Annotated in this window: 45 protein-coding genes and 2 pseudogenes (2 of these 47 cut by a window edge); 15 read left to right on the forward strand and 32 right to left on the reverse strand. The window is 65.2% G+C overall.

Annotated elements, in window-relative coordinates; all coding sequences use genetic code 11:
• The 9 genes from HV681_RS09435 to HV681_RS09475 form a co-directional block, all read right to left on the reverse strand.
• Positions 1-842, reverse strand: the 5' portion of a protein-coding gene (locus tag HV681_RS09435; protein WP_175122865.1) for a 4Fe-4S binding protein. The gene continues 583 nt to the left of window position 1, outside the view; only the first 842 of its 1425 coding nucleotides appear in the window; it begins with the start codon at positions 840-842; its stop codon lies off the left edge, out of view.
• A 41-nt stretch (positions 843-883) separates the two neighbouring features.
• Positions 884-1732 carry an FTR1 family iron permease gene (locus HV681_RS09440; protein ID WP_175122866.1) on the reverse strand — a complete coding sequence of 283 codons (849 nt, stop codon included), beginning with the start codon at positions 1730-1732 and terminating at the stop codon, positions 884-886.
• Between the two features lie 14 nt (positions 1733-1746).
• Positions 1747-2070, reverse strand: coding sequence for a cupredoxin domain-containing protein (locus tag HV681_RS09445; RefSeq protein WP_175123344.1), 324 nt, complete (start codon positions 2068-2070; stop codon positions 1747-1749).
• A gap of 32 nt (positions 2071-2102) precedes the next feature.
• Positions 2103-2639, reverse strand: a complete 537-nt coding sequence (locus tag HV681_RS09450) for an iron transporter (protein ID WP_056569437.1) — start codon at positions 2637-2639, stop codon at positions 2103-2105.
• 222 nt (positions 2640-2861) lie between these two features.
• Positions 2862-3428 carry a polyhydroxyalkanoate synthesis repressor PhaR gene (gene phaR, locus HV681_RS09455; protein WP_175122867.1) on the reverse strand — a complete coding sequence of 189 codons (567 nt, stop codon included), beginning with the start codon at positions 3426-3428 and terminating at the stop codon, positions 2862-2864.
• Between the two features lie 119 nt (positions 3429-3547).
• Positions 3548-4285, reverse strand: a complete 738-nt coding sequence (locus tag HV681_RS09460; RefSeq protein ID WP_056567753.1) for a 3-ketoacyl-ACP reductase — start codon at positions 4283-4285, stop codon at positions 3548-3550.
• Between the two features lie 80 nt (positions 4286-4365).
• Positions 4366-6000, reverse strand: coding sequence for a PHA/PHB synthase family protein (locus HV681_RS09465; protein WP_175122868.1), 1635 nt, complete (start codon positions 5998-6000; stop codon positions 4366-4368).
• Between the two features lie 124 nt (positions 6001-6124).
• Positions 6125-6889 (reverse strand): peptidoglycan editing factor PgeF, encoded by a 765-nt coding sequence (gene pgeF, locus HV681_RS09470; RefSeq protein WP_175122869.1) that lies wholly within the window; start codon positions 6887-6889, stop codon positions 6125-6127.
• On the reverse strand, positions 6877-7875 hold the full coding sequence (locus HV681_RS09475) for an RluA family pseudouridine synthase (RefSeq protein WP_175122870.1): 999 nt from the start codon (positions 7873-7875) through the stop codon (positions 6877-6879). The genes pgeF and HV681_RS09475 overlap by 13 nt, the downstream gene beginning before the upstream one ends.
• 107 nt (positions 7876-7982) lie before the next feature.
• Between HV681_RS09475 and HV681_RS09480 the strand changes: the two genes are divergently transcribed.
• Positions 7983-8771: an outer membrane protein assembly factor BamD gene (locus tag HV681_RS09480; protein ID WP_175123345.1), complete on the forward strand. Its 789-nt coding sequence runs from the start codon at positions 7983-7985 to the stop codon at positions 8769-8771.
• A gap of 116 nt (positions 8772-8887) precedes the next feature.
• Here the strand turns inward: HV681_RS09480 and yoaA are convergent.
• Positions 8888-10954: pseudogene (gene yoaA / locus HV681_RS09485) on the reverse strand (DNA repair helicase YoaA); the annotation flags it as partial.
• Between the two features lie 174 nt (positions 10955-11128).
• On the opposite strand from yoaA, the gene tex reads away from it, so the two are divergent.
• Complete coding sequence (tex, locus tag HV681_RS09490) at positions 11129-13504, forward strand: RNA-binding transcriptional accessory protein Tex (protein ID WP_175122871.1); 2376 nt, start codon at positions 11129-11131, stop codon at positions 13502-13504.
• A gap of 347 nt (positions 13505-13851) precedes the next feature.
• Complete coding sequence (locus tag HV681_RS09495; protein WP_175122872.1) at positions 13852-14358, forward strand: hypothetical protein; 507 nt, start codon at positions 13852-13854, stop codon at positions 14356-14358.
• A gap of 57 nt (positions 14359-14415) precedes the next feature.
• Here HV681_RS09495 and HV681_RS09500 read toward each other — a convergent pair whose 3' ends face one another.
• The 12 genes from HV681_RS09500 to HV681_RS09555 form a co-directional block, all read right to left on the reverse strand.
• A complete protein-coding gene (locus HV681_RS09500) occupies positions 14416-15771 on the reverse strand; it encodes a tryptophan--tRNA ligase (protein WP_175122873.1) in 1356 nt (451 codons plus the stop codon).
• Positions 15772-15857: 86 nt separating this feature from the next.
• A complete protein-coding gene (locus HV681_RS09505) occupies positions 15858-16181 on the reverse strand; it encodes a DUF3325 domain-containing protein (protein ID WP_056567777.1) in 324 nt (107 codons plus the stop codon).
• The gene (locus tag HV681_RS09510) at positions 16178-17893 is read right to left on the reverse strand and encodes a PepSY-associated TM helix domain-containing protein (RefSeq protein ID WP_175122874.1); all 1716 of its coding nucleotides are present in this window, start codon (positions 17891-17893) and stop codon (positions 16178-16180) included. The genes HV681_RS09505 and HV681_RS09510 overlap by 4 nt, the downstream gene beginning before the upstream one ends.
• Positions 17890-18168 carry a DUF3649 domain-containing protein gene (locus tag HV681_RS09515; RefSeq protein ID WP_175122875.1) on the reverse strand — a complete coding sequence of 93 codons (279 nt, stop codon included), beginning with the start codon at positions 18166-18168 and terminating at the stop codon, positions 17890-17892. Before HV681_RS09515 ends, HV681_RS09510 begins: the two co-directional genes overlap by 4 nt.
• 201 nt (positions 18169-18369) lie before the next feature.
• Positions 18370-20898, reverse strand: coding sequence for a TonB-dependent siderophore receptor (locus HV681_RS09520; protein ID WP_175122876.1), 2529 nt, complete (start codon positions 20896-20898; stop codon positions 18370-18372).
• Positions 20899-20976: 78 nt separating this feature from the next.
• The gene (locus HV681_RS09525; protein WP_175122877.1) at positions 20977-21951 is read right to left on the reverse strand and encodes a FecR domain-containing protein; all 975 of its coding nucleotides are present in this window, start codon (positions 21949-21951) and stop codon (positions 20977-20979) included.
• Positions 21944-22477, reverse strand: a complete 534-nt coding sequence (locus HV681_RS09530; RefSeq protein WP_175122878.1) for a sigma-70 family RNA polymerase sigma factor — start codon at positions 22475-22477, stop codon at positions 21944-21946. Before HV681_RS09530 ends, HV681_RS09525 begins: the two co-directional genes overlap by 8 nt.
• 113 nt (positions 22478-22590) lie before the next feature.
• The gene (gene zapE, locus HV681_RS09535) at positions 22591-23682 is read right to left on the reverse strand and encodes a cell division protein ZapE (protein WP_105237867.1); all 1092 of its coding nucleotides are present in this window, start codon (positions 23680-23682) and stop codon (positions 22591-22593) included.
• A gap of 84 nt (positions 23683-23766) precedes the next feature.
• Positions 23767-25194, reverse strand: a complete 1428-nt coding sequence (lpdA, locus tag HV681_RS09540) for a dihydrolipoyl dehydrogenase (protein WP_056567795.1) — start codon at positions 25192-25194, stop codon at positions 23767-23769.
• Between the two features lie 132 nt (positions 25195-25326).
• Positions 25327-26565, reverse strand: coding sequence for a 2-oxoglutarate dehydrogenase complex dihydrolipoyllysine-residue succinyltransferase (gene odhB / locus HV681_RS09545; protein WP_175122879.1), 1239 nt, complete (start codon positions 26563-26565; stop codon positions 25327-25329).
• Positions 26566-26668: 103 nt separating this feature from the next.
• Entirely contained in the window at positions 26669-29536 is a 2868-nt protein-coding gene (locus HV681_RS09550) for a 2-oxoglutarate dehydrogenase E1 component (RefSeq protein ID WP_175122880.1), read from the reverse strand.
• A 327-nt stretch (positions 29537-29863) separates the two neighbouring features.
• Positions 29864-30334 (reverse strand): Lrp/AsnC family transcriptional regulator, encoded by a 471-nt coding sequence (locus tag HV681_RS09555; protein WP_056567804.1) that lies wholly within the window; start codon positions 30332-30334, stop codon positions 29864-29866.
• A 192-nt stretch (positions 30335-30526) separates the two neighbouring features.
• On the opposite strand from HV681_RS09555, the gene HV681_RS09560 reads away from it, so the two are divergent.
• Positions 30527-31543, forward strand: a complete 1017-nt coding sequence (locus HV681_RS09560) for a 1-aminocyclopropane-1-carboxylate deaminase (protein ID WP_175122881.1) — start codon at positions 30527-30529, stop codon at positions 31541-31543.
• Between the two features lie 14 nt (positions 31544-31557).
• Here HV681_RS09560 and HV681_RS09565 read toward each other — a convergent pair whose 3' ends face one another.
• On the reverse strand, positions 31558-32799 hold the full coding sequence (locus HV681_RS09565) for an MFS transporter (RefSeq protein ID WP_175122882.1): 1242 nt from the start codon (positions 32797-32799) through the stop codon (positions 31558-31560).
• Positions 32800-32946: 147 nt separating this feature from the next.
• Between HV681_RS09565 and HV681_RS09570 the strand changes: the two genes are divergently transcribed.
• The 4 genes and pseudogenes from HV681_RS09570 (at position 32947) to HV681_RS09585 (ending at position 37496) form a co-directional block, all read left to right on the forward strand.
• Positions 32947-33855: a LysR family transcriptional regulator gene (locus tag HV681_RS09570; RefSeq protein ID WP_175122883.1), complete on the forward strand. Its 909-nt coding sequence runs from the start codon at positions 32947-32949 to the stop codon at positions 33853-33855.
• Positions 33856-33983: 128 nt separating this feature from the next.
• Positions 33984-34928, forward strand: a complete 945-nt coding sequence (puuE, locus tag HV681_RS09575) for an allantoinase PuuE (RefSeq protein ID WP_175122884.1) — start codon at positions 33984-33986, stop codon at positions 34926-34928.
• A 71-nt stretch (positions 34929-34999) separates the two neighbouring features.
• Positions 35000-36250 (forward strand): annotated as a pseudogene (locus HV681_RS09580) (hydantoinase/carbamoylase family amidase); the annotation flags it as partial.
• Between the two features lie 4 nt (positions 36251-36254).
• Positions 36255-37496 carry a M20 family metallopeptidase gene (locus HV681_RS09585; protein ID WP_175122885.1) on the forward strand — a complete coding sequence of 414 codons (1242 nt, stop codon included), beginning with the start codon at positions 36255-36257 and terminating at the stop codon, positions 37494-37496.
• A gap of 9 nt (positions 37497-37505) precedes the next feature.
• Here HV681_RS09585 and HV681_RS09590 read toward each other — a convergent pair whose 3' ends face one another.
• Positions 37506-39557 (reverse strand): OPT family oligopeptide transporter, encoded by a 2052-nt coding sequence (locus HV681_RS09590; RefSeq protein ID WP_175122886.1) that lies wholly within the window; start codon positions 39555-39557, stop codon positions 37506-37508.
• Positions 39558-39768: 211 nt separating this feature from the next.
• Between HV681_RS09590 and mdeB the strand changes: the two genes are divergently transcribed.
• The 3 genes from mdeB (at position 39769) to HV681_RS09605 (ending at position 45544) form a co-directional block, all read left to right on the forward strand.
• A complete protein-coding gene (mdeB, locus tag HV681_RS09595; protein ID WP_175122887.1) occupies positions 39769-42456 on the forward strand; it encodes an alpha-ketoglutarate dehydrogenase in 2688 nt (895 codons plus the stop codon).
• A gap of 235 nt (positions 42457-42691) precedes the next feature.
• Entirely contained in the window at positions 42692-44992 is a 2301-nt protein-coding gene (locus tag HV681_RS09600) for an NADP-dependent malic enzyme (protein WP_175122888.1), read from the forward strand.
• Positions 44993-45091: 99 nt separating this feature from the next.
• Positions 45092-45544, forward strand: a complete 453-nt coding sequence (locus tag HV681_RS09605) for a DUF2214 family protein (RefSeq protein ID WP_175122889.1) — start codon at positions 45092-45094, stop codon at positions 45542-45544.
• A gap of 25 nt (positions 45545-45569) precedes the next feature.
• Here the strand turns inward: HV681_RS09605 and HV681_RS09610 are convergent, their stop codons facing one another.
• Complete coding sequence (locus HV681_RS09610; protein ID WP_175122890.1) at positions 45570-46682, reverse strand: hypothetical protein; 1113 nt, start codon at positions 46680-46682, stop codon at positions 45570-45572.
• Positions 46683-46852: 170 nt separating this feature from the next.
• On the opposite strand from HV681_RS09610, the gene HV681_RS09615 reads away from it, so the two are divergent.
• The 4 genes from HV681_RS09615 to HV681_RS09630 all read left to right on the forward strand — a co-directional run bounded on the left by HV681_RS09615 (position 46853) and on the right by HV681_RS09630 (position 51960).
• The gene (locus HV681_RS09615; RefSeq protein ID WP_175122891.1) at positions 46853-47392 is read left to right on the forward strand and encodes a fimbrial protein; all 540 of its coding nucleotides are present in this window, start codon (positions 46853-46855) and stop codon (positions 47390-47392) included.
• 81 nt (positions 47393-47473) lie between these two features.
• On the forward strand, positions 47474-48211 hold the full coding sequence (locus HV681_RS09620) for a fimbria/pilus periplasmic chaperone (protein ID WP_175122892.1): 738 nt from the start codon (positions 47474-47476) through the stop codon (positions 48209-48211).
• 138 nt (positions 48212-48349) lie between these two features.
• Entirely contained in the window at positions 48350-50920 is a 2571-nt protein-coding gene (locus HV681_RS09625) for a fimbria/pilus outer membrane usher protein (protein ID WP_175122893.1), read from the forward strand.
• A gap of 14 nt (positions 50921-50934) precedes the next feature.
• Positions 50935-51960 carry a fimbrial protein gene (locus HV681_RS09630; RefSeq protein WP_175122894.1) on the forward strand — a complete coding sequence of 342 codons (1026 nt, stop codon included), beginning with the start codon at positions 50935-50937 and terminating at the stop codon, positions 51958-51960.
• Between the two features lie 94 nt (positions 51961-52054).
• Here HV681_RS09630 and HV681_RS09635 read toward each other — a convergent pair whose 3' ends face one another.
• The 7 genes from HV681_RS09635 to HV681_RS09665 all read right to left on the reverse strand — a co-directional run.
• On the reverse strand, positions 52055-53365 hold the full coding sequence (locus tag HV681_RS09635; protein ID WP_006218129.1) for a citrate synthase: 1311 nt from the start codon (positions 53363-53365) through the stop codon (positions 52055-52057).
• 19 nt (positions 53366-53384) lie between these two features.
• Entirely contained in the window at positions 53385-53645 is a 261-nt protein-coding gene (locus HV681_RS09640) for an FAD assembly factor SdhE (RefSeq protein ID WP_175122895.1), read from the reverse strand.
• A 24-nt stretch (positions 53646-53669) separates the two neighbouring features.
• Positions 53670-54386 carry a succinate dehydrogenase iron-sulfur subunit gene (locus tag HV681_RS09645; RefSeq protein WP_056322095.1) on the reverse strand — a complete coding sequence of 239 codons (717 nt, stop codon included), beginning with the start codon at positions 54384-54386 and terminating at the stop codon, positions 53670-53672.
• A gap of 18 nt (positions 54387-54404) precedes the next feature.
• Positions 54405-56183 (reverse strand): succinate dehydrogenase flavoprotein subunit, encoded by a 1779-nt coding sequence (sdhA, locus tag HV681_RS09650; RefSeq protein ID WP_175122896.1) that lies wholly within the window; start codon positions 56181-56183, stop codon positions 54405-54407.
• A 3-nt stretch (positions 56184-56186) separates the two neighbouring features.
• Positions 56187-56570, reverse strand: coding sequence for a succinate dehydrogenase, hydrophobic membrane anchor protein (gene sdhD, locus HV681_RS09655; protein WP_008161843.1), 384 nt, complete (start codon positions 56568-56570; stop codon positions 56187-56189).
• Complete coding sequence (sdhC, locus tag HV681_RS09660) at positions 56571-56984, reverse strand: succinate dehydrogenase, cytochrome b556 subunit (protein ID WP_063952703.1); 414 nt, start codon at positions 56982-56984, stop codon at positions 56571-56573.
• A 120-nt stretch (positions 56985-57104) separates the two neighbouring features.
• Positions 57105-57671: the 3' portion of a GntR family transcriptional regulator gene (locus HV681_RS09665; RefSeq protein WP_056322083.1), read on the reverse strand. It continues 213 nt past the right edge of the window; the window shows 567 of its 780 coding nt (coding positions 214-780); its start codon lies beyond the right edge, outside the window; its stop codon occupies positions 57105-57107.

Genomic DNA, 57671 nt, shown 5'->3' on the forward strand with positions numbered 1-57671 from the left:
GTCACGAACCACGGACTGGCGCTCCAGAGAAACGCGCCGATCGCAATGCCCATCAGGCCGAAACACAGCAATGCCGTCTGCCACGGATCGCCATCGGCCACGTGCACGATCTCTTCTTCAGGCGAGCGGGGTGTCAGTGCAATGGCGCCGCGATAGCCACTGCACCGTCCACAGACGTGGCAATCGCCCGCGCCCTTCATGTGGCGCAGCGGCACCAGCGGCGCACAGTTGATGGGCTCGATGCGGATGACGGGATGGCGCCACTTTTCCTCGTCGACCTTGAAGTGCCAGGGCGCCAGCTTGGCCAGCAGGTTGAACACGCCATTGACCGGGCACAGGTACTTGCACCACACGCGCTTGCTGCGCCCATAGCGCCAGCCGACGATCATGGCCGCCACCGTGGATCCGCCCAGGACGGCCAGCACCGCCAAGGGGTACTGATAGACACTGACCAGCTGACCGTAGATGGTCGTCAACGCGAAGGCCACGAACGGCCAGCCGCCCCAGCGCATCCACTTCGGAATGGCCCGGCCCTGGCCGCGCTCGCTGGCCCATTCGGTCAGCATCCCTTCGGGACACAGCCAGCCGCACCATGCGCGCCCCAGGATTGGCATCGAGATCAGGACGAACGGCCACCACACGCCCCAGAACGCAAACTGCGCCACGACGGTCAGGTTGTTGAACACCGAGGCCGCGTTGTCGGGCAGCGGCAGCAACGCCGGCACGATGAGGAGGAACGAGTACAACGCGACAATGCCCCACTGCAGCTTGCGCAACAGCGGGGCATGGTCACGGAGGAAGTCGGCGATGCGGGAGGTTGCCCTCCCGAGTGCAGCAGCCATGGTCAAACCTTAAGAAAATCAGTCCGGAGAAAACACCGGAATCAGGATGCTCCGCGGGCAGCGGCCACGGGCGCAGGCCGTCCGCCCGCCCAGCGCAGCAGCGCCCAGACGATGATCCAGTAAGCCACCCACAACAGCAGCGAGGACAACGCAGGCAATGCGCGGTATCCCGCGAAGTCGGCCAGCACCTTGCCAATGCCCGTGCTGTCGCTCAGCAGCCAGGAGCTGTCCCAGACCGGGTCCACGATGGTCGGCAGGACATCCAGCGAAATCAGGTGGTCCAGGCCGCCCACCAGCAACGAGCCGGCCAGGAGCAGCAACAGGATTTCGGTCACGAAGAAGAAGCGGCGCCACGTGATGAGCTTGCCGCCCAGTTGCAGCAGCCAGAACGTCAGCAGCGCCACCGCGAAACCGGCCACGCCTGCGACGGCCAGCATCAGCATGTCGCTGCCGCCCTCGCCCGCCGACACCGTGCCGTACAGGAACACGACGGTCTCGCTGCCTTCGCGGGCGACGGCGATGGCGACCAGCACGAGCAGGCCCCACCAGTTGTCGCTTGCCACGGAGGCGCGCGCCCCGCTTTCGAGTTCGCCCTTGAGCGTGCGGCCGTGCTTCTTCATCCACACGACCATCTGCACGACCAGCGCGCAAGCGGCCAGCGACATGATGGCCTGGAACCATTCCTGGCCTTCATCGCTGAGCCAGGACGACACGCCCAGCAGCACCAGCGCCAGCGCCACGGCCAACGCCAGGCCCGCCGCCACGCCGCCCCACAGGTACGGCAGCCCGCGCTTGCCTTCCGGCGTGGCGCGCAACCACGTATACAGAATGCCCACCACGAGCAGGGCTTCGACGCTTTCGCGCCAGACGATGAAAAGTACCTGTTCCATGCTTTGGTGCCGCGTTATTCCTTGGGCTTGACGACCAAGGTGCCTTTCACGCTCTGGTGAAAGTCGTCAAAAAAGGGATACTCGCCGGGACGCGAAATGGTGATGACCACGAAGGACTTCACCCCCGGTCCCAGGACTTTTTCCTTGCGCAGCGGAATGCTTTCGAATTCCACCGGCTCGTTGCTCTCGTTGATGAGTTCAATCTTGAAACGGCCCGCGGGCACTTCCAGCGTGGCCGGCTCAAACGTGCCGTCCGGCTTGAACCGCAAGGTGAACGTGGGCAGTTCGTCCGCCTGCGCAGGCGCCATGCCGGCTACGCCGGACAGGCCGATGAGCATTGCGGCAAGTACGCGAAGCAGGCGGCGCACGATCAGTAACCGCCCTTCTTGCCGGTGCCGGCGTAGACGAATTCATATTCCAGGTCGAACGGCTCGAACCATTCGCCCACACCCGTTTCCTTGTCGACGTGACGGCCGAAGTGGCTCATCTTGTTCGCCGTCGGCGGCAGGATGGTGTACTTGAGTTTGTATTTGCCCGGGCCCTCGAGCTTCACGTTTTCGCCATAGTGCGGGCCATCGTTGGCGACCATGGGCATGAACGTGCCCTTCTGCACGTTCTGGCTGCCGACCTTCTGGATCTCGTAATTCACGACCAGATACGGCACCCACTCGCCTTCAGGAAAACCAGTCTTGTTGCCGGCCGTGGCGTGGATGTCGGCCTCCAGGTGCACGTCGGAATCCTTGGCCGGACGCATCATGCCGGGCGGGTCCATTTCGATCGGCTGCAGATACACCGCGCCGATTTCCATGCCGCCCTTTTCGACAGGCTTGCCGATGGGGTATTCGGCCGCATGGGCGGCGGACACGCTCAACGCGACAATGGCCAGCGCCAAGGCTTTCTTGATCATGTGCATAATCCTTGAGACACAAATGAAAATAGCGGCTCTCAAAACACAAACAAGAACCGTTTTCATTAATTTAGTGGATTTTGCTGACACAACCCTGAACCTGGCCGCACTAAAAGTGCCGGATCATTGCGTTGGCTCAATCAGCAAAAAGCCGCCTTGGCATGCGCCAAGACGGCTTTTTTGCATTGACGCGGACCGGTCAGGCCCTGCGTCCGGCGGTGGTTACTTGCGGCCCGCGCCCGGGGTGCTGCCCGGCGTGAACGGGAAGGTCGAGAACATCGCGCGCGTCTGATCCTGCATCTGGTCCTGCATCTGCACGAACAGGTTTTTGCTCTGGTCGATGTAGTTGTTCATCATGTTCTGCAGCATCGGCGTCTGCACGTTCATGAATTGCGTCCAGGCTTCCGGCCCGAACTGGCTGCCGTACAGGCCCTTGGACTGCTCGGCCATGCGCTGCTGGATCTCCATGAAGGCCTGGATGTTCTTTTCCAGGTACGAGCCCATGATGCCTTGCATGGCGTGGCCGTAGAAACGGATGATCTGCGACAGCATGTTCGAGGAGAACATGGGCATGCCGCCGCTCTCCTCTTCAAGAATGATCTGCAGGAGGATGCTGCGCGTCAGGTCTTCGCTGCTCTTGGCATCGACAACCTGGAATTCCTCGTTCGCCAGGACCAGTTGCTTGACATCTGCCAGGGTGATGTAGGTGCTGGTCCGGGTGTCGTATAAGCGACGGTTGGGGTATTTTTTAATCAGGCGCAGGCTGGCGCCGGTTTGTGCTTGCGTCATGGTTGTCCCCGGATCGGGCGATCTCTTTAGGCTTCGAATAATGTGAGTGTAATGCCGTACGGCCCTCTGCCCGAAGCCGTACAGCGCCAGTGGGCCGCCGCGGGGCGGCCCATGTCACGTCAACCCATGTGCAGGCCGCCGTTCAGCGAGAAGTCCGCGCCGGTCGAAAAGCCGGATTCATCCGAGGCCAGCCACGACGTCATGGACGCGATTTCCTCGGGCGTGCCAAGGCGGCGCACCGGAATCGTGGCGACGATTTTTTCCAGCACGTCCGGCCGGATGGCGCGGACCATGTCGGTGCCGATGTATCCCGGCGAGATCGTGTTGACGGTCACGCCCTTGCTGGCCACTTCCTGAGCCAGCGCCATCGTGAAACCGTGGATGCCGGCCTTTGCCGTGGAGTAGTTGGTCTGGCCGAACTGACCCTTCTGACCATTGACCGAACTGATGTTGATGATGCGCCCCCACTGGCGCTCGACCATGCCGTCGATGACCTGCTTGGTCACGTTGAACAGGCTGTTCAGGTTCGTGTCGATGACCGCGCGCCAATCGTCGGCCGTCATCTTGCGGAACAGCCCGTCGCGGGTGATGCCCGCATTGTTGACCAGCACGTCCACCGGCCCGAGGTCAGCCGTGACCCTTTCGAAGGCGGCTACGGTGGAGTCCCAATCGGACACGTTGCCCACCGACGCGTAGAACGTGAAACCCTGCGCGGCTTGCTCATCCAGCCATTGCTGGTAATTGCGGCTGGGGCCGCAACCTGCCACGACGCGAAAGCCATCCTTGGCCAAGCGCTGGCAAATAGAGGTGCCGATCCCGCCCATCCCGCCTGTTACGTAAGCCAGTTTTCCGCTCATTGGACTTCCTCCTGTGTGCGACGGACGCCTCGTTGATTAAACATCTTCCTGCCCGGGGGATCGGACCGCGATACGCGGTATCAGGCCGCCCGGACCTTTACATATCTGCCAGGGGCCGGCTCGATCGGCCGGTACTTGGCATTGCCTGCCTTTGTCCTTGCTTTGACCTGTTTGCCGGAATGCTCGGCCAGCCAGCCCGACCAGTCCGGCCACCAGCTTCCGGGTTGCTCCACGGCCTGCGAAAACCACGTGTTGGGGTCGCCGGGAAGCGGTTGGCTTTCCTGTTCCAGCGCATCGGCCACCCAGTAGCTGCGGCGCTTCTTGGCGGGCGGATTCACCACGCCCGCGATGTGGCCGGATGCGCCCAGCACGAAACGCTGCGGTCCGCGCAGGACCTGCGTGGATGCATAAGCCGAAACCCACGGCACGATGTGGTCTTCGCGCGAACCGAAGATATAGACCGGCATGCGCAACCGCGTCAGGTCCAGCGGCAGGCCAGCGGCCTGCGCGCGGCCCGGCACCTTGAGGTTGTTCTCAAGGTAGGTATTGCGGAAATACCAGGAAAAGAAAGGCCCCGGCAGGTTCGTGCTGTCGCCGTTCCAGAACAGCAGATCGAAGGCCGGGGGCTTCTGACCCTTCAGGTAATTGCCGACCACGTAGTTCCAGACCAGCTCATTGGGGCGCAGGAACGAGAAGGTGGTGGCGAGGTCGCGGCCCGCCATCAGGCCGCCGTTGCCCAGTTGATGGTCGCGCATGAGCGCGTGGGTTTCGTCGACAAAGACGTTCAGGACGCCGGTGTCGTGAAAATCGAGCATCGAGGTGAGCAGCGTCAGCGCAGCCACGGGATGCTCGCCGCGCGCTTCGGCCAGCGCCAACGCCGCACCCAGCATCGTGCCGCCCACGCAGAAGCCCAGCGCATTGACCTGCGGCTGCTTCGTGATGTCGCTGGCCACGCGCAGCGCCTGCAGCACCGCGTCGTCAAGGTAGTCGGACCAGGTGGCGCGGTCCACGCCGTCGGTATCGGCCGCCACCGGATTGCGCCAGGAAATCAGGAAGACCGTGTAGCCCTCCCCGACCGCGTGACGCACGAACGAGTTCTCGGGCTGCAGATCCAGGATGTAGAACTTGTTGATGTTCGGCGGCACGATGACCAGTGGCCGTTCGTGCACGGTGCCGGTCGACGGCGCGTACTGGATGAGCTGGAACAGCTTGTTCTCGAACACCACGTCGCCGGGGGTCGTGGCCACGTTGCGGCCGATCTCGAATTGGGACTCGTCGGTCTGTGTGATGCGGCCTTTCTGGACGTCGCCCAGCAGGTTCGCAAGACCTTCGTTCAACGCGCGTCCCGCACTTTCTACGATGGATTGCTGCGCGTCGGGATTCAATGCCAGGAAGTTGCTGGGCGACAGCGCGTCGACCCACTGCATGATGGAGAATCGAAGGCGGTCGCGCATGGGCTCGCTGACCTGCGCGGCATCGACCATGCGCTGCATGGCGCGGGCGGACAGCAGATAGGTATGCGCCAGCAACAGATGCGACGCGTTCGCCGCCCAGGCATCGCCCGAGAACCGGCGATCGGACGGCGGCGCCAGCGTGCCGCGCTGGGCATCGTCGCAAAGGCGTTGCCATTCGCGCGCGAACTCTGCCTGGATGTCAGCCAGGACTTCCGGTGCCACGCTCACCGGAATGGGACCTGCGGAGAGATTGGCATTCACTTCGACACCTTGTTATCGAGACTTCGCGATTGATGTTGCATTCCGGGTCCAGGACTGTCAATGCGGGTATACAAGGAGGCTTACTACGGTAAAACGCAAGCCCGGGCCCGGCCTTTGCGCGGCGTCAAACCGGATGCAACCAGGCCAGCATTGCCATGCGTCCCGTCACCCCGTCGCGGCGGTAGGAAAAGTACCGGTCCTTGCGCGTCACCGTGCATTCGCCGCTGAGGGACACCTCTTGTACCCCGGCGCGCCGCAGCCGGAAATCCGCCAATCCGGCGAGGTCGGCCAGCCACTTGCCGGCCGCGCCGTCACGTGGCGCGAAAAAGCGCGCCGTGGCCGGGTCGTCCGCGGTGAAGGCGTCCAGCACGTCCTGCCCCACTTCGAAATGCTGCGGGCCGATGCCGGGCCCGACCCAGGCGCGCCAACCGGCCGCCTGCGGCGCCTTGGCGCGCATGGCGTCCAGCGTATGTTCCAGGACCCCGCCCGCCAGGCCGCGCCAGCCGGCATGCGCCGCGCCCAGCACCTTGCCTTCCGTGTCGGTGATGAGCACCGGCAGGCAATCGGCCACCATGATGGCCAGGACGCGCCCGGGCTGCGCCGTGACGCTGGCGTCCACGGCAGGCTCGGCCGGCACGTCGATCGCGTCCGCGTCCACGACCTCGCTGCCATGCACCTGACGCAGCCACAGCGGGTCGGCCGGCACTGCCGCGCGCACGCGGCGGCGATTCTCGGCCACGGCCTCCGGGTTGTCTTCGGCCCGCAGGCCAAGATTGAGGGTGTCATGCGGCGCCACGCCGACGCCACCGGCGCGGGTCGTGCAGAAGTAGCTGACGCCATTCCAGTCGGGTCCCGTCACGACGGGCAGGTCTGCAATCAGGCGTTCCATGCAATGCTCTCCTGGACCTGCGCCATGTCGGCAGGCACCGGCGCGTCGAAGTGGACGTCGCCCTTGCCGCCGGGATCGTCGAAATGGAGTGCGCGGGCGTGCAGCATCTGGCGCTCTGCCCCGGCAATGTTCTTGCCGCCGTAGATCGTGTCGGCCAGCAGCGGATGCCCCAGGCTGGCCATGTGCACTCGGATCTGGTGGGTTCGTCCCGTTTCCAGGCGGCATACCACTTCGGTGACACGGCCGCCGGGTTCCACCGAGCCGCGCCGGGCCGGCGCGTAATTGGTGATGGCCGGCTTGGGCGCGACGGGCCGTTCGACGCTCATGCGCACCGGCACACGCGGATCGCGGCCGATGGCGCGGTCGACCTTGCCTGCGGCGGCAACCCAGCCGTGCGCCAGGGCCACGTATTCGCGGCCCATGCTGCGCGCCTGAAGCTGGCGCACGAGATGGGTCTGGGCGATGTCGTTGCGGGCCACGACCATCAGGCCGGAGGTGTCCTTGTCCAGGCGGTGCACGATGCCCGCGCGGGCAACCTGCGCAAGCTCCGGGTAGCGATGCAGCAGGCCGTTGAGCAGCGTGCCGCTCCAGTTGCCGGCCCCCGGGTGGGTGACCAGGCCCGCCGGCTTGTTGACGACGATCCAGTCGGGGCTTTCGGCGACCACGCCGAACTCGACGGGTTCGGGCGTGAAGGCCAGCGCGTCGGGCGCGGGTTGGGCCCAGATGGTGAGTTCGTCGCCGGGGCCGACCGTCTGGCGGATCTTGCCTGGCGCCCCGTTGACCAGGACGTTGCCGGATTCGATCCAGCCTTGCAGGCGGTTGCGGGAATGGTCGGGCAGGAGGCCGGCCAGGATCTTGTCGAGCCGGTCGGCGCGCGTGGCGGACGGCACGGTTACAAGTTGCGGCTCCCCGCGGCCGGATTCGTCGAGATTTTCGTCGGCGCTATCGTCGGAAACAAGATCTGCGCGGGCGGCTGTATCAGACATGGAGACAAATCATATAATCAGCCTGCCATGCTAACACCAAGGATACGATTCTCGTGATTCACCACCCTGCAGCTCCCTCGAACCCCGCATCCCGCAGCGGGTCGGTTTTGCGCGTGGTCATCGCGCTTTTTGCCGTCATCGTCATCGCCGGTTGCAGCGGGGCGGACAGCAAATACGACAAGACCACCAACTGGAGCGCAGAACAACTCTACGCGGACGCCAAGGCCGAAATGGCGTCGGGCGGCTGGAAGGAAGCGCGCGAGCGCCTGACCGCCATCGAAAGCCGCTACCCGTTCGGCGTCTACGCGCAGCAGGCGCTGCTTGAACTGGCCTACGTCAACTGGAAAGACGGCGAAAACGAGCAGGCGCTCGCCGCCATCGACCGCTTCCAGCAGCTTTATCCCAATCACCCCGGCACCGATTACGCGCTCTACCTGAAGGGCCTGGTCAACTTCACGCCGGCCAGCGCCTTCATGAGCAACATCACCGGCCAGGATCCGGCCGAGCGCGATCCCAAGGGTCTGCGCGCGTCCTATGACGCCTTCACCGAGCTGATCAAGCGCTACCCCGAAAGCAAGTACAGCGTCGACGCCGAAAAGCGCGTGGCGTGGCTGGTCAACACCATCGCCATGAACGAAGTCCACGTCGCCCGCTATTACTACGAACGCGGCGCCTACGTGGCCGCCGCCAATCGCGCGCAGACCGTCATCACCGACTTCGAAGGCGCCCCCGCCACCGAAGAGGCCCTCTACCTGATGGTTCAGTCGTACGACAAACTGAACATGACCGACCTGAAGAACGATGCCCAGCGCGTCTACGACAAGAACTTCCCGAACAGCGCGTTCCGGACCCAGGGCCTGAAGGCCGACAGGAGCTGGTGGAATCCCTTCAACTGATTCCGCCTGCATGGGAAGCAAAAGCCCTTCAGATTTCTGAAGGGCTTTTTTTCGCCTGCTGGGCGCGCGGGGGGGGGGGGGGGGGGGGGGGGGTGTGCGTCGTCCGGTCCGCGTTTACGCCGGTAGAACGCCAGCACCTCTTCCAGTTCGCGTGTGCGCGCAAACGGCGGCAGGCCGCGCCACAGGCGCTTGCCGTACGGCTTTTCCACCAGCCGCGCGTCGCCCACCATCAGCACGCCCCAATCGGATTCGGTACGGATAAGCCGGCCCGCGCCCTGCTTGAGCGAGATCGCGGCTTCGGGCAACTGGTATTCGGCAAACGGATTGCCGCCCTGCGCCCGGCAGGCGCGCAGGCGGGCCTCGATGACGGGATCGTCCGGCGGCGCGAACGGCAGCTTGTCGATCGCCACCAGCGTCAGCACGTCGCCCGGCAGGTCGATGCCTTCCCAGAAGCTGGCGCTGCCGACCAGCACCGGATGCTTGAGCTTGCAGAAGCGGTCCAGCAGATCGCGGCGAGTGCCCTCGCCCTGCTTGAGCAGCGGCCAGTCATGACCCGCGTCGTCGAAGGCGTCGGCCAGCAGGTTGGCAACCTTGTCGACGGCGCGCAGCGTCGTACAGAGCACCAGCGTGCCGCCCGGGCTGGCCTCAAGCAGCGGCATCAGCGTCTGGACGAACCGTTCCAGGAATTGGGGCGATTGCGGTTCAGGCATGCCGCGCGGCACGAACAGCAGCGCTTGCTCGGGGTAGTCGAACGGCGACTCCCATTTGCCGGTGCGGGCGGTATCCAGGCCGAGCTGGCTGGTGAAGTGCGTGAATTCGCCGTTGATCGACAGCGTGGCCGAGGTCATGATCCAGGCCTGGCCGGGCTTGCGGAACTTGGAGAACGCCTGCGCCACGGACAGCGGCGCCGAATGCAGCCGCACGTGATGCAGGCCGTGTTCGACCCAGCGCACGGCCGGGCCCGTCCATTGTTCGGCCTGCGCGGCGCCTTCAAGCAATGCCGCGGGCGTGGACGGACCGTCGCCCAGCGGGCTCTGCACGGGGGCCTGATCGTCGCGGCCCCAGCCTTCGTCGTCGTGCGCGCCGCTGCTGCGCCCGGGCGTGGCCCAGCGCTTGAGCTTGACCGAAATCTCCGCGCCCATGCGCGCAGCCGCGAGCAGATCCGGATGCTTTTCGGCGACGGCGCCCAGCGCCTTGGTGGCGCTGTCGATGGCTTCGCGCAGCGACAGCAGCGCCTCGTCGAATTCCTCGGGATTGGGGATGGCCTCGAACGTGGCCTTGCGCCCCGGCATCTTGTCGAGCGGCGCACAGACCAGCCGCAACTCGCGCGCTGCGGTTTCGATGTGACGGCTGACGTCGCTCCATTTGGCGGCTTCGCGCGCATAGGCCAGCCCCGCGACTTCCAGCGCGCGGCCGAAGTCCATCAACTGGTGCGTGGATACGCTGCTGCCCAGAAAGCGCGTGGCGGTGTCCGGCAATTGATGGGCTTCGTCGAAGATGACGGTGTCGGCTTCAGGCAGGAGGTCCGTGACGCCCTCTTCGCGCAGCATCAAGTCCGCCATGAAGAGCGCATGGTTGACCACGACGACGTCGGCTTCCTGCGCCTGGCGGCGCGCCTTGACGACAAAGCAATCGCGGATGCGCGGGCATTCCTGGCCCAGGCAGTTCTCGCGGGTGGACGTGACGCGTTGCCAGATGTCGGCGTCTTCGGGCACCTGCGCGAGGTCGCTGCGGTCGCCCGTTTTGGAGATGCCTGCGAACACCTGGATCTGGCGCAGCTGCTGGATTTCGGAGCGGGACTTGAGCGCGCGCTCGTCGCCCTGAAGGCGTTCGAGGTGGTAGTGGCACACGTAGTTGCCGCGGCCCTTGAGCAGCGCGGCCGTGACGGGTGCAGCCAGCGCGGCGCGCACACGCGGCAGATCGCGCGCGAAAAGCTGGTCTTGCAGGGTGCGCGTGCCGGTGGAAATGAGCACCTTGCCGCCCTGGATGAAGGCGGGTACAAGATAGGCCCAGGTCTTGCCGATGCCGGTGCCGGCTTCGGCCACGAGCGTGGCGCGGTCCTGGATGGCCTGGCCAATGGCCTGCGACAGTTCCACCTGCGATGGACGCGGCTTGTAGCCGGGCAAGGCCGTGGCCAGCGGCCCGTCCTCGTCAAAGAATTCGGATATGTCCAGGTCCAGCATTACAGCAGCCTAATGTAGGGCCCCAAATGATACCCGCTGGCGCGCCGGTTTCCTGCTTGCGGCCTGCCGCAATGCCCTTGGCAGAGGGACGGATCAGTCACTTCGGCCACGTTCCGTAACAACGGCTTATGGCACAATCCGCCCCTCGTTTTCCCTTTTTGCCGTCGTATAGAGATGTCTGAAACTTCCACTATCACGAACGTCGCCACCGGCGTCGACAACGCCCGCATCGTCGCTCAGCTCGCCACCGAGTTGGGCGCCCGCGCCTCCCAGATCGCTGCGGCGGTGGAACTGCTGGATGACGGCGCCACCGTGCCCTTCATCGCCCGCTACCGCAAGGAAGCGACCGGCGGCCTGGACGACACCGTGCTGCGCAACCTGGAAGTCCGTCTGGGCTACCTGCGCGAGCTCGAAGAACGCCGCGGCGCCATCCTGGAATCCATTTCGCAGCAAGGCAAGCTGACGCCCGAGCTGCAGCAGGAAATCGCCACGGCCGACACCAAGCAACGCCTGGAAGACCTGTACGCGCCGTACAAACCCAAGCGCCGCACGCGCGCCCAGATCGCCCGCGAAGCCGGCCTCGAACCGCTGGCCGACGTCATCCTGGCCGATCCCGCCTGCGATCCCGCCGCGCTGGCCGCGCAATACCTCAATCCCGAAGCCGCCATCAACGACGCCAAGGCGGCGCTCGATGGCGCGCGCGACATCCTGGCCGAACGCTACGCCGAAAACGCCGACCTGCTGGCCGACATGCGCGAGCACCTGTGGTCCACCGGCCTGGTGTACTCCAAGATGATCGAGGGCAAGGAAACCGAAGGCGCCAACTTCCGCGACTGGTTCGACTTCAACGAGCCGCTGCGCACCCTGCCCTCGCACCGCATCCTGGCGCTGCTGCGCGGCCGCCAGCAAGGCGTGCTCGAGCTGCGCCTTGGCCTGGAAGCCGACCTCGAAGCCCAGACGCCGCATCCGTGCGTGGCCCGTATCGCCAACTTCCTGAAGCTCGGCAACGGCCTGTTCGCACTGGACGCCACGCCGCGCGCGCGCTGGCTGGGCGAAGTCTGCCGCTGGACCTGGCGCGTCAAGCTCCTGACCGCATTCGAAAGCGAACTGATCGGCCGCCTGCGCGAAAGCGGCGAAGCCGAGGCCATTCGCGTGTTCGCCGCCAACCTGAAAGACCTGCTGCTGGCCGCGCCGGCCGGCCCCAAGGCCGTGCTGGGTCTGGACCCCGGCATCCGCACGGGCTGCAAGGTCGCCGTCATCGACAAGACCGGCAAGGTCGTCGACACCACCACCGTGTACCCGTTCGAACCGCGCCGCGACCGCGAAGGCACGATCAACACGCTGGCCGCGCTGGTGGCGCGCCACAACGTGGACCTGATCGCCATCGGCAACGGCACGGCTTCGCGTGAAAGCGAAAAGCTCGTCGGCGACATGATGGAGCGCTTCCCCGACCTGAAGGTCACCCGCGTCGTCGTTTCCGAAGCGGGCGCGTCGGTGTATTCGGCCTCCGAAATCGCCGCCCAGGAATTCCCCGACCTCGACGTGACGCTGCGCGGCGCCGTGTCCATTGCCCGCCGCCTGCAGGATCCGCTGGCCGAACTGGTCAAGATCGATCCCAAGGCCATCGGCGTGGGCCAGTACCAGCACGACGTCAACCAGCGCGAACTGGCGCGCTCGCTGGACGCCGTGGTCGAAGACTGCGTGAACGCGGTGGGCGTGGACGTGAACACGGCGTCGGCCGCGCTGCTGGCCCGCGTGTCCGGCCTGAACTCGCTGCTGGCCAAGAACATCGTCTCTTTCCGCGACGAAAACGGCGCGTTCCCCACGCGCGAGGTCCTGCGCAAGGTTCCGCGCTTTGGCGAGAAGGCATTCGAACAGGCTGCCGGCTTCCTGCGTATCCCCAACGGCGACAACCCGCTGGACGCCTCGTCGGTCCACCCCGAAGCCTACCCGGTGGTCGAGCGCATCGTGGCCAAGATCAAGGCAGAAGTGAAGCAGATCATCGGCCAGCGCGAAGCCCTGAAGGGCGTGTCGCCGTCGGACTTTACCGATGAGCGCTTCGGCCTGCCGACCGTCAAGGACATCTTCGCCGAACTCGAAAAGCCCGGCCGCGATCCGCGCCCGGAGTTCAAGACGGCGCAGTTCAAGGAAGGCGTGGAAACGCTGAACGACCTGTACCCGGGCATGGTGCTGGAAGGCGTGGTGACCAACGTGGCCAACTTCGGCGCGTTCGTCGACATCGGCGTGCACCAGGACGGACTGGTCCACATCTCGGCGCTGGCCGAGAAGTTCGTGAAGGATCCGCGCGACGTGGTGCGCGTGGGCCAGACGGTCAGCGTCAAGGTGCTGGAAGTGGACGCCGCGCGCAAGCGCGTGGCGCTCACCATGCGCTTGAACGACACCGCCGCGCCCGCCCGCCGCAGCGCCGATGCGCCCAAGGGCGGTGATCGCCCGCGCCGTCAGGGCGATGGCGGCCGCAACGCAGGCGGCGGCGCAGCAGCGTCGATGAACAGCGCCATGGCCGACGCCTTTGCCAAGTTGAAGCGCTGATCCGCTGATCCCTCGGCATCCCTGCTTTACCGAAATCCCGGCGCCCGAGGCGCCGGGATTTTCTTTTGGGCAGCCCCTTCAAATCACCTTCAGTCGCCCCTGCAACCTAGGGGCTTACCCCTAGATCACGCGCTTTTGTTGCGCTCCCGCAATTCGGCACCACAGAAATAAGTGAAAATATCTAATTGTGTCTAAATAATAAAAACCGGCATGACGCTGTCTTTCACTAAAGCGTTCACCGGCGGCACAACCACCCGCGGTCAGGCGAGCTACTGCGCGAAGCGCCTGTCGGGGAGCAGCATCAGAACAAGAGCGCGCCCCCTGATAGCCCGGAGATCCGTTCCGTCATGCTCAGCACCATTACGCTCGCCGCAAACGAAACCGCAACCATCGCCGACAAGGACGCCACGGCAAGCGGCGTCTACGGCGACGTGACGTTGGGTCAGTATTCGCATCTGATCGTCGACAGCGCCGCGGTCACCTTCAAGCACGTCACACTCGAACGCCTGGGCAGCCGGGTCATCGAACTGCGCAATGGCGCGCAACTGCATGTGGGCGCGCTGGGATTTGCCAGCATGGGCGCCAGCATCGTCTACCGCATCGGCATCGGCTGCGTGATCACCTACGACGCCAGCCAATGGGATCCCGAAGTCGTGGCCAACACCACGTTCGATTTCGCCAGCGAGGGCAGCGGCACGCTGAAGTATTTTCCGTTCATCAATCCGCAATGGCTGGACTGTCCCCACGTCACGGGCTATTCGGACGGCGACCAGCTTGAAATCGCGGGGCAAGGCCGCGTGCAGCGCTTTCAGGTGCGCGACGGGCGCATCGTCGCCAGCGCACGCCTGAACTGAATGCAAAACGGCGCGGATTGCCCGCGCCGTCTTTGTCCATCCGCTACCCGCTACCGGTTATTCCTGCGCCAGCGACAGCAGCGCTTCGCGCGTGCGCGCGATGCCCGCAGCCGGTTCGCCTTGCACGCCTTCGGGCGCGGTGGCGACCGTCACACCGTCGATCACCACCGCATAGCCCTGGGCATGTGCCTGCAGGACGCTGTCGGCGGGTTCGGACTGCAAGCGGCGCATCAGCGCGCCCGCTTCCTTGGGATCGGCGAAGCGCTGCGACAGCAACAGTTCCTCGCCATCGGCCGCCAGCAGGCGGAAGCGGAAGCCGCCGTCCTCGTCGCGGAAGCTGACGAAACGCGCGCCCTTGGACTTTTCCTTCTTGCCCTGGGCGCTCTTGCCCGCCGTAGCGGCGGCGCCCAACGTGCGCAGGCCCACGGCCTCGCGCAGTTCCTGCATGAACGGCACGGCAAGCTTGCGCGCCTTGGCGGCGCCCGCCTGCAGGATGTCTTCGATGCGGCCCGGGTTGGCCATCAGGTCCACGTACTTTTCGCGCATCGGGGCCAGCAGGTTTTCCAGGTGCTCGAACAGCGCCTGCTTGGCATCGCCCCAGCCCATGCCGGCCTCGAGCTGCTGGCGGAACGCCGTCGATTGCTCGGACGTCGCAAATGCGCGGTACAGCGTGTACAAATGGGACGATTCGGCGTCCTTGGGTTGGCCCGGCTCGCGCGAGTCAGTCACGATGCGCATCACCGAGGCGCGCAATGCGCTTTTGCCGCCTTCGAAAAGCGGAATCGTGTTGTTGTAGCTCTTGGACATCTTGCGGCCGTCCAGCCCGGGCAGCGTCGCCACATCTTCTTCGATGACCACCTCCGGCAGCGAGAAATACTCGCGGCCATACAGATGATTGAAGCGCTGCGCGATGTCGCGCGCCATTTCCAGATGCTGGATCTGGTCGCGGCCCACGGGCACCTTGTTGGCGTTGAACATGACGATGTCCGCAGCCATCAGGATCGGGTACGAGAACAGCCCCATGGTGATGCCGTCGTCCGGATCCACGTTCTTGGCCACGTTCTGGTCCACCGAGGCCTTGTAGGCATGCGCCCGGTTCATCAGGCCCTTGGCGGTCACGCAGGTCAGCAGCCAGCTCAGTTCGGGGATCTCGGGGATGTCCGACTGGCGGTAGAACGTCACGCGCTCGGGGTCCAGGCCCACCGCCAGCCACGTGGCGGCGATCTCAAGACGCGAGCGCGCCACGCGCGCCGGGTCGTCGCATTTGATGAGCGCGTGGTAGTCCGCCAGGAAGAAGAATGCGTCCACGCCGGGCTGCGTGCTGGCCTGCACCGCCGGACGGATCGCGCCCGCGTAGTTGCCGAGATGGGGAGTTCCAGTCGTGGTGATGCCGGTAAGGACGCGGGTGTTCATGAGGCGAGAAGGCGGTTGCTAGGGGAAGCCCTGAGTGTAACGTGCCGCAGCCCGGCCCCGCCCCGGAAAGACTCGAGGCCCCGTGTTTACAGCACCGCCAGCACTGGCGCCGCCAGCGCGCACAGGCCGCCCGCGGTCAGCGCGGCGCGCGGCCGGAAGGTCAGGAACCAGATCAGCAGCAGACCGGCGATGCTGAGGATGCCGATCCATTCGACCGTGCCGTAACTCCAGCCCCAGACCGCCGCCGAGGCCCACAACGACAGCGCCAGCGACGCCCAGCCGAACAGCCGCAGCGGCAGCCGATGGCGGCGCGGCAAGGCGCGGTCGAACAGGTCTTCGTAGTGACGGTCCATGCCCAGGCACAGGGCGGAAAACCCTGCATAGGCCAGGCAGAAGGCGGCAAGCGTCATGGCGTATCACCTCGCGGTTCAAAAGCGGTCCGGTGCACGGCGGCCGGGACGGCGGGTTCGTGGGCGGGGGCTGGGGCGGTTGTCGGGATATGGGCAGTGGCGGCGACGGCGGCCTTGACCGCTTCGTTGCGCGCGGCGCGCGGCTTGCCCGCCGTTCTGGCGGGCGCCTTGCGGGCGCGGGCGGCCTTCACCGCCATCCAGGCAAAGAACACGGCGCTGGCCAGGCACGTCAGGTCAAAGCCCGCCATCACCCAGTCGCCCTGCGGCAGGGAAACGCCCAGGTGCCGGTCGGTGGTCAGCGCATTGACCACGGGCACCAGCGCCAGCGCGACGGCGGCGATGGCAAGCAGGTCCTGCCACTTGCGCCGCTGGAACAGAAACGCGTAGACCAGCGACAGCCCCCATGCCATGAAGAAGGCGCGCACTTCCCAGACCTGGCGGCCGGGCATGTCGGCCGGAAGGAGCCGGTTGGCCAGGAACACAGCCGCCACGCCGAACACGACGCCCGCGATGGTGCCCGCATTCAGGCCGTCGACCAGACGCAGCGAGAAGGCTTCCCGCGCGTCGCCCTGCCGCGCCTTCTGACGGCGCTTGGCGATCCACAGCACGAGGCCTGTGGCCACCATGGCCGTGCCGGCCAGGCTGACGATGAAATAGAACCAGCGCAGCAGCGGTTCGGCGAACAGGCCCAGGTGCAGGCCGGTGATGACGCCCGTGGTCACGACGGTGGCGCTGTGATCGTCCTCGGCCTCCTGCAGCGCGCCCGTCACCCCGTCAAAGCGCATGAAGGGGGCCAGCAGCCCGTACGACACGCCGTCACCCACGTTGCGAACCAGCGTGATGGTGGCGCCCGCATCCCCGGGGTTGTTGACGGTCACCCGCCCGAGGCGGCCCTGCCAATGCTGCTGGGCCTGTTCCACCAGCGGCGCGATGTCGACCAGCGGCGCCGGCTGGTTCTGCGGCGGCGTGATCTTGTTGGCCTTGAAGACCTCGCTCGTGAACTGGCGCGGATTGTCGTATACGGCCTGGATGCCCGCCGGCATCAGCATCACCATGAACAGCACCAGGCCGCTGAAGGTGATCATCAGGTGAAACGGCAGACCCAGCACCGACAGCACGTTGTGGCCGTCCATCCAGGCGCGCTGCCCGCCCTTGCCCGGCCGGAAGGTGAAGAAGTCCGCGAAAATCTTCTTGTGCGTGATGATGCCGCTGATGATCGCCACCAGCATGAACATGCCCGCGATGCTGGCCAGCCAGCGCCCCCACGGAAACGCGGTCTCCAGTTCGAAATGGAAGCGGTAGAAGAAGTCGCCGCCGCGCGTCTGGCGCGCCGTCACGGGCTCGCCGGTGGCCGCATCCAGCTTGACGCGCACGAACCCGCGTTCACCCGGCTTGGGCTTGGGCGTCTGGTACAGCAGCTGGATGAGGGGCTCGCGATCCGAGGGCGGCGTGATGAACCAGCGCTTGGCGTCCGGCGCGTGTTCCGCCAGATAGCGCTGCGCCGTGGCAACGGCCTGCACTGCCGGCGCCGGCTGCGCTTGAACCTCAGGTTGCATCCAGCGCGTGATCTCGGGCCGGAAGAAGGCCAGCGAGCCCGTCAGGAACATGGCGAACAGCACCCAGCCGAAGATCAGGCCTGCCCACGTGTGCAGCCAGGACATGGACTGACGAATGCCCTCTTCGCCGGGATGCTTGTGCTTGGCCGCCTTCATGCCGCCACCAGCCGATGAGCCAGGAATAAACCGCCCAGCAGCGCGGCCGGGCCCAGGATGCCGGCCCAGGCGCGCCAGGCGCTGCGCGTGGCGAACACCCAGATCACGCCGCAGGCGTAGACCACGAAGGACAGCATCTGCGCCGCGGTCACGGCGTCGGCGCGCCCCATGGGCAGCCAGACCGCCAGACAGGCAGCCGCCGCCGAAGCCAGGGCGTAGCCGCCCAGGATGGCGGCCGTCGCGCGAGAGAAAACGGCCATTCTGTAGCGCATCATGCCTGCGCCGGCTGCGGGAGCTTTCACGGGAGTTCTAGGTGGTGGCGGGTCCGTGGCGGACCCGGGGTGGGGACGGGGTTTCCGAGCTTATCCGCCTTTCCCTGTATAAGGCCTGAATTATAACGATTCTCGTTAAGTCAGGAACGGCAGTCTCGGACCAAAGAAAAGGCGGCTCGCCGGGGAGCCGCCTTTTGGCGCTGCTTACCAGCGATACCGCAAGCTGGCCTTGATGGAGCGCTGGTAGCCGAACCAGCACCACGATTCGCCGGAGCACGACGCGATGTACTCCTTGTCGAACAGGTTCTGCACGTTCAGCGCCACCTGCATGCCCTTGAGCGCGGGCGAGGCGCGGCCCAGGTCGTAGTCCAGCATCAGGTCCACCAGCGTGACCTTCGGCACCTTCAGCGTGTTGGCTTCGTTCGCATAGGACGATCCGATGTAGCGCACGCCACCACCAACGCCCAGGCCGGCCAGCGGCCCTTCCTGAAGCTGGTAGCGCGCCCACGCCGACGCCTGTTGCGACGGCAGCGCGGCCGGGGTCTTGCCGGTCAAGTCGAAGCCGGCCGCATTGGGATAGGCCTTGGTGTACTCGTTGTTCATGATCGAGTACGCGGCAATCAGCGACAGTCCGCGCATCGGCTCGGTCTTGGCTTCGAGCTCGATGCCCTGCGTGCGCAGCTCGCCCGCCTGGATCGAGCAGCGGCCGCCGGCCGTGCCGCACACGTGCGTCGGATCCGGATCGGTGGTCGTCATGTTCTCGCGGCGGATGTCGAACGCCGCGAACGTGAGCAACGTGGCCGAACCCGGCGGCTGGTACTTGATGCCCACCTCGTACTGCTTGCCCTCGATCGGCTTGAACGGCGTGTTGTTCCACCCCGTGCCCGACTGCGGCTCGAAGGATTCCGAATAGCTGAAGTACGGCGCCACGCCATTGTCGAAGTTGTAGATGGCGCCGATCCGGCCCGAAAAGGCTTCTGCGTTCAACTTGGACGGAGTGACACGGCCGGAAGCGATGGCGGTCGTTTCACCCACGTTGCGCGACCAGTCGTAGCGCCCGCCCAAAAGGAACGACAGACGGTCGATCTTGATCTGGTCCTGAAAGTACACGCCCGTCTGGTACTGCGTGGTGGACGCGTCGCTGGAGAACGCCGGCACCGGAATGTTCTGGAAATTGTCCGGGTTTTTCACGTACAGCGGGGGCGCCGAGCCAAAGCCCGACAGCGTGTCGGTCTTGACGTGCTGATAGTCAAAGCCCACCAGCACGTTGTGGCCGATCTTGCCCGTGTTGAACCGCGCCTGCAGGTTGTTGTCGATCGTCAGCGCGCCAACGTCCACGTCCGTCGCGATGGAGGCGCGCTGGTGATACAGGTAGGTCGGGTCGGTGTATCCGTAATAGTTGGTCATCGCGCCGTAGACGCTACGGTACTTGGCGTCCGAATGCGTCCAGCGCAGGCTTTGCGACGCCTTGAAGGTGTCGTTGAAGCGATGGTCCAGGATGTAGCCCAGCGAATAGCTCTTGCGGTCGCTCTTTTCGAAATTGGCGTCGCCATCGTAGTAATCGGCCGGCAGACGGAAACCGTCGGGCGCGCGCAGCAGCGTGCGCATCGCCGGCACGGCGCCGTACGAGCCCATGTCGGGATCGTGCTGGAAGTTGGTCAGGATGGTCAGCGACGTGTCCGCATTGGGTTTGTACGCGAACGCCGGCGACACAAAGTAGCGGCGCTCCTTGGTGTCCTGAACCTGGCCGTCAGACATGTAGCCCGAGCCCACCAGGCGGTACAGGTATTTGCCCTCTTCGTCGATGGGGCCGCCGAAGTCGAAGTTCGCGCGGCGGAAGTCGTAGTTGCCGACCTGCAACTCCACTTCGCGCAGCGGCTCTTCCAGCGGACGCTTGCTGACCTGGTTCACCACGCCGCCCGGGCCGCCCTGCCCGTACATCACCGACGCCGGGCCCTTCAGGACGTCGACGCGCTCGAGGCGGAAGGCGTCGACCTGCGGCAGCGCATCGCGGCCGCCGAACACGCGCAGCCCGTCCAGATAGGTGGACGCCGAGAACCCGCGCACGTTGAACTGGTCCAGGCGGGTCGCCGTGGCGCCGCGGGACTCGGTGGCAACGCCCGCCGTGTAGCGCAGCACCTGGTTCAGCGTCTGCGCGCCCTGCTCGGTGATCTGTTCGCGCGTGACCACGGACACCGACTGCGGCGTCTCGATCAACGGGATGTCGGTCTTGGTGGCGCTGGCGCTGGCGGTGGCCACATAGCCCACCGTGGGCGCAAAGGCGCTGTCCGACATGCCCGTCACCGTCACCGGCGCGAGCGTGTGCGTGTCGCCCGTGGAGACCGGCGCGGGCGCCAGCGTCCAGGTGTTGCCCGACTGCGCGCGCGCCTGCAGGCCGCTGCCCGCCAGGATGCGCGAGAAGCCCGCGCCCACCGTGTAAGAACCATTCAACCCATCCGAACGCCGGCCGCGCACCAGCGCCGGGTCGAACGACAGCACCACCCCGGCGCTGCGCGCGAACTGGGTCAGCGCGTCGGCCAGCGGCCCTGCGGGAATCTGGTAGCTGCGCTGGCCATTGGCGGTGGCTTGCGCACCTGCGGCAGGCGCCGGCTGCGCCCAAGCCGCCGGCGCACCGGCAAACAGCGCCCCGGCGCAGGTCGCGGCCAGCACAGCTTTACGGCCGGCGGTCATCGGTGTGCGCAGGCGCGGGTGGATTGAAGCGGACACAAACATCTCCCTGTACGGTGGTTTCTTTCTGCTTTCCGTACGGGGATGGAAAACCTGCAATGCGCCGGCAAGAAAATTTGTAACTCAGGCGCCGCTGGGGCCAACCTGCAGCCAGTACTGCGTGCGGCGCGTCACCGCGATGGGCAATGTGTGTTCCAGCGCCTTGAGCGCGCGCTCGGCGTCGTCCAGCGGAAACACGCCCGACAGCCGCAATGCCGCCACCGTGGGATCAACGCGGATCACGCCCACCCGCTGGCGCGCCAGGTGCTCGGCAAAATCGTCCAGCCGCCACTCCTTGGCCACCACCATCCCGTCCACCCACGCCAGGCGATCCGGGTCCGACGCGCCACGGCGGACCTCGCCGTCGTCGGCGTAGGCAAGCCGTTCACCGGCGCTCAGTTGCGTCATCACGCCCTGGCGCAGCAGCGCGACGCTGCCTTCATATACGCCCACGCGCGAACCGTCCGCCGTGCGCCGCAGGTCAAACCGCGCGCGCTCGGCCCGCAGTTCGCCGTAGCCGGTATCCACGCGCAGCGCCTGCACGCCGGGGCGCGGCTCGGCCTGCACCAGCATCTCGCCACGCAGGAGATCGATGTCGCGCGCGCTGCCGCTGACGTTGACGCGCACCGCGGTATCGCTGTTCAGCGTGACGCGCAGCCCGTCCGCCAGCGCCAGCGCACGGCGCTCGCCCACGCCGGTGCTGTAGTCGGCGACCAGCCGTTGCCACGGGGCATGGCGGTAGCCCGCCCACCCGGTGACAGCGATGCCCGCGCCGGCCAGCAGACAGCGCAGCGCGGCGCGCCGGCCGTGCGAGGCAGGCGCATTCAGCGCCGAGTGCGCCAGGGCCGCCGGCACGCGGCGCGCATTGCGGCCGATGTCCTGCAGCTGATCCCACGCCACGCGGTGCGCGGGGTCCTGGGCCAACCAGGCCCGGCAGGATTCGTGGTCGCGCGCATCGTCAATGCCCGATTGCAGGCGCGCCCACCACGCGATGGCCTCGCGCACCACGGCATCGGTCGGGCGGGCGTCCACAGGCGCGCCGTGGGCCGCGTCAGGCATGGATCGCGGCATAGCACGCGGACATCGCGCGCACCATGTACTGCTGCACCGAACTCAGCGACACATCGAGGCGTTCGGCGATCTCGGGATACGTCAGGCCATCCAGCTGCGACAAGAGGAAAGCCGCGCGGGCCTTGGGCGGCAGGCCGTCCAGCAGGCGATCCAGCTGAACCAGCGCCTGCAGTTGCTCGGCCTGCGCCTCGGGCGATGGCGCATAGGATTCGGGAACGGTGGCCAGATAGGCCAGATACGCATGCTCCAGCGCGGCATGCCGCTGGTGATCGACCACCAGGCCTTTTGCAATGGTGGTGAGCAGCGCGCGCGCCTCGCTGGCGCGCACCTGCTTGCGGCCCTGGATCACCCGGACAAAGACGTCCTGGGCCAGGTCTTCCGCGCGGTGTTCGCAACCCAGCTTGCGGCGCAGCCACCCGAACAGCCACGGGCGGTGATCGCGATACAGGCCATCGACAGGCGCGACCTGGGCGTCGACGCACGGGGCCGATGAGGAAAGCAAGGTGGAAGACACGGTTTGAGACTGCGGCGCTGAACCAAAAGTCCCAAAATCTTAATTGATAATGACTTGCATTAACAATGATTGCGCCCACCCAGCCCCTGAAATGAGGACCGGATGAGGCTTTACTACAACGTCACGGCCAGACGGCGTTCCGATTCCAGGTACTCGCGCGACTGCATTTCCAGAATGCGCGACACCGTCCGGTGGAACTCGTTGGCCAGCGCGCCTTCTGTGTAGATCTCTTCGGGCTCGCACTCCGCCGACATGATGAGCTTGACGCGGTGGTCGTAGAACACGTCGATCAGCCAGGTGAAGCGGCGCGCCTCGGAAGCCTGGCGCGGACCCATGCGCGGCACGCCCGACAGGATCACGGCGTGGAAGCGGTTGGCCAGTTCCAGGTAGTCGTTCTGCGAACGCGGACCGCCGCACAGCGTGGCAAAGTCGAACCACACGACCGACCCGCCCAGCGCCAGCGCACGGATCTCGCGGTGCTCGATGTGCAGCACCGGATCCTGCGGCGGCGTATCCGCCAATGCATCGAAGGCCGCCTGCAGCGCCTTCTGCGCGTTCTCGTCCAGCGGCGTGTGATAGCTCTGCACCTGCTCCAGCGAGCGGCGGCGGTAATCAATACCCGCATCCACGTTCATGACATCCATGCGCGACTGGATCAGCGCAATGGCGGGCAGCACGCGGTCGCGGTGCAGACCATCGGTGTACAGCGTGGACGGTTCGTAGTTGGACGTCATCACGAAGGACGTGCCGTATTCGAACAGCTTGAGCAGCAGACGGTGCAGGATCATCGCGTCCGCTACATCGGACACGTGGAATTCGTCAAAGCAGATCAGCCGGTAACGCTTGGCCACGCGCTTGGCGACCTCGTCCAGCGGATCCTGCATGCCCTTCACTTCCTCAAGTTCGCGGTGCACGCCGCGCATGAACTCGTGAAAGTGCAGACGCGTCTTGCGCACGACGGGCACGGTGGCATAGAACGCGTCCATCAGGAAGCTCTTGCCGCGGCCCACGCCGCCCCACAGGTACACGCCGCGCGGCACGTCGGGACGGTTCAGCAGCTTTTTCAGCGCATTCGAGCGCATCGACTTGAACTTGACCCATTCGTCGTAATAGCGCTGCAAGCGGTCGATCGCCTTCTTCTGCGCGTCGTCGGGCTTGTAGCCGCGTTCGGCCAATGCGTGTTCGTAGTAGTCGCTGACGTTCATAGGGGAACCGGATCAAGCTGAAGGGAATAAAGAAAAGGGCGGGTCCTGGAACCCGCCCCCGGTCTTGCAGAAGTCAGACGCGGCTTAGAAGTTCAGCGCGCGCTTGTCCACGGCCAGAGCGGCTTCCTTCACGGCTTCCGACAGGGTCGGGTGCGCGTGGCAGATGCGGGCGATGTCTTCGGCGGCGCCGCGGAATTCCATGATGGTCACGGCTTCCGAGATCAGTTCCGAGGCCATCGGGCCCACGATGTGCACGCCCAGGACTTCGTCGGTCTTGGCATCGGCAATCACCTTGGCAAAGCCGGTGGTGTCACCCAGCGCGCGGGCGCGGCCGTTGGCCAGGAACGGGAAGCTGCCGGCCTTGTACTCGCGGCCTTCGGCCTTGAGCTGCTGCTCGGTCTTGCCGACCCAGGCGATTTCCGGCGAGGTGTAGATGACCCACGGCACGGTGTCGAAGTTGACGTGACCGTGCTGGCCGGCGATACGCTCGGCAACCGCCACGCCTTCTTCTTCGGCCTTGTGCGCCAGCATCGGGCCGCGCACCACGTCGCCCACTGCCCAGACGTTCGGCAGGTTGGTCTTGCAGTCGCCGTCGACGGCCACGAAACCGCGCTCGTCCAGCTTCAGGCCCACGGCGTCGGCGTTCAGGCCGCCGGTGTAGGGCACGCGGCCGATCGAGACGATCAGCTTGTCCACGACCAGCTTCTGCTCGGCGCCCTTGGCGTCGACGTAGGGCACGGTCACCGACTTGGCGGTCGCCTTGATCTCACCGATCTTGACGCCCATCTGGATGTTCAGGCCTTGCTTGGTGAAAGCCTTGAGGGCTTCCTTGGCCACTTGCCCGTCGGCGGCGGCCAGGAATTCCGGCATCGCTTCCAGGATCGTGACTTCGGAACCCAGGCGGCGCCACACGCTGCCCATTTCCAGGCCGATCACGCCGGCGCCGATGACGCCCAGCGTCTTGGGCACGGCGCCGATGTTCAGTGCGCCGTCGTTGGACAGCACGACCTTTTCGTCGAACGGCAGGCCGGGCAGTTCACGCGCCGACGAGCCGGTGGCGACCACGACGTGCTTGGCAACCAGGTCTTCCTCGGCGGTGCCGGTGACCTTGATGGCCCAGCCGCCTTCCACCTGGCCGCTGAACGCGCCCTTGCCGTGGAAGAACGTGACCTTGTTCTTCTTGAACAGGTACAGGATGCCGTCGTTGTTCTGCTTGACCACCGTGTTCTTGCGGCCGATCAGCGTGTCGAGCTTCAGGCTGACGCCCTTGACTTCGATGCCGTGCTCGGCGAAGTGGTGGTTGGCTTGTTCGAAGTGTTCGGACGATTGCAGCAGCGCCTTGGACGGGATGCAGCCGACGTTGGTGCAGGTGCCGCCGGGAGCCGGGCCGCCTTGGCCGTTTTGCCAGGCGTCGATGCAAGCGACCGACATGCCGAGCTGCGCGGCGCGGATGGCGGCGATGTAGCCGCCGGGGCCTGCGCCGATCACGACGACGTCAAATTGTTTGGACATAGTGTTCTCGCGAATGAGGGATGAAGAAGCGCACTTCCTGCCCAGCGCAGTCGGGCTGCGGGCCGGCGGGGAGCCGGCCCGGGCGCCGCGCAACCAGCAGGTCGGGCGCGGCGCCGGTCAGGGGCGTCGAGATTACAGGTCCAGCAACAGGCGCTGCGGATCTTCCAGGGCGTCCTTCATGGCGACCAGGCCCAGCACGGCTTCGCGGCCGTCGATGATGCGGTGGTCGTAGGACAGGGCCAGGTAGTTCATCGGGCGGATGACGATCTGGCCGTTTTCGACGACGGCGCGATCCTTGGTGGCGTGCACGCCCAGGATGGCCGATTGCGGCGGGTTGATGATCGGGGTCGACAGCATCGAGCCGAACACGCCACCGTTGGAGATCGAGAACGTGCCGCCGGTCATTTCTTCAATGCCCAGCTTGCCGTCAGCAGCGCGGCGGCCGAAGTCGGCGATGGTCTTTTCGATGTCGGCGATGGACAGCTGGTCGGCGTTGCGCAGGATCGGCACCACCAGGCCACGCGGGCTGCCGACAGCGATACCGATGTCGAAGTAGCCGTGGTAGATGATGTCCTTGCCGTCGATCGAGGCGTTGATCAGCGGGTACTTCTTCAGCGCGGCAACGGCGGCCTTGACGAAGAACGACATGAAGCCCAGCTTGATGCCGTGTTCCTTTTCGAACTTGTCCTTGTACTTGGCGCGCAGGTCGATCACGGCCTGCATGTTGACTTCGTTGAACGTCGTGAGGATGGCGTTTTCTTGCTGCGATTGCAGCAGGCGCTCGGCGATGCGGGCACGCAGGCGGCTCATCGGCACGCGCTGTTCCGGACGGCCATCCAGCGACAGCGTGGTCGGGGCGGGCGCGGCGGCGGCCTTGGCCGGTGCGGCCTTGGCGGGAGCGGCGCTGGCGGCCAGGGCGTCGCCCTTGGTCACGCGGCCGTCACGGCCCGAACCCGCCACGGAAGCGGCGTCAACGCCCTTCTCGGCCAGGATCTTCGAGGCGGCGGGCGAAGCGACGCCGGCGGCGGCCGTCGAGGCCGGTGCGGCAGCGGCGGGCGCGGGAGCAGCTGCGGCTTGTTCGGCGGCCTTCGGGGCTTCAGCCGGCGCGGTGGCGGCGGCGCCAGCCTTGGCGGCGGTGTCGATGCGGGCCAGCACTTCGCCCGAGGTCACGGTGCTGCCATCGCCCTTGACGATTTCGGCCAGCACGCCCGAGGCGGGGGCCGGCACTTCCAGCACGACCTTGTCGGTTTCGACTTCGATCAGGATTTCGTCGGCTTCAACGGCAGCGCCCGGCTGCTTCTTCCAGGTCAGCAGGGTCGCTTCGGAAACGGATTCGGAAAGTTGGGGAACGACGACGTCGGTAATAGCCATTTTGTTTATTCCGTAGAAAGTATGTTCTTGTCACGCGGCGCGGCAAGGTTCGAAACGGGGTTCCGGAACACTTGCCGCCCGCGGCGCGTGCATCAAGTAAAGGTTACTTCGTCAACATGACCTTGAACTTGGGCGCGAAGGCCGTCTCGATCAGGGCCTTCTGCTGCTCCTGGTGCTTGGCCAGGTAGCCCACGGCCGGCGATGCCGACGCGGCACGGCCTGCGTAGCCAAGCTTCTGGCCTTCGACCATGTTCTCGTACACGTGATGCTGAACGTAGAACCAGGCGCCTTGGTTCTGGGGCTCGTCTTGCACCCAGATCACTTCGGTTGCCTTGGGGTACTTGCGCAGTTCGGCTTCGAACGACTTGTGCGCAAACGGATACAGCTGCTCGACGCGGATGATGGCGACGTTGTCGGCGCCACGCTCGCGGCGGGCGTTGACCAGGTCGTAGTACACCTTGCCCGAGCAAGCCAGCACGCGCTTGACCTTGCCGGCGTCGATGGCCTCGTCGACCTCGCCGATGACCGGGCGGAAGCTGCCGCCGGCCAGATCGGTCAGGGGCGAACCGGCGTCCTTGTTGCGCAGCAGCGACTTCGGCGTGAACAACACCAGCGGCTTGCGGAACGGGCGGATCATCTGGCGGCGCAGAACGTGGAAGATCTGCGAAGCCGAGGTCGGCTGAATCACTTGCATGTTGTTGTCGGCGCACAGCTGCAGGAAGCGCTCGATGCGGCCCGACGAGTGCTCGGGACCCTGGCCTTCGTAGCCGTGCGGCAGCATCAGCGTCAGGCCCGACTGGCGGCCCCACTTGGCTTCGCCGGAGCTGATGAACTGGTCGATCACGACCTGGGCGCCGTTGACGAAGTCGCCGAACTGGCCTTCCCAGATGACGAGCGTGTTGGGCTCGGCGCTGGAGAAGCCGTACTCAAAGCCCAGCACAGCCTCTTCGGACAGCACGGAGTCGATGACGGTGAACGGGGCCTGGCCTTCCGACACGTTCTGCAGCGGAATGTAGGTGCCGTCGTTCCAGCGTTCGCGGTTCTGGTCGTGCAGCACGGCATGGCGGTGCGTGAACGTGCCGCGGCCCGAATCCTGGCCGGTGATGCGGATGGCGTAGCCCGAGGAAACCAGGGTCGCGAAGGCGAGGTGCTCGCCCATGCCCCAGTCCAGGTTCATTTCGCCCTTGGCCATGGTGCGGCGGTCGTTCAGCAGCTTGGCGACCAGCGGGTGCACCGTGAAGCCTTCCGGCACGGTCGTGATGCGTTCGCCGATGCGCTTGAGTTCAGCCAGCGGCACGGCGGTGTCGGCCTGGTCGGTCCACTTGGCGCCCAGGAACGGCGACCAGTCGATCGCGTACTTGCTCTTGTAGTCGGTCAGCACCGGTTCGATGGTGCGCTGGCCGTCTTCCATGAGCTGGCGGTAGTCCTTGACCAGCTGATCGGCTTCGCCGTCGGCCAGCACGCCCTGCGTGGTCAGCTTGTCGGCGTACAGCTTGCGCGTGCCGGGATGGTGGCCGATGCGCTTGTACATCAGGGGCTGCGTCAGCGACGGCGTGTCTTGCTCGTTGTGGCCCAGCTTGCGGAAGCAGACGATGTCCACGACGACGTCGTGGCGGAATTGCAGACGGTAGTCCAGCGCCAGCTTGGTGACGAACACCACGGCTTCGGGATCGTCGCCGTTGACGTGGAACACCGGGGCTTCGATCATCTTGACCACGTCGGTGCAATACAGCGTCGAACGCGAGTCACGCGGGTCGGACGTGGTGAAGCCGATCTGGTTGTTGATGACGATGTGCAGCGTGCCGCCCGTACCGTAGCCGCGCGTCTGCGCCAGGTTCAGGGTTTCCATCACGACGCCCTGGCCGGCAAAGGCCGCGTCGCCGTGCACCAGCACCGGCAGCACTTGCTTGCCTTCGGCATCGCCGCGGCGTTCCTGGCGGGCGCGTGCGCTGCCTTCGACGACGGGGTTGACGATTTCAAGGTGAGACGGGTTGAAAGCCAGCGACAGGTGGACGGGGCCGCCGCGCGTGGACAGGTCGCTCGAGAAGCCGTTGTGGTACTTCACGTCGCCGTCGGTCAGGCCTTCGGCGTGCTTGCCTTCGAACTCGGCGAACAGGTCGCCGGGCATCTTGCCCATGATGTTCACGAGCAGGTTCAGGCGACCGCGGTGGGCCATGCCGACCACGATTTCCTGGACGCCGTTTTCACCGGCGTGGTTGACCACTTCGTCCATCGAGGCGATGAAGCTTTCGCCGCCTTCCAGCGAGAAGCGCTTCTGGCCGACGTACTTGGTGTGCAGGAAGCGTTCCAGGCCTTCGGACTCAGTCAGCTGCTGAAGGATGTGGCGCTTTTCTTCCGGCGTGTACGTGGGCGCGCCCAGCGTGGTTTCCAGGCGTTCCTGGATCCAGCGCTTGGCGGCGGGGTCGGAGATGTGGGTGAATTCTGCACCGATGCTGCGGCAGTACGTGTCGCGCAGCGCCTTCAGGATGTCGCGCAGCGTCATCGTGCTGGCGGTCGTGAAGTAGGTGTTGGTGGCCGAGTACGTCTGGTCCAGATCGGCTTCGGTCAGGCCGTAGAAGGCGGGATCGAGCTCGGGGATCGGCGGACGTTCCTGGCGCTTGAGCGGATCCAGATCGGCCCAGCGCGAGCCCAGCGAGCGGTAGGCGGCAATCAGCGATTGCACCGAGACCTGCTTGCTGGCGACGCTCAGATCGGGTTCGGCCGCGCGTTGCACGAAGGCATTGGCCTTGGCGCGCTGGGCGAACGATTCGACGATGGGAGCGTGGGCCTGGTCGCGAGTGGATTCCTGGCCGTCGGTTGCGGGAGCGTGCTGCAATTGGTCGAAGTATTCGCGCCAGTTGTCAGGTACCGAACCGGGATTATCGAGGTAGGCTTCGTAAAGCTCCTCGACATATGGGGCATTACCCCCAAAGAGATAAGACGTGGATAGAGATTCTATTTCCGAAGACATATCGCTTCACCTTTACGAGTGCTTCACTCGAGACGATGCAGGAAAACCTTCCGCGACACGGGCTTCCCGTTAGGCGGATAGCAGGGGCAGAAGGCGCGTACAAGCCTTGAAAGCCTATGGTCGAGAAGTATAACCCTTTGAGTTTATGGGCGTCTTCCTGCATTTCTGTGACGCAAAAGGCCTTTCGGAATGCTGTCATGCGGCAACGGAATGTCCGTCCAACCCCTTCCATTGCGCCGTCTACGCGCTACCAAAATCCGTCAATGCAAAATGCGGCAGCGCGTCATTTCAAATAACAGAAAAGATGAGTGTTGCGTTTACGCGTCGTCAAACCGGCAGCGCGGTGGTCGACATGATCTCTTTGAGCACGAAAAAAGTACGAATCTGGCGTACGCCGGGCAGCTTGATGATCTCGCCCGCATGCAGCTTGTTGAAGCGTTCCAGGTCCCGGATACGCAACATCAGGAAATAGTCGAATTCGCCCGCCACCAGATGGCATTCCAGGCAACCGCTGATGCCCTTGGCCGCTTCCTCGAAGTCTGTGAATGAATCGGGCGTCGAGCGATCCAGCACCACGCCAACGATGACCAGCGTAGCCATATCGACGTCAGCGGGCTCCAGCAACGCGACCGTCTTTCGGATGACGCCTTCGCTCTTCAACCTTTCCACGCGCCGCAGGCACGCTGCCGGGCTCAGATGCACGCGGGCGCTCAAATCCAGATTGGTGATCTGCGCATCGTCCTGAAGAATGCGCAGGATCTGGCGGTCGATGCGGTCCAGCGTGAAAACGGCGGTCATTGGCTGCGTCCCTGAAAATTAAATTTCGCCTGGATTTTTATTTTGGAAATATTAGATCCATTAAACGCAGATAACGACCTTTCGATTCGGCGGATTTAAAAAATACGCAATTGACCCCTCAACCCCATGATTTCTATGATTTTTGCGAACCCCGCCGCAACGCCGGGCCCGCCCGAATCACCAGGAGCCACCATGGATCTGCAACGTTTTCCCCGTCATCGCCTGACCTTTGGCGATACCCCGATCGAAAAGCTGGAGCGCTTGTCGCAGCATCTGGGCGGCAAGGTCGAGATCTACGCCAAGCGTGAGGACTGCAACAGCGGCCTCGCCTTCGGCGGCAACAAGCTGCGCAAGCTCGAATACCTGATTCCGCAGGCGCTGGAACAAGGTTGCGACACGCTCGTCACGATTGGCGGCATCCAGTCCAATCACACGCGGATGGTCGCGGCGGTGGCCGCCAAACTGGGGTTGGCCTGCGTGCTGGTCCAGGAGAACTGGGTGGACTATTCCGATGCGGTCTACGACCGCGTCGGCAACATCATGATGAGCCGCCTCATGGGTGCGGACGTGCGGCTGGTCGATCAGGGCTTTGACATCGGCTTTCGCCGCAGTTGGGAAGAGGCGCTGGAAGAAGTGAAACGCCGCGGCGGCAAGCCCTATGCGATTCCGGCGGGCGCGTCCGATCACGAATTGGGCGGGCTGGGCTACGTGGGCTTTGCCGAGGAAGTGCGCCGCCAGGAAGCCGAGCTGGGATTCAAATTCGACTACATCGTCGTGTGCGCGGTCACGGGCAGCACGCAGGCCGGCATGGTGGTGGGTTTTGCGGCCGACGGCCGCGCCGATCGCGTCATCGGCATCGATGCGTCCGCCACGCCGGACCAGACCCGCGCGCAGGTCCTGCGCATCGCGCGGCGCACCGCCGACCTCGTCGGCTTGGACAAGCCCATCGAAGACAAGGACGTGGTGCTGGACACGCGCTACGCCTATCCCGCGTATGGCCTGCCCTCAGCCGAAACCAACGACGCCATCCGCACGTGCGCTCGGCTGGAAGGCATGATGACCGATCCCGTGTACGAAGGAAAATCCATGCAGGGAATGATGGACATCATCCGCAAAGGCGAAATTCCCCCCGGCTCGAAGGTCCTGTATGCGCACCTGGGAGGGGTGCCGGCGATCAACGCCTACAGCTTTCTCTACCGCAACGGATAGCGGCGGATTCGGCGTCACGGGGTGGCCTTGCGGGGACTTGCGTTGACATTGCAGCCCTGCCCGCCCGCCATGGGAAACCCATGGCGGCGCGCCGCTGCCGCCACGATCAGCGTCGCCGCCAGCAACAGCACCAGCGCGGGCGCAAAGGCGGCGACGCCCACGCCTTCGAGCAGGAGGCCGCCGATGACACCGCCGCCCGCGATCGCCAGATTCCAGGCCGTGACCAGCATCGACTGCGCCACATCGGCCGACTCGCCCGCGGTCTTGGCCAGTGCAGTCTGGAACAGCGTCGGCGCCCCGCCAAACGCCAGGCCCCATGCCGCCACCGCCGTGGTCACCACGGCCGGATCATTGCCGCTGATGCCCAGGACCAATGCCGACAACGCGAACAGCACCGTGCTGGCCAGCGTCATCACGCGCAGGTGGCTGTCGATGAGAACGCCGATGACCCAGAGCCCGATCAACGACGACAGACCGAACACCAGCAGCATCACGTCCGTGCGGTCCTCCATGCCGCGCGCCGCCAGGAACGGCGCGATGTAGGTATAGAGAATGTTGTGCGCCAGGACAAATGCGAACACCACGAACAGCACCGCGCGCACACCCGGCAGGGTGAAGACGCGGCGCAGCGGCGCGCGCTTGCCCGCAGCCTGGCCCGCAAAGTCCGGCACCTGAATGCGCACCCATGCCATCAGGATCAGCGCCAGCGCGCTCATGATGCCGAAACACCAGCGCCATCCCACCAGGTTGCCCAGAAAGGTGCCCGCCGGCACACCCAGCGACAACGCCAACGGCGTGCCCACCATCGCGATGGCGATGGCCCGCCCTTTCTGATGCTCCGGCACCATGCGCGCAGCGTAGCCCGCGGCCAGCGCCCACAGCAGCCCGGCGGACACGCCGGCGACGAAACGCGCCGCCATCGTCAGCACATAGCTGGCGGACACCGTCGTGATGGTGTTGGCGATGACGAAGCCGGCGATCGCGGCCAGCAGCAACGGGCGGCGGCGCACGCCTCGCGTCGCGGCGGTCAACGGTATCGCCGCCGCCAGCGAACCGATCGCGTAGATCGTCACCAGCTGTCCGGCCATCGCTTCGGAAATAGCCAGCCCCGCGCTGATCTGCGGCAACAGGCCGGCCGGCAGGGCTTCCGTCAGGATCGTGACGAAACCGGCCAGCGCCAGGGCCAGCAGTGCTGCAATGGGAAGACGCGCCTCGCGCGCGCCGGGGCCGGAGGCCGCCGCCTGATTACCTGCCATGTTCTGCCTTTTGATTGGCCGGCGGCGGGTGGAAATCCCCGACGCCAGCACGTGTTGTGGGAAGGCAGCCATGTTGGCGGCAAGTGCAGTCCGGGACAATAATGCCGGTGTTCAAAACATATCTGACAAATTGTCCTGAATCGCATCATGGTTGAATCGCTCAGCGCCATTGCCGCCTTCGTGCAAGCCGCCGAAATGCGCAGTTATTCCGAAGCCGCTCGCCATCTGGGCGTGTCGGCGTCGGCGGTGGGCAAGAGCGTCTGCCGGCTTGAAACACGCCTGGGCGTGCGCCTGCTCCATCGCAGCACGCGCAGCATCACCTTGACCGCCGAAGGCGCCGTTTTCCTGGAACGTTGCCGGCGCATCCTGTGCGAGCTCGAGTCCGCCGAACTCGAACTCTCCGAAACGCGCCAGGCGCCGCAAGGCCGATTGCGCATCAGCCTTCCGCTCGTCGGCATGCTGGTCATGCCGGCGTTGACCGCGTTCATGCACCGCTATCCCGCGATCGAACTGGACGTGGATTTTTCAGATCGTCTGGTGGACGTCATCAACGAAGGCTTCGACATCGTGATGCGCACCGGCGAGCCGACGGACTCGCGACTGGTGTCGCGCCCGGTCGGCAACTATCGTCTGCTGCTTGTCGCCGCGCCGGGTTATCTGGCCAACCGCGGCACGCCGCGCAGTCCGGCTGACCTGCTGCATCACGCCTGCCTGCAGCATCGATTTCCCAGCACCGGCAAGCTTGAGCCGTGGCCGCTGAAGCGCGACGCAGGCATGGCCGAATGGACCGTGCCCGCGTCGATGGTGTGCAACACGTCCGCGGCCCTGCTGGATGTGGCAGTGGCAGGCCTGGGCATCGCGTGCCTGCCCGATTTTCTGGTGCGGCCTGCCCTGCTGCGTGGGGAACTGGTTTCGGTGCTGGACGCCCATGTCGAACACCAAGGCACATTCCGGCTGCTGTGGGCGTCCAGCAAGCATCTGGCGCCCAAGCTACGGGTGTTCATCGACTTCATGGGCGAGGAATTGTTCAAGGAGCGCGACGCCGCGACAGTATGAAAACCGCGGCGTAGGGCATTCGCCGATGGCCGGCGGCTGGTATTTGATGTACATACTTTGTATACATGATCGAACCCTCGCCCTGGAGGACCGATCAGCTCCTCCATGCAACCACCGCCGTCCCGCCGATGCCCCTCTACGACACCACGCTGCCCTACCCCCGCGACCTCGTCGGCTACGGACGCAATCCGCCGCACGCGCAGTGGCCGGGCAACGCGCGGATCGCAGTGCAGTTCGTGCTGAACTACGAAGAAGGCGGCGAGAACAGCGTGCTGCATGGCGACGCCGGCTCCGAGCAGTTCCTGTCCGAGATGTTCAACCCCGCCAGCTATCCGGACCGGCATCTCAGCATGGAAAGCATCTACGAATACGGGTCACGAGCGGGCGTGTGGCGCATCCTGCGCGAATTCGAAAAGCGGCAACTGCCGCTGACGGTGTTCGGCGTGGGCATGGCCCTGCAACGCCACCCCGAACTGACGGCTGCCTTCGTGGAACTGGGCCATGAGATCGCCTGCCACGGCTGGCGCTGGGTCCATTACCAGGACGTGGACGAGGCCACCGAACGCGAGCACATGCGGCTGGCCATCGACGCCATCACCACGCTGACCGGCACGCGCCCGCTGGGCTGGTACACCGGACGCGACAGCCCGCGCACGCGCAGGCTGGTCGCCGACGACGGCGGATTCGAATACGACAGCGACTACTACGGCGACGACCTGCCCTTCTGGATGCAGGTCCGCAAGACCGATGGCTCGACCGCGCCGCAGCTCATCGTGCCCTACACGCTGGACTGCAACGACATGCGCTTCGCGCTGCCGCAGGGCTATTCGCACGCCGATCCCTTCTTCCAGTACCTGAAAGACAGCTTCGACGCGCTCTATGCCGAAGGCACCGAGGCGCCCAAGATGCTCAGCATCGGCATGCATTGCCGCCTGCTGGGCCGCCCCGGACGCATCGTCGCCCTACAGCGCTTTCTGGATCACATCGCGCGCCACGACCGCGTCTGGATCTGCCGCCGGCTGGACATTGCGCGTCACTGGAAAGCCACGCACCCCTACACCCCCGACCGTTGAACAGGACGACCATGACCAACAATCTGAACGATCCGAAGGCCGAGCCGAGCCCGCGCGAGCGCCTCGGCGAACCCGGAATGGGCAAGGACATCTGGGACTGGCACGAGGCGCTCAGCGTCTACAGCGATCCGGGCTACGCCGAGAAAGGCCAACTCACAGTCACCTATCTGACCGACGCGCACCGCGCCTGCGCCGCGCGCATCTCGCAATGGATGAAGGACTGCGGCTTTGACGAGGTCGGCATCGATGCCGTCGGCAACGTGGTCGGGCGTTACCGTGCCGCGCAGCCCGGCGCACGGGTCCTCATGTCGGGCAGCCATTTCGACACGGTACGCAACGCCGGCAAGTACGACGGCCGGCTCGGCATCTTCGTGCCGATGGCCTGCGTGCGCGCGCTGCACCGCCAGAACCGGCGGCTGCCCTTCGACGTGGAGGTGATCGCCTTCGCCGAAGAAGAAGGCCAGCGCTATCGCGCGACGTTCCTGGGATCGGGCGCCCTGATCGGCGATTTCAAGCCCGAATGGCTGGACCAGAAGGACGCCGACGGCATCACCATGCGCGACGCCATGCTGCACGCGGGCCTGGACATCGACGGCATTGCCGGCCTGCGGCGCGATCCGGCCCGCTACCTGGGCTTTGTCGAGGTCCACATCGAACAAGGGCCCGTGCTGTACGAACTGGGGCTGCCGCTGGGCGTCGTCACGTCGATCAACGGCTGCGTGCGCTATCAAGTGCAGATCCTGGGCCTGGCCAGCCACGCGGGCACGACGCCCATGGACCGCCGGCGCGACGCCGCCGTGGCCGGCGCCGAACTGGCGCTGTTTGTCGAACGGCGCGCCGCCCGCGATGGCGACTCGGTCGGCACCGTGGGCATGTTCGAGGTGCCCAGCGGGTCGATCAACGTCGTGCCGGGCGAATGCCGATTCAGCCTGGACCTGCGTGCGCCCAGCGATACGCAGCGCGACGCGCTGGCGGAGGACGTGCTGGCCGAACTGGCCGCCATCTGCCAGCGGCGCGGCCTGCGTTATGCGCTGGAGGAAACCATGCGCGCCGCCGCCGCGCCCAGCGATCCGCGCTGGCAGCAGCGCTGGGAACGCGCAGTCGGCGCGCTGGGCGTACCCGTGCACCGCATGCCCAGCGGCGCGGGCCACGACGCCATGAAACTGCACGAGGTCATGCCGCAAGCCATGCTGTTCGTGCGCGGCCAGAACAACGGCATCAGCCACAACCCCAACGAATCCACCACCAGCGACGATATCGAACTTGCCGCGCAGGCCATGCTGGGCCTGCTCGATGCGCTGGCCAACGAAACCTCGACATAACGCCATGACCGATTACGCCCGACTCGACGCCTGGGTTGACGCCCATTTCGACGAAGAAGTCCGCTTCCTGCAGGAACTGGTGCGCGTGCCCACCGACACGCCGCCCGGCAACAACGCGCCGCACGCGGTGCGCACCGCGGAACTGCTGCAAGGCTTTGGTCTTGAGGCCGAAGCGCATCCCGTGCCTGCGCAGGCCGTGCAGGATTACGGCATGCAGTCCATCACCAACCTCATCGTGCGGCGCGAATACGGCGATGACGGTCCGCGCATCGCGCTCAACGCCCACGGCGACGTGGTGCCGCCCGGCGACGGCTGGACGCACGATCCTTATGGCGCCGAGATCGACAACGGCAGCCTGTACGGCCGCGCGGCCGCGGTCAGCAAGAGCGACTTCGCCAGCTTCACGTTCGCCGTGCGGGCGCTGGAAGCCGTCGCCAAGCCGACCCGCGGCGCGGTGGAATTGCACTTCACGTATGACGAGGAATTCGGCGGCCTGCTCGGTCCCGGCTGGCTGCTCGCGCAGGGGCTGACGCGTCCCGACCTCTTGATCGCGGCGGGCTTCAGCTATGAAGTCGTCACCGCGCACAACGGCTGCCTGCAGATGGAGGTGACGGTGCACGGCAAGATGGCCCACGCCGCCATTCCCAGCAGCGGCGTCGACGCCCTGCAAGGCGCCGTCGCGCTGCTCAATGCCTTGTATGCGCAGAACGCGCAGTACCGCAAGATCACGTCGCAGGTGCCGGGCATCTCGCATCCGTACCTGAACGTGGGGCGGATCGAAGGCGGCACCAACACGAACGTGGTGCCGGGCAAGGTCAGCTTCAAGCTGGACCGCCGCATGATTCCCGAAGAAAACGCCGCCGAGGTCGAGGCCGGCATCCGGCGCATCATCGAGGAAACCGCAGCGTCACGTCCCGGCATCCGCGTGGACATCAAGCGGCTGTTGCTGGCCAATTCGATGCGCCCGCTGCCAGGCGCGCAGCCGCTGGTGCAGGCCATCCAGCAACACGGCGAGGCCGTGTTCGGCGAACCCATCCCGGCGATGGGCACGCCGCTGTACACCGACGTGCGGTTATACGCCGAGGCCCGCATCCCCGGCGTGATCTACGGCGCAGGCCCGCGCACGGTGTTGGAATCGCACGCCAAGCGGAGCGACGAACGTGTCGTTCTGGAAGACCTGCGACGCGCGACGAAGGTCATCGCGCGTACGCTGGCGGATCTGCTGCAACCGGGCACGGGTGTCTGACACCCTGTTCTACGCCAGCCGCATCACCCGGCGCCAGAACAGCACCGCCACCAGCACGAACACGGCCAGCCCCAGATAGGACGCCATGCCGGCGAAGTCTTCGCCAACAATCGCCAGCGGCGCCTCGGACCCTGCGGCCCCGATGATCGCGGCCATCAGCACGCCCACCAGGCTCTCACCCACGATCAGCCCGGAAGCGAGCAGCACGCCGCGGCGGTTGGCCGCTTCGGCGTAGCTCTCATAGGGCTGGCCGGCGGCGGCAGCGCGGCGGCGCAACGCGCCTTCCAGCAGCCACGCCAGCAGCGCGCCCGCCACGATGGGCGCGGCCACGGTCGGCGGCAGGTAGATGCCGATGCCCACCGCCAGCACGGGGATGCGCGCAACCTTGCACGTGCGCTTCAGAATTTCATCCACTACGATCAGCCCCACGCCGACAGCCATGCCGATCAGGATCATGGTCCAGTTGAGCTGGTGGGTGAAGATGCCGCGCGTGATCGCGAGCATCAGCGTGGCCTGCGGCGCCGACAGCGCCTGCGACGGGTCCATGCCCTCGCGCGGCATCGCGTCCGCGAAACCGTACGCGTTGTACAGCAGCTCCAGCACCGGCGAGATCACCGCCGCGCCCACCACGCAGCCGATCAGCAGCGCAACCTGCTGGCGCCACGGCGTTGCGCCCACCAGCCAGCCGGTCTTCAGGTCCTGCAGGTTGTCGTTGGAAATGGACGCCACCGCCACCACGGCCGACGTGCTGAAGATCGCCAGCGCGATCGCCATCTGCACGCCATTTTCCAGCGCCATCAGATCGCCGCCCACGCCCAGCATCAGCACCGACACCAGCACGATGGCGACGATGCCCACGCCGGAGATCGGGCTGGTCGACGAACCCACCAGGCCCGCCATGTAGCCGCAGGCGGCCGCCACCAGAAAACCGAACACGAAGGCAAACAGCACCGCGTAGGCCACCAGCTTCCAGATGGCGCCCGATGACAACGGTGTGCCGGACAGGAAGACCTGGAACGTGAAGACCAGGATCGCCACCAGCACCAGCGTCACCGCCGAGATCCAGCCGGCCGACAGGTCACGCTCGGTGCGCGGCGCGGCCCCGGCGCGTGCGGCGCCCTCCTTGGTCAGCGCCGAAAACGACGCCTTCACGCCGCGCGCCATCGGCACGAACAGCGTCGCCAGCGTCCAGATCGCGCCCACGGCGATCACGCCCGCGCCAATGAAGCGCACCTGCGAGGACCACAAGCCTGTGGCGTACGAAGCCAGCGTCGCGCCGGCGGGCATGTCGCCCATGGCGGTCAGAATGGGCACCGCGATGCCCCACGCAATCACCAGGCCCGTCAGCATCGCCAGCCCGGCAACGATGCCGATCAGATAGCCCGCGCCCAGCAGCGCCAGCGAAAAGCCCATCGGCAGGCGGAACACCGCGCCGCCCAATGCAAACCAGCCGCTCACGCTGTCGCCCAGGACCCGCAGGCCGTTGGCCGCAAAGCTGACCACGGCCGCCGCGATGCCGCCGGCGACGATGTCGCCCATGCCGGTGGCGGCGGGTTTGGCCGAGGCGCCCGCGGCGTCCTGCGGCTCGTCCTGCGCGCGCTCGGCGCTGCCGACGCGCAGAATCTCGGCCGCCGCCACGCCCTCGGGATACGGCAGGTTGCTCTGCACCACCATCACGTGACGCAACGGAATCGTGAACATCACGCCCAGCATGCCGCCGGCCGCGCAGATGCCCAGCGTCTGCCAGAACGGAAAACCCTGCCAGTGGCCCATCATGACCAGCGCCGGCAGGATGAAGATGATGGCCGACAGCGTGCCGGCCGCCGAAGCCTGCGTCTGCACCATGTTGTTTTCAAGGATGTTGGCGTCCTTGAACATGCGAAGGACGGACATCGAGATGACCGCCGCCGGGATGGCGGACGAAAACGTCAGGCCCACCTTCAGCCCCAGGAACACATTCGAGGCGGTAAAGATGACGGTGATCAGCGCGCCGAGCAGGACGCCGCGGAACGTCAGCTCCGGCAGCGTGACCTCCGGCGGAACGCGGATGGGCTCAGTCATGGGTTTCTCCCTATTGATAGCCGCGAATTCTAGCGCCTGGCCGTCCACCCCGTGGTCACCAGCCGTAAGCACGATGCGGCGGTAGAACCTGCCGTGGCGCGGGACCCTGGCGAAAGATTATGCTGAAAGCGCCGGATTTGCCCGGGAATTTCGATGCCTCATGCCTGGCGCATGGGTCTAGGATGAGGATAAAAACAGGAGACGACTTACCATGCTCGACCCTCGCCAGCCTCTTTCCGCATCGGCCCGCCAAGACGACGCCGACCCCGCAGAAACCGCCGAATGGCGCGAAGCGCTGCAGTCCCTGCTGGAGGCGGACGGGGCCGATCGTGCCGGCTATGTGCTGGACAGCGTGCTGGGCCATGCCGCCTCGCTCGGCCTGCGCGCCAACAGCCAGACCCGCACCGCGTACCTGAACACCATTCCCGCCGACCAGGAACCGCCGTTTCCCGGCAATCTGGCCGTCGAAGAACGCATTGCCCGCATCAACCGCTGGAACGCGCTGGCGATGGTGGTGCGCGCCAACCAGGCGCATGGCGAACTCGGCGGCCACATTGCCAGCTATGCATCTGCCGCCGACCTGTTCGAGGTCGGCTTCAACCACTTCTTTCGGGCGCGTGCAGACGGCAGTCCCGGCGACATCGTCTACATGCAGCCGCACTCTGCGCCCGGCGTGTACGCGCGCGCCTTCCTGGAGGGCTTTCTGGGCGAGGACGACCTGGCGCACTTCCGCCAGGAAATCACGGCCACCACGCGCGGCCTGCGAGGCCTGTCGTCCTACCCCCACCCGTGGCTGATGCCCGACTTCTGGCAGTTCCCCACGGGTTCGATGGGTATCGGCCCCATCAACGCGATCTACCAGGCGCGCTTCATGCGCTACCTGGAGCACCGCTCGCTCGTGCCCGGCGCCGATCGCAAGGTGTGGGGCATTTTTGGCGACGGCGAAATGGACGAGCCCGAATCCATCGCCGCGCTCACGCTGGCCGCGCGCGAAAAGCTCGACAACCTGATCTTCGTCGTCAACTGCAACCTGCAACGCCTGGACGGTCCCGTGCGCGGCAACGGCCGCATCATCGACGAGCTGGAAACCCTGTATGCGGGTGCCGGCTGGAACGTCATCAAGCTGGTCTGGGGCAGCGACTGGGACGCCCTGCTGCGCCGGGACACGGGCGGCGCGCTGGCCCGCGCCTTCGCCAACACCGTGGACGGCCAGTTCCAGACCTTCGCGGCCAACGACGGCGCCTTCAACCGCGCCCATTTCTTCAACCAGAATCCCGAACTGGCTGCACTGGTGGCCGACTGGTCGGACGAAGCCATCGACCGCCTGAGCCGGGGCGGCCACGACATGGTGAAGATCCACGCGGCTTACCACCGCGCCGCGCGCCACCGCGGCCAGCCCACCGTCATCCTCGCGCAGACCAAGAAGGGGTTCGGCATGGGGACGGCCGGCCAGGGCAAGATGACCACCCACCAGCAGAAGAAGCTGGACGACGAGGCGCTGCTCGCCTTCCGCGACCGCTTCGCGCTGCCGATTTCCGACGCCGACTGCCTGGCGCTCAAGTTCTACCGGCCCGCCGACGACAGCGCCGAGCTGCGCCACCTGCAGGCGCGCCGCGCCGCGCTGGGCGGCTACATCCCGCGCCGCAATGCCGAGGCCCCGCGGCTCGCGCCGCCGGACGCAGACCAATGGGCGCGTTTCGCCCTGGCCGCAGACGGCAAGGAAATGTCGTCCACGATGGCCATCGTGCGCATGCTCACCGCGCTGCTGAAAGACGCCACCGTGGGTCCGCGCATCGTGCCCATCGTTGCCGACGAAGCCCGCACCTTCGGCATGGCCAACCTGTTCCGGCAGATCGGCATCTATTCCGCGCAAGGCCAGCTCTATGAGCCCGAGGACATCGGCTCGGTGCTGTACTACCGCGAGGCGCGCGACGGCCAGATCCTCGAAGAAGGCATCACCGAGGCCGGCGCGATCTCGTCATGGACCGCGGCCGGCACCAGCTATTCGGTCAACGGCCTGCCGATGCTGCCCTTCTATATCTATTACTCGATGTTCGGATTCCAGCGCATCGGGGACCTGATCTGGGCCGCCGCCGACCAGCGCACCCGGGGCTTCTTGATCGGCGCCACGTCGGGCCGCACGACGCTGGGCGGCGAGGGGCTGCAACACCAGGACGGCTCCAGCCACATCATGGCCGCCACCGTCCCCAACTGCCGCGCCTACGACCCGGCCTACGCCTACGAGGTCGCCGTCATCGTCGAACACGGCATGCGCCGCATGCTGGACGAGCAACGCGACGAATTCTTCTACCTGACCGTCACGAACGAGAACCTGGCGCAGCCCGGCATGCCCGAGGACCCGGCCACGCGCGAAGGCATCCTGCGCGGCCTGTACCGGCTGCGGCCCGCGCGCGGCAAGGCTCAGGTCCGACTTCTGGCCGCCGGCCCCATGCTGCGCGAGGCCGAAATGGCCGCCACGCGCCTGCAGGACGAATTCGGCCTGGACGCCGAGGTCTGGAGCGTCACCAGCTTCTCGGAACTGGCCCGCAGCGGCCGCCAGGCTGAGCGCGCGCGCGTGCTGGGCCTGGACGCGCCCGACGATCAGGACTGGGTGCGCACCTGCCTGGGCGGCAGCGACGCGCCCGTAATCGGCGCGAGCGATTACGTGCGCGCCGTACCCGAACAGATCCGCGCGTACGTGCCCGCGCCCTACCGCACGCTCGGCACCGACGGGTTCGGCCGCAGCGACACCCGGGCCCGGTTGCGCGATTTCTTCGAGGTCAGCGCGGACTGGATCGTGCTGTACGCCTTGGACAGCCTGGGCAGGCAGAACGACACGCGCGCACTGCGCGAATCCCTGAATGCCGGCAGCCGCCAGGCGCCGCCCTGGGAGGTCTGACTCTCGTCCATCGAACCTCGACCATCGGACCGATGCACCGCTGGTGTTTGCTTGATTAAAAGCTAACCAAAGCGAACACTCGCTGCAGTGCAGCAACCAAGCACCCGCGCTTTCTGGTGAAATACGGGTGTTCCCCAAGCATTTCGCAAAGAATACGGCGGGCCGCGAGCCCGCCGTTTGTCATCCCGATTTTTCATCCCGTTTTTTTCCGTTAGCCCTTTCAGGCCCCGATCCCATGGACGAAACTCTCACCAAACTGGCGTTGGACTACCACGCCTATCCCACTCCCGGCAAAATCTCGGTCACCCCGACCAAGACCCTGGCCAACCAGGACGACCTGTCCCTGGCCTACTCCCCCGGCGTGGCTGCGGCTTGCATGGCCATTTTCGACCAGGGCGACGACGCCGCCTCCAAGTACACCTCGCGCGGCAATCTCGTGGGCGTGATCACCAACGGCACCGCCGTGCTGGGCCTGGGCAACATCGGCCCGCTGGCCGCCAAGCCCGTGATGGAAGGCAAGGGTTGCCTGTTCAAGAAATTCGCCGGGATCGACGTGTTCGACATCGAACTGGCCGAGAACGATCCGGACAAGCTGGTCGACATCATCGCGGCGCTGGAACCCACGCTGGGCGGCGTCAACCTTGAAGACATCAAGGCGCCCGAATGCTTCTACATCGAGAAGAAGCTGCGCGAGCGCATGAAGATCCCCGTCTTCCATGACGACCAGCACGGCACCGCCATCATCTCGTCGGCCGCCATCCTGAACGGCCTGAAGGTCGTCAACAAGGACATCGGCTCGGTCAAGCTGGCGTGCTCGGGCGCCGGCGCCGCCGCCATCGCCTGCCTGGACCTGCTGGTTCACCTGGGCATCAAGCGCGAAAACATCTTCGTGGTGGACTCGCGCGGCGTCATCTGGGATGGCCGCGACGAAAACATGGAAGCCAACAAGAAGCGCTACGCGCAAAAGACCGACGCGCGCACGCTCGCTGACGTGGTCAATGGCGCCGACGTGTTCCTGGGTTGCTCCACCGCCGGCGTGCTCACCGCCGACATGGTCAAGACCATGGCCGACCGTCCGCTGATCCTGGCCCTGGCCAACCCGGAACCCGAAATCCGCCCCGAAGTCGCCAAGGCCGCGCGCCCCGACTGCATCATCGCGACCGGCCGCTCGGACTACCCGAACCAGGTCAACAACGTCCTGTGCTTCCCCTTCATCTTCCGCGGCGCCATGGATGCCGGCGCCTCGCGCATCACCGAAGAAATGAAGCTGGCGTGCGTCAAGGCCATCGCCGATCTTGCGCAGGCCGAGCAGAACGATGAAGTGGCCCGCGCCTACGCCGGCCAGGAACTGTCGTTCGGCCCCGAGTACATCATCCCCAAGCCGTTCGATCCGCGCCTCATCGTGCAGATCGCCCCGGCCGTGGCACAAGCTGCCGCCGACTCCGGCGTCGCCGCTCGTCCCATCGAAGACATCGAAGCCTACCGCCAGAAGCTGATGGGCTTCGTGTACCACTCGGGCCAACTGATGCGCCCGCTGTTCGCCCAGGCCAAGAAGGCGCCCAAGCGCGTCATCTACGCCGACGGCGAAGACGAACGCGTCCTGCGCGCCGTGCAGACGGTCGCCGACGAAAAGCTGGCGTTCCCGATCCTGATCGGCCGTCCCGCCGTCATCGAGATGCGCATCCAGAAGGCTGGCCTGCGCCTCGTCGCCGGCCAGCACTTCGAGATCGTCGATCCCGAAGACGACAGCCGCTTCAACGAAACCTGGAACGCGTACTACCAGCTGAAGGGCCGTGAAGGCGTGACGCCGGCCATCGCCAAGGCGATGATCCGCAAGCACAACACGCTGATCGGCGCGATGCTGCTGCGCCGTGGCGACGCCGACGCGCTGCTGTGCGGCGTGGCCAGCAAGTACGACAACCAGCTCAAGTACATCGACGAAATCATCGGCAAAAAGGAAGGCCAGACGTACGCCGCCCTGAACGTGCTGATGCTGCCCGACCAGACGCTGTTCGTCACCGACACGCACGTCAACGAGAACCCGTCGGCCGACGAAGTCGCCAGCATCACCATCCAGGCCGCCGATGAAATGCTGCGTTTCGGCGTCGTGCCCAAGATCGCCCTGCTGTCGCACTCGAACTTCGGCAGCCGCGTCACGGAGTCGTCGCGCAAGATGGCCGCTGCACGCCAGATCGTGCAAGACCGCGCGCCCGATCTCGAAGTCGACGGCGAAATGCACGCTGATGCCGCCCTGTCCGAAAAGATCCGCGTCCTGGCCTACCCGGACAGCACGCTGAAGGGCCGCGCCAACCTGCTGGTCATGCCCAATCTGGACACGGGCAACATCACGTACAACATGCTGAAGATGACCGGCAGCAATGGCGTCGCGATGGGTCCGATCCTGCTGGGCGCCGCGCGTCCTGTGCACATCCTGACCACCAGCGCCACCGTGCGCCGCATCGTCAACATGACGGCGCTGGCCGTGGTGGACGCGCAGCAGGAAGCCGCTGAAGAAGCCAAGAAGCGCCGCCGCTGATCGCACCGTCTCGCTGCAGACACGCGGGCGCCCCTGAACGGGGCGCCCGTTTTATTTCGGGATGGTAAAACCTAGCTTGTCCTTTACCCTGGAGACGACATGCTGGCCGATGCAATGTATGCCTGGTTCCACTACCTGGCGATCTTCGTAATGGTGGTGGTCATGACCGCCGAAGCCGTATTGCTGCGCCCCGACCTGACGGCCGCTGGCGTGAAGCGTCTTATCATCTACGACCGCCTCTATGGCCTGTCCGCGATCCTGGTGCTCATCACCGGTGTGCTGCGGCTGACGCTGGGCGCCAAAGGCGCGGCGTTCTACATGGGCAACCCCTGGTTCCACGCCAAGATCTCGCTCTTCGTCGTCATCGCGCTCTGTTCCATCCCGGCCACGCTCATCTTCCTGCGCTGGGCAAAGCAACGTCGCCAGCAGCCGGCGTTCGTCCCCGCCCTGCCCGAGATCAAGCGCGCCCGGCGCTGGGTGATGATCGCCTCGCACCTGTTCATCTTCCTGCCGCTCTTCGCGGTGCTGATGGCGCGCGGCATCGGCTATTGACGCATCCGGCGGCTGACGCGCCCGCTCAGGGGCAGCGCGCCCGGGCCGGGCGCGCCGGCTCCTTGCCGTCGATGATGAAGGTGTCGAAGCGGATCACGCCCGCCGCTTCGTTGTCCACGATGTCCACGACCTCGCCTTGCAGCGTCTGCAAGACGGACTTGCCCTCCGGCACATCCTCATGGCCGGCGCGCTTGGCGGCCTGCCCGTTCCACGGCGAAAAAACCAGCACACCGGGATACGGTTCGCGCTCGCCCGCGGCCTTGCGCCGCGCAGTCTTGAATTGCGTGCCGGCGGGGTAGGTCAGCCCGCCGAACGGGGTGCTGCAGGCGAGCTCCGCATCCGTGACCCGCAGCACTTCGCGCGACGCATCCAGATAAAGGCTCGGCCGGCTCAGGTAAAGCCCGAACACCTGCACGGCAGTCGTGCCATTCACGCTCACCCGCCAACGGTCCGGGTCGCGCGAACCATCGGTATAGACGGTGCCGTCAGACCCCCGTAGCACGGCCCCCGGCGCGATCTCCAGGTCTGCGGCCCGGTTGCCGTCCGCCAACACACATTGTTCAAACGCCTTCAAGGCGCCATCGGGCATCACGTCGAACTCGATGTCCTGCGTGGCATCGCAACGCCAGCCCTGCACGTCCTGCGCACCGGCGCCGCGCAGGATGACCGATCGCGGATGCCTGCCCAGCAGCACATACGTGTCCTTCTCGTATTCGGCATCGAGATAACGCCGCACGAACGTCGCGTTCACACCCAGCATGGACACCGCCTGCGGAAAGCTGGCCTCGACGTAGGTGTCGAGTTTTCCTTCGTCCTGCAGTTTCAACCGCGTACCGGCAGGCATCGTGACACCGCTCACTGTCGTGGCCTGCTGCAACGTCACATTGCGTGCCGCTTCGCCGCGTTCGATCTCCCGCTCGATCTGCCACATCATGGCCTGGAACCACGCATAAAAGCCGAATGGCACCAACAGTGCCACGCACAGCAACGCCGACGTCTTCCAGTATTTGCGAACCGTGCGCCGCGCGCCGCGGCTGATCGCCAGAACCAGCCCCCATCCCAGCAGCAAGAGTCCTGCGAAGAAGCCGGCGGTAAGCAAGATGAAAAAACTGGCGCTGGGAAGTGCTATCGGAATCATGGCGGTGATGCTATCCGCAAAATTACTCTGTGGCGAATTATCAGAATTTTATTAAAGACACCACTTCTCAGACCGAATGTAATGACCCCTGTCGACGGAAACACACCCTGAACCGCTGAAAAACACCGTCGGCAAATCGTTTTTCAGCCCTTTTTGACAGACATCAAATCATGAAATCCAAGGTGTTCATTGCGCTGGCCATCAGCGCCTTCGCTTCCACTTCGCAACTGGCGTTCGCCGCCGACGGCACAATCAATTTCACGGGCGCAATCTCCGCCAACACGTGCACCATCGACGGCAACGGCAGCGGCAACAAGAATTTCAACGTGCTCATGCCCTCGGTCGGCGTCGACGCCCTGACCACGGCAGGCCAAACGGCCGGTACCACGCCTTTCACCATCCGACTGACGGCATGCACTCCGGACACGGGCACGGTCCACACCCTTTTCGAACCCGGCTCCAATGGCAATGCCGCAACCGGCAACCTGACAATCGGCGCGGGTGGCGCAAACAACGTTGAAATCCGTCTTCTGAATGGCGACGCAACGCCCATCAACGTCACGGTGGCCGACGAAGCCCAGAACTCCAAAGCCGTTTCCCTGAGCAGCGGCGAGGCCTCGCTCAATTACCTGGCCCAGTATTTCGCACTCGGTCAGGCCAGCGCCGGCCACGTAACCGCCACCGCCAAATACACCATCATTTACCAATAAGCCGCCAGGCTTGGCCTCTGCAATGCCTTGAAGCCGCCCGGATCAGTAGTCAAGACCCACCGTTATAGTCCGAGGAATCCGATGAACCCATTCAACGTAGTCATTGCCGCCACCGCGTTGGCAGGCTGTATTTCCGCCGCAGCGCCGGCCACCGCATCCGTCGTCATTGGCGGCACTCGCATCATCTACGAGGCCGGGCAGGCGGAAGTCAACGTCAAGCTCAAGAACGAGGGCAGCCAGCCCGCCCTCACCCAGGCCTGGATCGACAAGGGCGACGCCAAGGCAGCGCCGGGATCCATCCAGGTGCCGTTTATCGTGACCCCGCCCGTCACCCGGATCGACCAGGGCAAGGGCCAGACCCTGCGCCTGATGCACACGGGCGAACCGATGGTCCAGGACAAAGAGTCCGTATTCTGGCTCAACGTGCTGGAAATTCCGCCCAAGGACAAAGCCAACCAGAACCTGCTGCAGATGGCATTCCGCTCGCGGATCAAGCTGTTCTACCGGCCCGCAGGGCTCAAAGGCATGGCCGAGGACGCGCCCTCGCAAGTCAGCTGGCGCCTGGTCAAGTCCGGCAACCGCAACGCCATCGAAGCCACCAATCCCACGCCGTATCACGTCACCTTCATCGAGGTAAACGTGGCAAGCAACGGCAAGCGCGCAAAGTTCACCGACGGGGACATGCTTGCCCCGGGCGAAAAAAAGATCCTTCCCCTTGTGGGCGACGTGGTCCAGGGCGCAAATGCCGAAGTCACGTACCGCTTCCTGAATGACCATGGCGGCGCGGTCAAAGGCGCCCGGTCCGTCAGCGCCACCTAGCACGACACAAGCATTACCGGCCCGGATCGACCGGCCGGCTGTCTGCTCACCCATCCCACTCCCGACGCCAGCAACGCGGCACGATCGGCCGGCATCAGCCTGCCGGCAGCGCCGCGCCTGATCACGCCCCTGCCCATCATGGAACGTCTTGCCACCACGCCGCATTTTGCGCTCGTCGCGATCACGCTAAGCCTGCTCAGCGCAACTGCCTGGGCCTCAGGCAGCACCGAGCTCGCCGCCATGGAAGCGGACGTGGAGTTCAACGATGCCTTTCTGGGCGGCGCGAACGTGGACGTCAGCCAGTTCTCGCGCTCAAACAGCGCAATCCCGGGCACCTACCGTCTCGACGTGCTGATGAACGACCGCTGGCTGGGTCGCTCTGACGTGCGCATCGATAAATCGTCTTCCGCAAACGCGCCGCTTCAGGCGTGCTTCGATCAGGCGCTCGTGGAGCTGGTGGGCATCGATCTTGCCAAGGTTGACGCCGCGGGCGCCGGACGGTTGTCGGGCGACCAATGTGTTGCGCTGACCGACCTGGTGAAGGAAGCGCGCGCGGAGTTCGATGCGGGCGAGCAGCGGCTGATCGTGACGGTGCCGCAAGCGTCGCTGGTCCGGCAGGGCCGCGGTTTCGTGGACCCCAAACATTGGGACGAAGGAGTGCCCGCCGCGCTTCTGAATTACAACGCCAACTTCTACACCTCTCGCGCCGATGGCAAGGCTTCGACGCAGAGTTTTGCGGGCCTGAATGCCGGCGCGAACTTGGGCCCCTGGCGCCTGCGTCACACCGGCAACGCGACCAAGGACAGCAAGCGCGGCCTGCAGTATCAAAGCGTGCAGACGAATCTGCAGCGCAACATCACCGGCATGAAAAGCCAGCTGGTCATCGGCGACGCGTTCACGGACGGGTCCACTTTCGACAGCGTCGGGTTTCGCGGCGTACAGATGTCCAGCGACGATCGCATGTATCCCGAATCGCAGCGCGGCTTTGCGCCTACCCTGCGCGGCATCGCCAACACCAACGCGCGCGTCCAGGTCCGCCAGAACGGCAACATCATTTACGAAACCACCGTGGCCCCCGGCCCGTTCATCATCGACGACCTGTATGCCACCGGATACGGCGGCGACCTGGAAATGGTGGTCAACGAAGCCGACGGCCGTGTCCTGGTCTCCCGGGTTCCTTTCTCTGGCGCCGTGAATTCCTTGCGCCCGGGCGTGACCCGATACAGCGTGACCGCGGGCCAATACCGCACGCCGCAGACGGCCGATCGGCCGTTGATGGCGCAAGCGACCGTGCAGCATGGCATCAACAATCTCGTGACCGCCTACGGCGGCCTGACCGCGGCCCAAGGCTACGGCGCCGTATTGGGCGGCGCCGCGTTGAACACGGACTTCGGCGCGTTTGGGCTGGACATCACGCAGGCGGCCACGCGCCTGCCCAAAGAAAAGAACCGCAATGGACAAAGCGTCAAACTGAGCTACTCCAAGTTTCTGGAGCCCACCAGCACCAGCCTCACCCTGGGCGCCTATCGCTATTCCAGCCGCGGCTACCTCAGCATGGCCGACGCCATGGAACTGCGATCCCGGCAGGAGCACGGGCAAGGCGCAGGTCAATATGGAACGCAGCGCGGCCGCCTGCAGGCGACCATCAACCAGAAACTGCCGCAGGGTTATGGGTCCGTCCATTTCACCGGATCGACGCAGGATTACTGGGACAAACCCGGCCGCGATACCCAGCTCCAGGCCGGTTACAGCAACAGCTACAAGAACGTGAACTACAGCGTGTCGGCGACGCGTCAGCTCAACGTGGGTACGCAGAAGTGGGACAACCAGGTCATGCTCAACGTGGGCATTCCGCTGGGCCGCAACCAGAACCCGGTCTACGCGTCGACCAGCATGCAGAAGGGATCGGATGGTTCGGGCAGCATCCAGCAGTCGGTGGCGGGAGCCCTCGGCGCCGGCAACGCGTTCAACTATGGCGTGAGCGCCGGGCGCGCCATGTCGTCAAATGGTCCAGCCAACACCAACATCGCGGCAAACGCCTCGTACCGCACGCCGGTGGCGGCCGTGTCGGCCAACGCCAGCACCAGCTCGAACTACACGCAATACGGTGCGGGCCTTTCCGGCGGCGTTGTGGCGTATGGCGGCGGCGTCGTCATGACCCCGAACTCCGGCGAAACGATCGCAATCGTCGAGGCCAAAGACGCTGCCGGCGCCCGGGTGCTGACCAGCAGCGGGGTGCGCCTGGATTCCAAGGGCCGCGGCGTCGTATCGACCTTGACGCCCTACGCCAGAAACAGCATCGAGCTCGACCCTAAGGGCCTGCCGCTGAACGTCGAACTCAAGGCGACCGAACAACATGTGGCCCCCACCGCCGGCGCGGTGGTTCGGCTGAGCTTCGAAACCGAAAGCGCTGGAAGCGCGGCGCTGCTGACGGTTGCCACGCGCAGCGGCGAACCCCTTCCCTTCGGCGCCGACGTGCGGGACGCAGAGGGCAACAGCGTGGGTGTCGTGGCACAGGGCGGCCGCATTCTCGCGCGCGGACTGAAGAACAAACAAGGTGTCCTGACCGTGAAATGGGGCGCGAACGATGGCGAAACCTGCACGTTCGGTTACGCCCTTCCCGAGCAGCGATCCAAGGCCGAATCGCTGCCTCAGGCAACCGGCCTGCTCTGCGAAGAGACGGCGCCCCGCCTGATCGCCAAAAACTGACGACGAGAACATTGATGAAAAAGACCATCCTGCTTGCCGGGGCCACGCTGATTGCCCTGCTGGGTTCCACCACCTCGTGGGCCGCCTCAACCTGCACCCAGACGATAAGCGCGGTTTCCGTGAATACGCCGCCGCACATCACAGTACCTCGGGATGCCGCCGTTGGCACGGCCCTCACCGACTGGCTGACGACCGATTCCACTGCCGACTGGTTCAAGTGCAACGTTTCCGGAGGGGCCACCACGGGCACCGGTATGCGCGCCCTGATTCCCAGCGCAGGACAGACGAAGGTGGTTGACGGAGTTACCTACGAGGTCCATGCGACGGGCGTCGACGGCCTCGGCATCATCATCGGCGCCCGGAGCTTCATCAACGGCTGCAGTTGGTCGGCATTCCAAGCCCTCAGCCGGAACTGGAGAACAAGGGCATGCAACATGCAAGGCGCCGTCACCAACGGCGGACAGCTACGCGCGATGTTCGTTAAGACCGGGCCGGTTGCCACCGGCATTGTTTCGCCGATAACCATTGCATCCACCGCATCGTTCTCGAATGAAGTCGGCAGCATTCTCACCCAGGATCCCGGCCTCGAGATCAATTTCGTCACCATGGCGGTGTTGCTGTTCTCGCAGGCATGCACCACGCCCGACGTTTCCGTGCTTCTCGGATCCCCCAAGGCATCCGTCTTCAAGGGCAAAGGGACATCCAGTGAGCCGGTTCCATTCGATATTTCGTTGAATGGCTGCCCGGCGGGAATGAGCGCCATCCACTACCAGATCGACGCCGTCACGCCCGTCCTGGACGCCGCAAACGCGGTCATCGGGCTGGACGCGGCCTCATCCGCGACGGGCGTTGGCATCCAGTTGCTGGACGGAGACGGAAATCCGGCAGTGCTGGGCGCCAAGCTGCCGTTTACCGGCTACAACAGCGCGTCGGGCGGCAGCTTCAAGATCCCCTTGCGCGCGAAATACCGTCAAACCGGTGACAAGGTCACACCCGGTTCGGCTAACTCGGCAGTGACTTTCACGATGAACTATCTGTAGCTGCCAACGCAAGGCGCCAAAGAAAAACGCCAGTCGGCGCTGAGCTGACTGGCGTTTTGCCGGAAGGCGCCGCCTTCCGGAGGGGCGTAGCGAATTAACGCTTGTCCATCGGGGGCACGTCGCGCGTGACCGAACCGGTGAACAACTGACGGGGACGGCCGATCTTGTAGTCGGGATCCGACAGCATTTCGTTCCACTGGGCGATCCAGCCCACCGTGCGGGCCAGCGCGAAGATGGCCGTGAACAGCGAGGTCGGGATGCCGATGGCGCGTTGGACGATACCCGAGTAGAAGTCCACGTTCGGGTACAGCTTGCGCTGGACGAAGTACGGATCCGACAGGGCGATGCGTTCCAGTTCCATGGCCAGCTTGAACAGCGGGTCGTTTTCCAGGCCCAGGGCCGAGAGCACTTCCTTGCAGGTTTCCTGCATCAGCTTGGCGCGCGGGTCGTAGTTCTTGTAGACGCGGTGGCCAAAGCCCATCAGGCGCACGCCCGAGTTCTTGTCCTTGACCTTCTCCATGAACTCGCCGACCTTGTCGATGCCGCCGTTGGCTTGCAGTTCTTCGAGCATCTGCAGGCAAGCTTCGTTGGCGCCGCCGTGAGCCGGGCCCCACAGGCAAGCCACGCCAGCCGAGATCGCGGCGAACGGGTTGGTGCCCGACGAACCGCACAGGCGCACGGTCGAGGTGGAGGCGTTTTGCTCGTGATCGGCGTGCAGGATGAAGATGCGGTCGAGCGCGCGCTCGACGACTTCATTGACCTTGTAGTCTTCGCACGGCGTGGCGAACATCATGCGCAGGAAGTTGCCCGTGTAGGACAGGTCGTTCTGCGGGTAGATGAACGGTTGGCCTTGCGAATACTTGTACGCCATCGCAACCAGCGTCGGCATCTTGGCGATCAGGCGGATGGCCGAGATGTGACGGTGCTGCGGGTTCGTGATGTCGGTGGAGTCGTGGTAGAACGCGGACAGCGCGCCGACCAGACCCGTCAGGACGGCCATCGGGTGGGCGTCGCGGCGGAAACCACGCAGGAAGAAATGCAGCTGCTCGTTGACCATCGTGTGATGGGTCACTTGCGAGTCGAAATCGGCCTTTTGCTCCTGGTTCGGCAGTTCGCCGTTCAGGATCAGGTAGCAGATGTCCATGAAGTCGCAGTTCACGGCCAGCTGTTCGATCGGGTAGCCGCGGTACAGCAGTTCGCCCTTGTCGCCGTCGATGTACGTGATGCCCGACTCGCAGGCAGCCGTCGACATGAAGCCGGGGTCAAACGTGAACATGCCCGTCTGGCCGTAAAGCTTGCGGATGTCGATCACATCCGGACCGACCGTGCCCTTGTAGACAGGGAACTCAATGGGTGCGCTGCCATCCGAGAAGGACAGAGTGGCTTTTTTGTCAGACAGGTTCATGTTTATTCCTCTCAATTAATCAGAGCGCGCGCATCTGGCCAATAATGCCTCGAAGCCTGGGCGTATCCAGCTCGCCTTCGAGGTCCTTACGGGCCAGCAGCAGTTCGAGAAGATCGTTGTCTCCCATCTCGAACAGCTGGGTCAATGCGGCCACGTCATCATCGGTAAGTTCAGCCTCGTGGGCATCCAGATACCGGGTGATGATCAAGTCGTTTTCGAGCAGGCCGCGGCGCGCCCGCCAACGCAGTCGCGCCCGCTCCAGTTCAGTCAGCCTGCTCATTCGTACACCTCAAATACACAAAAACTAGACCGTGCGGCGGACCATCAGTTCCTTGATCTTGCCGATCGCCTTGGTCGGGTTCAGTCCCTTGGGACAGACGTCGACGCAGTTCATGATCGTGTGGCAACGGAACAGGCGGTACGGATCTTCCAGGTTGTCCAGACGCTCGCCGGTGGCTTCGTCGCGGCTGTCGGCGATGAAGCGGTAGGCTTGCAGCAGGCCGGCCGGGCCGACGAACTTGTCCGGATTCCACCAGAACGACGGGCAGGAAGTGGAACAGCACGCGCACAGGATGCACTCGTACAGACCGTCCAGCTCTTCGCGCGCCTCGGGCGACTGCAGACGCTCTTTTTCGGGCGGCGGCGTGTCGTTGATGAGGTACGGGCGGATCGAGTGGTACTGGTTGAAGAAGTGCGTCATGTCCACGATCAGGTCGCGGATGACCGGCAGGCCGGGCAGCGGACGCAGGACGATCGGTTCCTTCAATTCGCGCAGGTTCGTCGTGCAGGCCAGACCGTTCTTGCCGTTGATGTTCATGGCGTCGGAACCGCACACGCCTTCACGGCACGAGCGGCGCAGGGCCAGGCTGTCATCGACGTCGTTCTTGATGCGCACCAGCGCATCGAGCAGCATCTTGTCGGTGGGCTGGAGCTCGACGTCCAGCTTCTGCATGTAGGGACGCTCGTCCTTGTCCGGATCGTAGCGGTAGATTTCGAACTTGACGATTCTCTTGGTGCTCATAGTAGGCTCAATCCGGACTTAGAAGGTACGCGCCTTGGGCGGGAAGGATTCGACCGTCAGCGGCTTCATCTGAACAGGCTTGTAATCCAGGCGGCTGCCTTCGGAGTACCACAGCGTGTGCTTCAGCCAGTTCTCGTCGTCGCGCGTCGGGTGATCGTCCAGCGCGTGCGCGCCGCGGCTTTCGGTGCGGGCGGCGGCCGACTTGATCGTGGCGCGTGCCACTTCGGTCATGTTCGCCAGTTCCAGCGCCTCGACGCGGGCGGTGTTGAACACCTTGGACTTGTCCTTGAAGTAGATGCTGTCGGCTTGCTTGGCCAGGTCTTCGATCTGGGTCACGCCTTCGTTCAGCAGGTCCAGCGTGCGGAACACGCCGCAGTGGCGCTGCATCGAGAAGCGGATGGCGTTGCCGATGTCTTGCGTCTTTTCGCCGGACGTACGCGATTCCAGCTTGTTGATGCGGTCCAGCGAGAACTCGACGGCCTGTTGCGGCAGGTCCTGGTGCGCGCGCTGGCGCTCCGGATGCGAGTTCACGATGTGGTTGCCGGTGGCGCGGCCGAACACGATCAGATCGAGCAGCGAGTTCGTGCCCAGGCGGTTCGCGCCGTGGACCGAGACCGCGGCGCACTCGCCGATGGCGTACAGGCCGTTGACGATCTTGTTCTCGCCGTTTTCGCGCGTCAGCACCTGGCCGTGGTAGTTGGCCGGAATGCCGCCCATCTGGTAGTGGATGGTCGGAACGACGGGGATCGGTTCCTTGATCGGGTCCACGTTGCCGAATTTGATGGCGATTTCGCGGATCGAGGGCAGGCGCTTGTTGATGACGTCGGCGCCCAGGTGATCGAGCTTGAGCACCACGTAGCTGCCATCCGGACCGCAGCCGCGGCCTTCCTTGATTTCCTGGTCCATCGAGCGCGACACGAAGTCACGCGGCGCCAGATCCTTCAGCGTGGGCGCATAGCGCTCCATGAAGCGCTCGCCATCCTTGTTCAGCAGGATGCCGCCTTCGCCGCGCACGCCTTCCGTGATCAGCACGCCCGCGCCGGCCACGCCGGTCGGGTGGAACTGCCAGAATTCCATGTCCTGCAGCGGGATGCCGGCACGGGCAGCCATGCCCAGGCCGTCGCCGGTGTTGATGAACGCGTTGGTGGAAGCGGCCCAGATACGGCCCGCGCCGCCGGTGGCCAGCACCGTGGTCTTGGCTTCCAGGATGTAGATTTCGCCCGTTTCCATTTCGAGGGCGGTCACGCCCACGACGTCGCCGGCTTCGTTGCGCAGCAGGTCCAGCGCCATCCATTCGACGAAGAACTGGGTGCGCGCGGCAACGTTGCGCTGGTACAGGGTGTGCAGCAGGGCGTGGCCGGTACGGTCGGCAGCGGCACAGGCGCGCTGGACCGGCTTTTCGCCGAAGTTGGCGGTGTGGCCGCCGAACGGACGCTGGTAGATCGTGCCGTCGGGGTTGCGGTCGAACGGCATGCCGAAGTGCTCGAGCTCGTACACGGCGTTCGGCGCTTCACGGCACATGAATTCGATGGCGTCCTGGTCGCCCAGCCAGTCCGAACCCTTGACGGTGTCGTACATGTGCCAGTACCAGTTGTCTTCGCTCATGTTGCCCAGCGAGGCGCTCACGCCGCCTTGCGCAGCAACGGTGTGCGAACGCGTGGGGAACACTTTGGAGAGCACCGCAACGGACAGGCCCGCTTGGGACAGTTGCAGCGAACAACGCATGCCGGCTCCGCCGGCGCCCACGACCACCACATCAAACTGGCGGCGCGGCAGGGATTTCAGGACAGAGACCACGGCTTAAATGCTCCAGAGGATTTGCGCGAAGTAAACGACCGAACCGACCAGCCAGAGGATCGTCAGCACTTGCATCAGCAGGCGCACGCCCACCGACTTGACGTAGTCCATCCAGATGTCGCGCACGCCAATCCAGGCATGCCAGGCCAGCGCAATGAATGCAAGGGTGGCCAGGATCTGGCCAACCGGAAGAACGCCCACGTAGAAATTGAACAGCGCTGTCCAGTGTTCGTACGTGAAGGCCGGCATCATCAGGATGCCGATGAGCAGCACCAGCGTGTACACGGCCATGATGACGGCGGTGATGCGCTGGATGATGAAATCCATGACGCCATAGTGCGCGCCGACGACCAGGCGCTTGGGTCCGTAGTTTTTAGCGGCGGCCATTTACAGCACTCCGAACAGTTTGAGAGCGAACACCAGGGTCAGCGCGAGGCTGACGCCGAACACCACGCCGGCGCTCTTCTTGGAGGACTGCTTGTCGATGCCGATGTGCAGATCCAGGAGCAGGTACCGGATGCCCGCACAGAAGTGATGCAGGTAGCCCCAGACGAGGACGAGGAAAACGAGCTTGACGATCGGGTTGCCGGCGTACGCGGCCACGGCGGCGAACGTCTGCGGTGCGGCCACGCTGGCCGCGAAGAGCGGCAGGATGACCAAGGGAAGACAGAGGAACAACAACGCGCCGCTGACGCGGTGCAGAATGGACAGCTTGCCGGCCAGGGGCAGGCGGTAACTGGCAATTTGCGCAATACCAATATTGCGAAACTGCGGACGTGGCTTGGCAGCGGTGTCGGACATGACGGCCTCGGTGTTTCGGAACTAGGGAATCGTTACGGCTAAATCGCCGCGGCCCTTGCGGGCAAACGCGGTATTTTCGCCCAGAGATGGGTTGGTATCAAATCGTAGGTAAAAAACTCATCAATTCAGACTATTGCGGTAGTGGTATCGATCGGTCAAGTACAACCCCCGGCGGATTTCCATGGGGCGGTCACCGTATGTGTAAGACACCCGGTCTACCTGCAACAACGGCGTGCCGGCGGCAACATTAAGCAGCGTACAGACTTCAGCCGGCGCGGCGACCGCGCGCAGCTTCTCGTCCGCGCGCACCATGCTGACGCCGAACTCGGATTCAAAAAGGCCATAGAGCGGCGCCTTGTTGGCGGTCAGCAGCTCAAGGGTGAGACCACGGAATATGGAACCGGGGAGCCAGATGTCGTCCAGCACGGTCGGTGTCTGCCCCATGGACAGCAGGCGGCGGATCATGACGACGGTCTCGCCGGCGCGCAGGTCCAGCGCGCGGGCGATTTCGGCGGGCGCGCGGGTGCGGCGGCATTCCAGGATGCGGCTTTCGGCGCGGCCGGCCTCGCCCTCTTCGTCGGGGGCCAGGCGCAGGAAACGGTAGCGCACGCGGGCTTCGTGGTGGGTGGCGACAAAAGTGCCCTTGCCCTGGCGGCGCAGCAGCATGTGCTCGGCGGCCAGCTCATC

Origin of the sequence: Achromobacter animicus (assembly GCF_902859585.1) — a bacterium.
Taxonomy (GTDB): Bacteria; Pseudomonadota; Gammaproteobacteria; order Burkholderiales; family Burkholderiaceae_B; genus Achromobacter; species Achromobacter animicus.

Coding starts and splice junctions, on each gene's coding strand:
- HV681_RS09440 (WP_175122866.1), bottom strand. CDS start 1,732: ATGGAACAGGTACTTTTCATCGTCTGGCGCGAAAGCGTCGAAGCCCTG.
- HV681_RS09445 (WP_175123344.1), bottom strand. CDS start 2,070: ATGCTCATCGGCCTGTCCGGCGTAGCCGGCATGGCGCCTGCGCAGGCG.
- HV681_RS09450 (WP_056569437.1), bottom strand. CDS start 2,639: ATGATCAAGAAAGCCTTGGCGCTGGCCATTGTCGCGTTGAGCGTGTCC.
- phaR (WP_175122867.1), bottom strand. CDS start 3,428: ATGACGCAAGCACAAACCGGCGCCAGCCTGCGCCTGATTAAAAAATAC.
- HV681_RS09460 (WP_056567753.1), bottom strand. CDS start 4,285: ATGAGCGGAAAACTGGCTTACGTAACAGGCGGGATGGGCGGGATCGGC.
- pgeF (WP_175122869.1), bottom strand. CDS start 6,889: ATGGAACGCCTGATTGCAGACCTGCCCGTCGTGACGGGACCCGACTGG.
- HV681_RS09475 (WP_175122870.1), bottom strand. CDS start 7,875: ATGTCTGATACAGCCGCCCGCGCAGATCTTGTTTCCGACGATAGCGCC.
- tex (WP_175122871.1), top strand. CDS start 11,129: ATGTCTGAAACTTCCACTATCACGAACGTCGCCACCGGCGTCGACAAC.
- HV681_RS09495 (WP_175122872.1), top strand. CDS start 13,852: ATGCTCAGCACCATTACGCTCGCCGCAAACGAAACCGCAACCATCGCC.
- HV681_RS09500 (WP_175122873.1), bottom strand. CDS start 15,771: ATGAACACCCGCGTCCTTACCGGCATCACCACGACTGGAACTCCCCAT.
- HV681_RS09505 (WP_056567777.1), bottom strand. CDS start 16,181: ATGACGCTTGCCGCCTTCTGCCTGGCCTATGCAGGGTTTTCCGCCCTG.
- HV681_RS09510 (WP_175122874.1), bottom strand. CDS start 17,893: ATGAAGGCGGCCAAGCACAAGCATCCCGGCGAAGAGGGCATTCGTCAG.
- HV681_RS09515 (WP_175122875.1), bottom strand. CDS start 18,168: ATGATGCGCTACAGAATGGCCGTTTTCTCTCGCGCGACGGCCGCCATC.
- HV681_RS09520 (WP_175122876.1), bottom strand. CDS start 20,898: ATGTTTGTGTCCGCTTCAATCCACCCGCGCCTGCGCACACCGATGACC.
- HV681_RS09525 (WP_175122877.1), bottom strand. CDS start 21,951: ATGCCTGACGCGGCCCACGGCGCGCCTGTGGACGCCCGCCCGACCGAT.
- zapE (WP_105237867.1), bottom strand. CDS start 23,682: ATGAACGTCAGCGACTACTACGAACACGCATTGGCCGAACGCGGCTAC.
- lpdA (WP_056567795.1), bottom strand. CDS start 25,194: ATGTCCAAACAATTTGACGTCGTCGTGATCGGCGCAGGCCCCGGCGGC.
- odhB (WP_175122879.1), bottom strand. CDS start 26,565: ATGGCTATTACCGACGTCGTCGTTCCCCAACTTTCCGAATCCGTTTCC.
- HV681_RS09550 (WP_175122880.1), bottom strand. CDS start 29,536: ATGTCTTCGGAAATAGAATCTCTATCCACGTCTTATCTCTTTGGGGGT.
- HV681_RS09555 (WP_056567804.1), bottom strand. CDS start 30,334: ATGACCGCCGTTTTCACGCTGGACCGCATCGACCGCCAGATCCTGCGC.
- HV681_RS09560 (WP_175122881.1), top strand. CDS start 30,527: ATGGATCTGCAACGTTTTCCCCGTCATCGCCTGACCTTTGGCGATACC.
- HV681_RS09565 (WP_175122882.1), bottom strand. CDS start 32,799: ATGGCAGGTAATCAGGCGGCGGCCTCCGGCCCCGGCGCGCGCGAGGCG.
- HV681_RS09570 (WP_175122883.1), top strand. CDS start 32,947: ATGGTTGAATCGCTCAGCGCCATTGCCGCCTTCGTGCAAGCCGCCGAA.
- puuE (WP_175122884.1), top strand. CDS start 33,984: ATGCCCCTCTACGACACCACGCTGCCCTACCCCCGCGACCTCGTCGGC.
- HV681_RS09585 (WP_175122885.1), top strand. CDS start 36,255: ATGACCGATTACGCCCGACTCGACGCCTGGGTTGACGCCCATTTCGAC.
- HV681_RS09590 (WP_175122886.1), bottom strand. CDS start 39,557: ATGACTGAGCCCATCCGCGTTCCGCCGGAGGTCACGCTGCCGGAGCTG.
- mdeB (WP_175122887.1), top strand. CDS start 39,769: ATGCTCGACCCTCGCCAGCCTCTTTCCGCATCGGCCCGCCAAGACGAC.
- HV681_RS09600 (WP_175122888.1), top strand. CDS start 42,692: ATGGACGAAACTCTCACCAAACTGGCGTTGGACTACCACGCCTATCCC.
- HV681_RS09605 (WP_175122889.1), top strand. CDS start 45,092: ATGCTGGCCGATGCAATGTATGCCTGGTTCCACTACCTGGCGATCTTC.
- HV681_RS09610 (WP_175122890.1), bottom strand. CDS start 46,682: ATGATTCCGATAGCACTTCCCAGCGCCAGTTTTTTCATCTTGCTTACC.
- HV681_RS09615 (WP_175122891.1), top strand. CDS start 46,853: ATGAAATCCAAGGTGTTCATTGCGCTGGCCATCAGCGCCTTCGCTTCC.
- HV681_RS09620 (WP_175122892.1), top strand. CDS start 47,474: ATGAACCCATTCAACGTAGTCATTGCCGCCACCGCGTTGGCAGGCTGT.
- HV681_RS09625 (WP_175122893.1), top strand. CDS start 48,350: ATGGAACGTCTTGCCACCACGCCGCATTTTGCGCTCGTCGCGATCACG.
- HV681_RS09630 (WP_175122894.1), top strand. CDS start 50,935: ATGAAAAAGACCATCCTGCTTGCCGGGGCCACGCTGATTGCCCTGCTG.
- HV681_RS09635 (WP_006218129.1), bottom strand. CDS start 53,365: ATGAACCTGTCTGACAAAAAAGCCACTCTGTCCTTCTCGGATGGCAGC.
- HV681_RS09640 (WP_175122895.1), bottom strand. CDS start 53,645: ATGAGCAGGCTGACTGAACTGGAGCGGGCGCGACTGCGTTGGCGGGCG.
- HV681_RS09645 (WP_056322095.1), bottom strand. CDS start 54,386: ATGAGCACCAAGAGAATCGTCAAGTTCGAAATCTACCGCTACGATCCG.
- sdhD (WP_008161843.1), bottom strand. CDS start 56,570: ATGGCCGCCGCTAAAAACTACGGACCCAAGCGCCTGGTCGTCGGCGCG.
- sdhC (WP_063952703.1), bottom strand. CDS start 56,984: ATGTCCGACACCGCTGCCAAGCCACGTCCGCAGTTTCGCAATATTGGT.